This is a genomic window from Nostoc sp. FACHB-888 (assembly GCF_014696655.1).
Classification (GTDB): Bacteria; Cyanobacteriota; Cyanobacteriia; order Cyanobacteriales; family Nostocaceae; genus Nostoc.
Window position 1 is genome coordinate 1 of record NZ_JACJQM010000024.1, and the last position, 53731, is coordinate 53731.

The 53731-nt window shown below is 41.4% G+C and carries 66 protein-coding genes, 17 tRNA genes and 1 pseudogene; 56 read left to right on the forward strand and 28 right to left on the reverse strand.

Annotated elements, in window-relative coordinates; genetic code table 11:
• Positions 1-247: 247 nt before the first annotated feature.
• Positions 248-463 carry a hypothetical protein gene (locus H6G26_RS16550; RefSeq protein ID WP_190730298.1) on the reverse strand — a complete coding sequence of 72 codons (216 nt, stop codon included), beginning with the start codon at positions 461-463 and terminating at the stop codon, positions 248-250.
• Between the two features lie 516 nt (positions 464-979).
• On the opposite strand from H6G26_RS16550, the gene H6G26_RS16555 reads away from it, so the two are divergent.
• Positions 980-2689 carry a site-specific integrase gene (locus tag H6G26_RS16555; RefSeq protein ID WP_190730299.1) on the forward strand — a complete coding sequence of 570 codons (1710 nt, stop codon included), beginning with the start codon at positions 980-982 and terminating at the stop codon, positions 2687-2689.
• Positions 2690-2718: 29 nt separating this feature from the next.
• On the opposite strand, the gene H6G26_RS43810 is transcribed toward H6G26_RS16555, so the two are convergent.
• On the reverse strand, positions 2719-2847 hold the full coding sequence (locus H6G26_RS43810) for a hypothetical protein (protein ID WP_277883882.1): 129 nt from the start codon (positions 2845-2847) through the stop codon (positions 2719-2721).
• A gap of 422 nt (positions 2848-3269) precedes the next feature.
• Here H6G26_RS43810 and H6G26_RS42615 point away from each other — a divergent pair, with 422 nt between their 5' ends.
• From H6G26_RS42615 to H6G26_RS16565, 3 genes are read left to right on the forward strand one after another with little or no spacing between them, the layout of a single operon-like run.
• Positions 3270-3641: a hypothetical protein gene (locus tag H6G26_RS42615; protein ID WP_242053753.1), complete on the forward strand. Its 372-nt coding sequence runs from the start codon at positions 3270-3272 to the stop codon at positions 3639-3641.
• A complete protein-coding gene (locus tag H6G26_RS16560) occupies positions 3628-4026 on the forward strand; it encodes a hypothetical protein (RefSeq protein WP_347242468.1) in 399 nt (132 codons plus the stop codon). Before H6G26_RS42615 ends, H6G26_RS16560 begins: the two co-directional genes overlap by 14 nt.
• 32 nt (positions 4027-4058) lie before the next feature.
• Positions 4059-4205: a hypothetical protein gene (locus H6G26_RS16565; RefSeq protein WP_190730300.1), complete on the forward strand. Its 147-nt coding sequence runs from the start codon at positions 4059-4061 to the stop codon at positions 4203-4205.
• Between the two features lie 240 nt (positions 4206-4445).
• Here the strand turns inward: H6G26_RS16565 and H6G26_RS16570 are convergent, their stop codons facing one another.
• Positions 4446-4838: a helix-turn-helix transcriptional regulator gene (locus tag H6G26_RS16570; protein WP_190730301.1), complete on the reverse strand. Its 393-nt coding sequence runs from the start codon at positions 4836-4838 to the stop codon at positions 4446-4448.
• Positions 4839-5097: 259 nt separating this feature from the next.
• Between H6G26_RS16570 and H6G26_RS16575 the strand changes: the two genes are divergently transcribed.
• The 6 genes from H6G26_RS16575 (at position 5098) to H6G26_RS16605 (ending at position 9421) form a co-directional block, all read left to right on the forward strand.
• The gene (locus H6G26_RS16575) at positions 5098-5886 is read left to right on the forward strand and encodes a hypothetical protein (RefSeq protein ID WP_190730302.1); all 789 of its coding nucleotides are present in this window, start codon (positions 5098-5100) and stop codon (positions 5884-5886) included.
• Entirely contained in the window at positions 5883-6386 is a 504-nt protein-coding gene (locus H6G26_RS16580; protein WP_190730303.1) for a hypothetical protein, read from the forward strand. Before H6G26_RS16575 ends, H6G26_RS16580 begins: the two co-directional genes overlap by 4 nt.
• On the forward strand, positions 6379-8172 hold the full coding sequence (locus tag H6G26_RS42620; protein WP_242053754.1) for a hypothetical protein: 1794 nt from the start codon (positions 6379-6381) through the stop codon (positions 8170-8172). Before H6G26_RS16580 ends, H6G26_RS42620 begins: the two co-directional genes overlap by 8 nt.
• On the forward strand, positions 8153-8524 hold the full coding sequence (locus H6G26_RS16595; RefSeq protein ID WP_190730306.1) for a hypothetical protein: 372 nt from the start codon (positions 8153-8155) through the stop codon (positions 8522-8524). The genes H6G26_RS42620 and H6G26_RS16595 overlap by 20 nt, the downstream gene beginning before the upstream one ends.
• Positions 8525-8599: 75 nt before the next feature.
• Positions 8600-8941, forward strand: coding sequence for an HNH endonuclease (locus H6G26_RS16600; protein ID WP_347242469.1), 342 nt, complete (start codon positions 8600-8602; stop codon positions 8939-8941).
• Positions 8942-9073: 132 nt separating this feature from the next.
• On the forward strand, positions 9074-9421 hold the full coding sequence (locus H6G26_RS16605; protein WP_190730307.1) for a hypothetical protein: 348 nt from the start codon (positions 9074-9076) through the stop codon (positions 9419-9421).
• A 62-nt stretch (positions 9422-9483) separates the two neighbouring features.
• Here H6G26_RS16605 and H6G26_RS16610 read toward each other — a convergent pair whose 3' ends face one another.
• The 3 genes from H6G26_RS16610 to H6G26_RS16620 all read right to left on the reverse strand — a co-directional run bounded on the left by H6G26_RS16610 (position 9484) and on the right by H6G26_RS16620 (position 11631).
• Positions 9484-9879 carry a GIY-YIG nuclease family protein gene (locus H6G26_RS16610; RefSeq protein WP_190730308.1) on the reverse strand — a complete coding sequence of 132 codons (396 nt, stop codon included), beginning with the start codon at positions 9877-9879 and terminating at the stop codon, positions 9484-9486.
• Between the two features lie 22 nt (positions 9880-9901).
• Positions 9902-10792, reverse strand: a complete 891-nt coding sequence (locus H6G26_RS16615; protein ID WP_190730309.1) for a class I SAM-dependent methyltransferase — start codon at positions 10790-10792, stop codon at positions 9902-9904.
• 245 nt (positions 10793-11037) lie between these two features.
• Entirely contained in the window at positions 11038-11631 is a 594-nt protein-coding gene (locus H6G26_RS16620; RefSeq protein WP_190730310.1) for a thiamine phosphate synthase, read from the reverse strand.
• A gap of 196 nt (positions 11632-11827) precedes the next feature.
• Here H6G26_RS16620 and H6G26_RS16625 point away from each other — a divergent pair, with 196 nt between their 5' ends.
• Both H6G26_RS16625 and H6G26_RS16630 read left to right on the forward strand, forming a co-directional pair.
• Positions 11828-12352 (forward strand): GIY-YIG nuclease family protein, encoded by a 525-nt coding sequence (locus tag H6G26_RS16625; protein ID WP_347242470.1) that lies wholly within the window; start codon positions 11828-11830, stop codon positions 12350-12352.
• 591 nt (positions 12353-12943) lie between these two features.
• Positions 12944-13396, forward strand: coding sequence for an Hsp20/alpha crystallin family protein (locus H6G26_RS16630; RefSeq protein ID WP_190730312.1), 453 nt, complete (start codon positions 12944-12946; stop codon positions 13394-13396).
• 161 nt (positions 13397-13557) lie between these two features.
• On the opposite strand, the gene H6G26_RS16635 is transcribed toward H6G26_RS16630, so the two are convergent.
• The 9 genes and pseudogenes from H6G26_RS16635 to H6G26_RS16670 form a co-directional block, all read right to left on the reverse strand.
• On the reverse strand, positions 13558-14295 hold the full coding sequence (locus tag H6G26_RS16635; RefSeq protein ID WP_242053756.1) for a hypothetical protein: 738 nt from the start codon (positions 14293-14295) through the stop codon (positions 13558-13560).
• A 66-nt stretch (positions 14296-14361) separates the two neighbouring features.
• Positions 14362-14610 (reverse strand): annotated as a pseudogene (locus tag H6G26_RS43815) (endonuclease NucS domain-containing protein); the annotation flags it as partial.
• Between the two features lie 69 nt (positions 14611-14679).
• On the reverse strand, positions 14680-15195 hold the full coding sequence (locus H6G26_RS16640) for a hypothetical protein (protein WP_190730313.1): 516 nt from the start codon (positions 15193-15195) through the stop codon (positions 14680-14682).
• Positions 15185-15517, reverse strand: coding sequence for a hypothetical protein (locus H6G26_RS16645; protein ID WP_190730314.1), 333 nt, complete (start codon positions 15515-15517; stop codon positions 15185-15187). Before H6G26_RS16645 ends, H6G26_RS16640 begins: the two co-directional genes overlap by 11 nt.
• Before the next feature lie 107 nt (positions 15518-15624).
• On the reverse strand, positions 15625-15840 hold the full coding sequence (locus H6G26_RS16650) for a hypothetical protein (protein WP_190730315.1): 216 nt from the start codon (positions 15838-15840) through the stop codon (positions 15625-15627).
• A gap of 23 nt (positions 15841-15863) precedes the next feature.
• Positions 15864-16334 carry a hypothetical protein gene (locus H6G26_RS16655; RefSeq protein ID WP_190730316.1) on the reverse strand — a complete coding sequence of 157 codons (471 nt, stop codon included), beginning with the start codon at positions 16332-16334 and terminating at the stop codon, positions 15864-15866.
• A 23-nt stretch (positions 16335-16357) separates the two neighbouring features.
• Complete coding sequence (locus H6G26_RS16660; protein WP_190730317.1) at positions 16358-17209, reverse strand: hypothetical protein; 852 nt, start codon at positions 17207-17209, stop codon at positions 16358-16360.
• Positions 17206-18156, reverse strand: coding sequence for an HNH endonuclease (locus H6G26_RS16665; protein WP_190730318.1), 951 nt, complete (start codon positions 18154-18156; stop codon positions 17206-17208). Before H6G26_RS16665 ends, H6G26_RS16660 begins: the two co-directional genes overlap by 4 nt.
• Before the next feature lie 52 nt (positions 18157-18208).
• Positions 18209-18649, reverse strand: a complete 441-nt coding sequence (locus H6G26_RS16670; RefSeq protein WP_190730319.1) for a hypothetical protein — start codon at positions 18647-18649, stop codon at positions 18209-18211.
• Between the two features lie 137 nt (positions 18650-18786).
• Here H6G26_RS16670 and H6G26_RS16675 point away from each other — a divergent pair, with 137 nt between their 5' ends.
• The 3 genes from H6G26_RS16675 to H6G26_RS16685 are packed head-to-tail and all read left to right on the forward strand — an operon-like array spanning position 18787 to position 20503.
• Entirely contained in the window at positions 18787-19827 is a 1041-nt protein-coding gene (locus tag H6G26_RS16675; RefSeq protein WP_190730320.1) for an HNH endonuclease domain-containing protein, read from the forward strand.
• A 36-nt stretch (positions 19828-19863) separates the two neighbouring features.
• Positions 19864-20106: a hypothetical protein gene (locus tag H6G26_RS16680; protein WP_190730321.1), complete on the forward strand. Its 243-nt coding sequence runs from the start codon at positions 19864-19866 to the stop codon at positions 20104-20106.
• 4 nt (positions 20107-20110) lie between these two features.
• Positions 20111-20503, forward strand: a complete 393-nt coding sequence (locus H6G26_RS16685) for a hypothetical protein (protein WP_242053757.1) — start codon at positions 20111-20113, stop codon at positions 20501-20503.
• On the opposite strand, the gene H6G26_RS16690 is transcribed toward H6G26_RS16685, so the two are convergent.
• Positions 20500-20679: a hypothetical protein gene (locus H6G26_RS16690; RefSeq protein ID WP_190730323.1), complete on the reverse strand. Its 180-nt coding sequence runs from the start codon at positions 20677-20679 to the stop codon at positions 20500-20502. The two genes, H6G26_RS16685 and H6G26_RS16690, sit on opposite strands and share 4 nt — an antisense overlap.
• Positions 20680-20869: 190 nt before the next feature.
• On the opposite strand from H6G26_RS16690, the gene H6G26_RS16695 reads away from it, so the two are divergent.
• A complete protein-coding gene (locus tag H6G26_RS16695) occupies positions 20870-21955 on the forward strand; it encodes a DUF3696 domain-containing protein (RefSeq protein WP_190730324.1) in 1086 nt (361 codons plus the stop codon).
• A 4-nt stretch (positions 21956-21959) separates the two neighbouring features.
• Positions 21960-22295 carry a hypothetical protein gene (locus H6G26_RS16700; protein ID WP_190730325.1) on the forward strand — a complete coding sequence of 112 codons (336 nt, stop codon included), beginning with the start codon at positions 21960-21962 and terminating at the stop codon, positions 22293-22295.
• Between the two features lie 103 nt (positions 22296-22398).
• Here the strand turns inward: H6G26_RS16700 and H6G26_RS16705 are convergent, their stop codons facing one another.
• Together H6G26_RS16705 and H6G26_RS16710 are read right to left on the reverse strand one after the other, a co-directional pair.
• A complete protein-coding gene (locus H6G26_RS16705; protein WP_190730326.1) occupies positions 22399-22878 on the reverse strand; it encodes a hypothetical protein in 480 nt (159 codons plus the stop codon).
• Positions 22879-23262: 384 nt separating this feature from the next.
• The gene (locus H6G26_RS16710) at positions 23263-23499 is read right to left on the reverse strand and encodes a hypothetical protein (RefSeq protein WP_190730327.1); all 237 of its coding nucleotides are present in this window, start codon (positions 23497-23499) and stop codon (positions 23263-23265) included.
• Positions 23500-23540: 41 nt separating this feature from the next.
• Here H6G26_RS16710 and H6G26_RS16715 point away from each other — a divergent pair, with 41 nt between their 5' ends.
• Positions 23541-24086, forward strand: a complete 546-nt coding sequence (locus H6G26_RS16715; protein WP_242053758.1) for an FAD-binding domain-containing protein — start codon at positions 23541-23543, stop codon at positions 24084-24086.
• Between the two features lie 353 nt (positions 24087-24439).
• On the opposite strand, the gene H6G26_RS16720 is transcribed toward H6G26_RS16715, so the two are convergent.
• Complete coding sequence (locus H6G26_RS16720; RefSeq protein ID WP_206757541.1) at positions 24440-24934, reverse strand: sigma-70 family RNA polymerase sigma factor; 495 nt, start codon at positions 24932-24934, stop codon at positions 24440-24442.
• Between the two features lie 417 nt (positions 24935-25351).
• Here H6G26_RS16720 and H6G26_RS16725 point away from each other — a divergent pair, with 417 nt between their 5' ends.
• The 3 genes from H6G26_RS16725 (at position 25352) to H6G26_RS16740 (ending at position 28651) form a co-directional block, all read left to right on the forward strand.
• Positions 25352-25678 (forward strand): hypothetical protein, encoded by a 327-nt coding sequence (locus H6G26_RS16725; RefSeq protein ID WP_190730329.1) that lies wholly within the window; start codon positions 25352-25354, stop codon positions 25676-25678.
• 832 nt (positions 25679-26510) lie between these two features.
• The gene (locus H6G26_RS16735) at positions 26511-28097 is read left to right on the forward strand and encodes a bifunctional metallophosphatase/5'-nucleotidase (RefSeq protein WP_242053759.1); all 1587 of its coding nucleotides are present in this window, start codon (positions 26511-26513) and stop codon (positions 28095-28097) included.
• Between the two features lie 134 nt (positions 28098-28231).
• Positions 28232-28651 (forward strand): hypothetical protein, encoded by a 420-nt coding sequence (locus H6G26_RS16740; protein ID WP_242053761.1) that lies wholly within the window; start codon positions 28232-28234, stop codon positions 28649-28651.
• A gap of 163 nt (positions 28652-28814) precedes the next feature.
• Here H6G26_RS16740 and H6G26_RS16745 read toward each other — a convergent pair whose 3' ends face one another.
• Entirely contained in the window at positions 28815-29180 is a 366-nt protein-coding gene (locus H6G26_RS16745; RefSeq protein ID WP_190730331.1) for an S-layer homology domain-containing protein, read from the reverse strand.
• Between the two features lie 336 nt (positions 29181-29516).
• Between H6G26_RS16745 and H6G26_RS16750 the strand changes: the two genes are divergently transcribed.
• Positions 29517-29789, forward strand: a complete 273-nt coding sequence (locus H6G26_RS16750; protein WP_190730332.1) for a GlsB/YeaQ/YmgE family stress response membrane protein — start codon at positions 29517-29519, stop codon at positions 29787-29789.
• A gap of 261 nt (positions 29790-30050) precedes the next feature.
• Here H6G26_RS16750 and H6G26_RS16755 read toward each other — a convergent pair whose 3' ends face one another.
• A complete protein-coding gene (locus H6G26_RS16755) occupies positions 30051-31130 on the reverse strand; it encodes a hypothetical protein (RefSeq protein ID WP_190730333.1) in 1080 nt (359 codons plus the stop codon).
• Positions 31131-31686: 556 nt separating this feature from the next.
• On the opposite strand from H6G26_RS16755, the gene H6G26_RS42630 reads away from it, so the two are divergent.
• From H6G26_RS42630 to H6G26_RS16770, 4 genes are all read left to right on the forward strand, one after another.
• Complete coding sequence (locus H6G26_RS42630; protein WP_242053763.1) at positions 31687-32190, forward strand: hypothetical protein; 504 nt, start codon at positions 31687-31689, stop codon at positions 32188-32190.
• 61 nt (positions 32191-32251) lie between these two features.
• Positions 32252-32707: a pentapeptide repeat-containing protein gene (locus H6G26_RS42635; RefSeq protein WP_242053764.1), complete on the forward strand. Its 456-nt coding sequence runs from the start codon at positions 32252-32254 to the stop codon at positions 32705-32707.
• Between the two features lie 320 nt (positions 32708-33027).
• Complete coding sequence (locus H6G26_RS16765) at positions 33028-33441, forward strand: CpcT/CpeT family chromophore lyase (protein ID WP_190730334.1); 414 nt, start codon at positions 33028-33030, stop codon at positions 33439-33441.
• Between the two features lie 108 nt (positions 33442-33549).
• On the forward strand, positions 33550-34395 hold the full coding sequence (locus H6G26_RS16770) for a DNA/RNA non-specific endonuclease (protein ID WP_190730335.1): 846 nt from the start codon (positions 33550-33552) through the stop codon (positions 34393-34395).
• Between the two features lie 65 nt (positions 34396-34460).
• Here the strand turns inward: H6G26_RS16770 and H6G26_RS16775 are convergent, their stop codons facing one another.
• Positions 34461-34862, reverse strand: coding sequence for a nuclease A inhibitor family protein (locus tag H6G26_RS16775; RefSeq protein ID WP_190730336.1), 402 nt, complete (start codon positions 34860-34862; stop codon positions 34461-34463).
• A gap of 285 nt (positions 34863-35147) precedes the next feature.
• Between H6G26_RS16775 and H6G26_RS16780 the strand changes: the two genes are divergently transcribed.
• The 4 genes from H6G26_RS16780 (at position 35148) to H6G26_RS16795 (ending at position 37930) form a co-directional block, all read left to right on the forward strand.
• Positions 35148-35663 (forward strand): hypothetical protein, encoded by a 516-nt coding sequence (locus tag H6G26_RS16780; protein WP_190730337.1) that lies wholly within the window; start codon positions 35148-35150, stop codon positions 35661-35663.
• A gap of 209 nt (positions 35664-35872) precedes the next feature.
• The gene (locus H6G26_RS16785; RefSeq protein WP_190730338.1) at positions 35873-36958 is read left to right on the forward strand and encodes a site-specific integrase; all 1086 of its coding nucleotides are present in this window, start codon (positions 35873-35875) and stop codon (positions 36956-36958) included.
• A 94-nt stretch (positions 36959-37052) separates the two neighbouring features.
• Positions 37053-37283 carry a hypothetical protein gene (locus H6G26_RS16790; protein ID WP_190730339.1) on the forward strand — a complete coding sequence of 77 codons (231 nt, stop codon included), beginning with the start codon at positions 37053-37055 and terminating at the stop codon, positions 37281-37283.
• Positions 37284-37699: 416 nt separating this feature from the next.
• Positions 37700-37930, forward strand: a complete 231-nt coding sequence (locus H6G26_RS16795) for a hypothetical protein (protein ID WP_190730340.1) — start codon at positions 37700-37702, stop codon at positions 37928-37930.
• A 136-nt stretch (positions 37931-38066) separates the two neighbouring features.
• On the opposite strand, the gene H6G26_RS16800 is transcribed toward H6G26_RS16795, so the two are convergent.
• Both H6G26_RS16800 and H6G26_RS16805 read right to left on the reverse strand, forming a co-directional pair.
• Positions 38067-38462 (reverse strand): hypothetical protein, encoded by a 396-nt coding sequence (locus tag H6G26_RS16800; protein ID WP_190730341.1) that lies wholly within the window; start codon positions 38460-38462, stop codon positions 38067-38069.
• Complete coding sequence (locus tag H6G26_RS16805) at positions 38459-38920, reverse strand: hypothetical protein (protein WP_190730342.1); 462 nt, start codon at positions 38918-38920, stop codon at positions 38459-38461. The genes H6G26_RS16800 and H6G26_RS16805 overlap by 4 nt, the downstream gene beginning before the upstream one ends.
• Before the next feature lie 163 nt (positions 38921-39083).
• Here H6G26_RS16805 and H6G26_RS16810 point away from each other — a divergent pair, with 163 nt between their 5' ends.
• From H6G26_RS16810 to H6G26_RS16905, 20 genes are all read left to right on the forward strand, one after another.
• Positions 39084-39413 (forward strand): hypothetical protein, encoded by a 330-nt coding sequence (locus H6G26_RS16810; RefSeq protein WP_190730343.1) that lies wholly within the window; start codon positions 39084-39086, stop codon positions 39411-39413.
• Complete coding sequence (locus tag H6G26_RS16815; RefSeq protein ID WP_190730344.1) at positions 39403-39600, forward strand: hypothetical protein; 198 nt, start codon at positions 39403-39405, stop codon at positions 39598-39600. The genes H6G26_RS16810 and H6G26_RS16815 overlap by 11 nt, the downstream gene beginning before the upstream one ends.
• A gap of 436 nt (positions 39601-40036) precedes the next feature.
• Complete coding sequence (locus H6G26_RS16820; RefSeq protein WP_190730345.1) at positions 40037-40558, forward strand: HNH endonuclease; 522 nt, start codon at positions 40037-40039, stop codon at positions 40556-40558.
• 200 nt (positions 40559-40758) lie between these two features.
• Positions 40759-40833: transfer RNA gene (locus tag H6G26_RS16825), tRNA-Asp, on the forward strand.
• A 3-nt stretch (positions 40834-40836) separates the two neighbouring features.
• Positions 40837-40913: transfer RNA gene (locus H6G26_RS16830), tRNA-Glu, on the forward strand.
• 3 nt (positions 40914-40916) lie between these two features.
• Positions 40917-40990 (forward strand) — tRNA-Arg (locus tag H6G26_RS16835).
• Positions 40991-41075: 85 nt separating this feature from the next.
• Positions 41076-41149: transfer RNA gene (locus H6G26_RS16840), tRNA-Gln, on the forward strand.
• A 5-nt stretch (positions 41150-41154) separates the two neighbouring features.
• Positions 41155-41232: transfer RNA gene (locus tag H6G26_RS16845), tRNA-Leu, on the forward strand.
• A 1-nt stretch (position 41233) separates the two neighbouring features.
• Positions 41234-41307: transfer RNA gene (locus H6G26_RS16850), tRNA-Pro, on the forward strand.
• 6 nt (positions 41308-41313) lie between these two features.
• Positions 41314-41387: transfer RNA gene (locus H6G26_RS16855), tRNA-Leu, on the forward strand.
• A gap of 20 nt (positions 41388-41407) precedes the next feature.
• Positions 41408-41485, forward strand: a tRNA-Leu gene (locus H6G26_RS16860).
• Between the two features lie 4 nt (positions 41486-41489).
• Positions 41490-41564, forward strand: a tRNA-Lys gene (locus H6G26_RS16865).
• A gap of 6 nt (positions 41565-41570) precedes the next feature.
• Positions 41571-41645: transfer RNA gene (locus H6G26_RS16870), tRNA-Lys, on the forward strand.
• 6 nt (positions 41646-41651) lie between these two features.
• Positions 41652-41725, forward strand: a tRNA-Leu gene (locus H6G26_RS16875).
• Between the two features lie 96 nt (positions 41726-41821).
• Positions 41822-41894 (forward strand) — tRNA-Thr (locus H6G26_RS16880).
• Between the two features lie 5 nt (positions 41895-41899).
• A tRNA-Gly gene (locus tag H6G26_RS16885) sits at positions 41900-41970 on the forward strand.
• Between the two features lie 5 nt (positions 41971-41975).
• A tRNA-Val gene (locus tag H6G26_RS16890) sits at positions 41976-42051 on the forward strand.
• A gap of 6 nt (positions 42052-42057) precedes the next feature.
• Positions 42058-42129, forward strand: a tRNA-Arg gene (locus tag H6G26_RS16895).
• Positions 42130-42134: 5 nt separating this feature from the next.
• A tRNA-Ala gene (locus H6G26_RS16900) sits at positions 42135-42208 on the forward strand.
• A gap of 93 nt (positions 42209-42301) precedes the next feature.
• Positions 42302-42384: transfer RNA gene (locus H6G26_RS16905), tRNA-Ser, on the forward strand.
• A gap of 273 nt (positions 42385-42657) precedes the next feature.
• Here the strand turns inward: H6G26_RS16905 and H6G26_RS16910 are convergent.
• Both H6G26_RS16910 and H6G26_RS16915 read right to left on the reverse strand, forming a co-directional pair.
• Positions 42658-43002, reverse strand: coding sequence for a hypothetical protein (locus H6G26_RS16910; RefSeq protein ID WP_190730346.1), 345 nt, complete (start codon positions 43000-43002; stop codon positions 42658-42660).
• Positions 42999-43592, reverse strand: a complete 594-nt coding sequence (locus H6G26_RS16915; protein WP_190730347.1) for a ParA family protein — start codon at positions 43590-43592, stop codon at positions 42999-43001. The genes H6G26_RS16910 and H6G26_RS16915 overlap by 4 nt, the downstream gene beginning before the upstream one ends.
• A 1950-nt stretch (positions 43593-45542) precedes the next feature.
• Between H6G26_RS16915 and H6G26_RS16920 the strand changes: the two genes are divergently transcribed.
• Positions 45543-46616: a hypothetical protein gene (locus H6G26_RS16920; RefSeq protein ID WP_190730348.1), complete on the forward strand. Its 1074-nt coding sequence runs from the start codon at positions 45543-45545 to the stop codon at positions 46614-46616.
• Between the two features lie 430 nt (positions 46617-47046).
• On the opposite strand, the gene H6G26_RS16925 is transcribed toward H6G26_RS16920, so the two are convergent.
• Positions 47047-47364 carry a hypothetical protein gene (locus H6G26_RS16925; protein ID WP_190730349.1) on the reverse strand — a complete coding sequence of 106 codons (318 nt, stop codon included), beginning with the start codon at positions 47362-47364 and terminating at the stop codon, positions 47047-47049.
• A 259-nt stretch (positions 47365-47623) separates the two neighbouring features.
• Between H6G26_RS16925 and H6G26_RS16930 the strand changes: the two genes are divergently transcribed.
• Together H6G26_RS16930 and H6G26_RS16935 are read left to right on the forward strand one after the other, a co-directional pair.
• A complete protein-coding gene (locus tag H6G26_RS16930) occupies positions 47624-48292 on the forward strand; it encodes a site-specific integrase (protein WP_190730350.1) in 669 nt (222 codons plus the stop codon).
• Positions 48293-48529: 237 nt separating this feature from the next.
• Positions 48530-48781, forward strand: coding sequence for a hypothetical protein (locus H6G26_RS16935; RefSeq protein WP_190730351.1), 252 nt, complete (start codon positions 48530-48532; stop codon positions 48779-48781).
• 360 nt (positions 48782-49141) lie between these two features.
• On the opposite strand, the gene H6G26_RS43820 is transcribed toward H6G26_RS16935, so the two are convergent.
• A complete protein-coding gene (locus tag H6G26_RS43820) occupies positions 49142-51631 on the reverse strand; it encodes an FG-GAP repeat protein (RefSeq protein WP_190730352.1) in 2490 nt (829 codons plus the stop codon).
• Between the two features lie 17 nt (positions 51632-51648).
• Here H6G26_RS43820 and H6G26_RS16945 point away from each other — a divergent pair, with 17 nt between their 5' ends.
• From H6G26_RS16945 to H6G26_RS16955, 3 genes are all read left to right on the forward strand, one after another.
• On the forward strand, positions 51649-51798 hold the full coding sequence (locus H6G26_RS16945; protein ID WP_206757542.1) for a hypothetical protein: 150 nt from the start codon (positions 51649-51651) through the stop codon (positions 51796-51798).
• Positions 51799-52196: 398 nt separating this feature from the next.
• Complete coding sequence (locus H6G26_RS16950) at positions 52197-52763, forward strand: tyrosine-type recombinase/integrase (RefSeq protein ID WP_347242471.1); 567 nt, start codon at positions 52197-52199, stop codon at positions 52761-52763.
• A 310-nt stretch (positions 52764-53073) separates the two neighbouring features.
• A complete protein-coding gene (locus H6G26_RS16955) occupies positions 53074-53523 on the forward strand; it encodes a DUF2267 domain-containing protein (protein WP_190730354.1) in 450 nt (149 codons plus the stop codon).
• Positions 53524-53731 lie beyond the last annotated feature (208 nt).

The window sequence follows — 53731 nt, forward strand, 5'->3', positions numbered from 1 at the left end:
GGCAACCCCTTTTCTCCCCCTTAAAATGATTATCATTCTTGAGAAAACCTGTCTCTTGTTTTTCTTGGAATAATTTATTCTTTGGAAGTCCCTAGGGTAATCATATTACCCTAGCTTCCATACAAAAAACTTCTGAGGGACTTCCAAAAAATAAAATATTCCTAAGCAATAATGATAATCATTATTGCTTAGATACCCATGAGTTAATTCTTTGGGATAATTTATTTTTTGCTCTGGGAAGGAATCTTCATGAGGCGATCGCGTTCTTGTAGTACTCCCCGACCGACGGCTGGGATGGGAAACAACCACTCGAAACAGAGCATTTGAAGCGGCTACTTTGCCCAGGCTGTGAAGCCACTGGATGGGTAAGGGTAATCACAAACCTTGCTATTGTTGCTTGCGATGCCTTCTCTACGAGAGGCTTTGCCAACGGCGGGCGTAGCCATCGCCAAAAAATAAGCATCTCTAATCTTTACGCTTTTTTTGAAGTCAGCTTGCATTTGGACTGTTTATATAGATATAATTAAAAAATAACTTAAAACAAAAAAAGCCAAAATTAAATAGCAACCTGAAGCCGGGGACATGAGTCCCCGGTTTGTTTTTTAAGTGAACAAAAATCCTCAATTTAACCAAATTGATTGAGGGTTGAAGCGTCATAAATACTTGTGACAAATATTTATGACATTTGTCAAATTAAAAATGCTTGTTTAGTTTTAAATACAAGAATTACAGAGGTTTTAATTCGTAATTAATTATAGGCAAAAGGGGTAAATTGCGTGCCATGAAATTAATGCTAGAATGTCATAAATCATGGGAGACGTTTGATAAAATGTTTTGATGTGGTCGAGATAAATCCAGTTTAGAAAATTAATGATTACTGATTTATTTAATAGCAAATCTTTCTCCCATATGCATCAAATCGCCGCTATTTATTTGAAGTAATTACTTGAAATTAAAAATTGTAGTTGGAGTTATTCAAATGAACTCAATCCCAGTAAATGTGTTTGATGTTTATCAACTTTATTGTGAATATCTTAAATTAACCCAGATCCCCAGCAAGCAAGACAGGACAGCAGGAATCCGTACCGCTATAGTTCGTTTTATGCTGCCTAAATTGGGATTGCCCTTAGCAAAAGGGAAGAAACTAACTCAAGAGGAGGTAAACGCTGGATTAGATTTCATGAAACAGGTGCCGATATCGGAGATGCCTAATGTAATGGCATACCAGAGTGAAGTTTTTGTTTCTTTAGGTGTAGCAGGAAGTGCAAGTGCCCGAAATTACCGGATGCACCTAAAAAAGATGCTCTCTTGGTGTAATAGCCAATCTTGGTGGAAAATAGCTGCTAAAACAGATGCTACAAAATATTGCCCTCCCATCCGTCAAAAAAGAGGTCGAGTCGGCGATCATTTCCGGGTTACAGATAAAAAGCTTACATCTAGTTGCCCTAACTATGCTTATGGATTAAAAGAACACGAAATCTCAGATGTATTAAAACAAGAATTCGAGAATTTTTTAAGTTTTCAGATAGCAATTGTTGGCAATCGAAAACGTCAAGATGCTCCTTTAAGAAAGCGGAGCGCTATCGCTCATGTTAACAACAGTAAACGTTTATTAGGATGGTTATTCCGTTATCAGGATATACCTCTAAACCAATTAACTTTAAAAATTCTTGTCCCTACTAGCTGTTTATCTGAAAATGGACAGCGAGATGAAGAAGCTATCGATAAAATTATGGATTTTGTTGATGAACATTTACGATGGCTCAGGGAAACTCGTGGAGCTTCCCCTAATACCGAATTAAAAGTGGTGGAATCATTAGTTGCTGTTGCTAAATACTTGTATCACAAGGAATCTAAATCTAAATCTCGTGAACAAGTAGCTAACAAACGTGTTGGATATAAGGATATACCAATAATTGAAGAGTTGCGGCAATTAGAGTGCGAAATAATGGCAAGAGTCAATGTCACACCACGTTGCGCTGATGAATCCAAAAAATGGGTTGATTGGTTAACATTTAAAGCTTGTGTACAGCGTTTGCTCGAAGAATGCGCTCCAAAAGATAAATACGGTAAGCAACGCTCTTTACGGGCGATCGGTCAAAGTCATCAAGTCGCTTTAATTTGTATGCTTTTGAGTGCCTTTCCAGATAGATCCAGAACTATACAACAGTTAGAGTTAGGAAGAACTTTAATAAATCGCGACGAGAAATGGTTTGTTGAACATACAGCAGAGGATTTTAAAACAGGAGATACTTATTGTAAAAATGGACAGAAACGAATTGTAGAACTCCCAGCAACTTTATATCCCTTATTGCAGGAGTGGTTATCAAAATGGCGAGAGGTTTTCAATCCAAATCACCCCTATGTATTTACGCAATTGAATGGAAAACCCCTAACAGATGGCTCCCTATACAACTATTTTCGGAAACGAATATATCGTTTGACAGGACAAGCTTTCACTCCTCACATGGTAAGAAATTCGATTGTGACATATCTCAAACTTTCTGGAACATCAGACTCGGTGCTAGCTGCGTTTGCGGAACTGATGGCTCACAGTCAAAAGATGCAGCAGATTTATGACCACCGTATTTCTGAGCAAAAAGTAGCTCCAGCTTTGCAGGCATTGCAGTCATTGCCTACGGGTACTTTACCACCACCGCCACCGTTGACTGTTAAACCTCCCAAGTGAAGCCTGGGGAGGAGATGTGCTGAAAGTAGTTATCCTACAGCTAACTCTATTGTGTCTATATTACTTTCGGCTTTCTGATTTCTGCCAAATGAATCTGCAATTATGTGCAAGACTTCTGCTTGTTCTTCTGGCGGTACTTGAGCAATCAGCGATCCCAATTTATAGAGTAAAGGATTCCCGATCTCTTAACGAAAGCATTTTCTTATTTGGCTCTCTCTAAGCTTGCAATCGCCAAAAAATATAGGCATTCTAAGAAGTTTACGTTTTTTTTAAAGTTAGCCTTGCATTTCGACTGTTTCTATGGATATAATTACAGTAGGAAATTAAAATCCAAAAAGCCAAAATTAAATAGCAACCCGAAGCCGGGGACATGAGTCCCCGGTTTGTTTTTTAAGGGAACAAAAATCCTCAATTTAATTAAATTGATTGAGGATTGAAGCGTCATAAATACTTGTGACAAATATTTATGAAAGTTGAAAAATTAGAAATGTTGGTTTAGTGCTAATCATCATGGTTTAAAAGATTTTAATTGTCAAATAATTCAATGTAAAAAGGTAAATAGTATGGAAAACCCCTACAGATGGCTCTTTATACAACTATTTTTCGCAATTTACATGGCAGCAGAATGAAAGATTTTTGGGAGGAAGTAGATTCTGCAAAACAAGAACCAGATGCTCAAAAACAGCAACCAAATTCTGAGATTTCAGAGATAGATGCTGCCCCTAAAAAAATGCGTGCTTTAAATCAAGCACCTATTTCAGGTCAAACCCAACTACAGCAAGCATTCCATGAACCCTCACAAACTGTTCAAGAACACATCACAAACTCTTCAAAAGAGTTTGTGATGTGTGTCTCTTCCACGCAAAACGAAATTTCGCAAGTTGAGGAGACGGCGATCGCACCCTTGGGGGGGTGCATCGCCTCAGACAGTCGAGGGCGTGAAAGAGAATGAAGTTGACTTGCCTGTGGCAACTGACTGCACGACGCTAACGCTTGTGGATACTGTACAAGGTGAACCCGCTTCGTTGTTAACTGAAAACCAAGACTCTGGTGAGGAACCGGAAGCCCCTCATGAGGACACTTGTTCCGCGCCGCAGCCTGAAATGGATAAATGGAGCGATCAAGCAATAGTTCAGCGTAGGGAATTACGTCAGGAAAGGGACAAGAAACTTAGACTGGCCAGTATGTCAGGTGATAATCCAGGATTTGAATACCTGAAAGAATGCTGGGATGATGACCCTATTTTGTGGATATTCATTAAGAAGTTGCTGGGCAAGTTTCCTAGTTGGTGTATGACTTGCGTAGATGGGGTGCTGGTTGATTGCAACAAAGAATAGATGCTACAGTCCAATAAGTGCAAGCCTTGTGTATGTCAAACAAACCAGATCCACAGGTATTAGAGACAGCGATCGCAGCAGCCAGTAATGCTCACACTAGTCTACATCAAGCTATTAATGAGTTGCGGCTTAACAAGCGTCACCGTGCCAAAAGAGATAATTTGTACGCACTTGGCTGAAACAAAGATGGAGCAAGCTTTTCAAAACGTGCTTTCTACCATCATTTTTGTGGAATAACTATGGTTATGCTGCTAGTTTTGATCTAGTTTGAACAAAATAATCGTCGTTTCAGGCACTTGAAATTTTCTTACCGTACTATTTTCTCGGATTGGCACGGTGACGCCTACATCATCCAGAGTCACAAATTTAAATTTCCGCATGATAGTTGATAGCTCTCAATCATACTTGCTTATGCACGATTACACTGCGATCGCACTATCCAACTCTGTACTGTATCTACTAGAAATAACAGGCTTTTGACTTACATTTTTCCATTTCCGCCCGATTGCTAGTAAAACTAATTCCATTTCCTCATCATTCGCATTTTCAATCATCTCTATCAGTTTCCTGCCAGAATCTTCTTTTTCTGATAAAGGCTTCTCAGCTAGCAGCTGGCAAAAATAACGACGCGAACCTGGGGATAACTGATCCATCCCCTCAAGTAGTGCTGCAAAAACTTCTGGGCTTACCCATTTATGCCCGGAGCGAAACTGGGATAGGTGATTTTGGCTTATACCAGCTAGCACGGCTAATTCCTTTCCCTGAATGCCGTGTCGATCCATCGCCTGCTTAAATAGCTGGTAAATTTGCATAAATTTTTGTTTCCTACTTTTATAACTACTAGATACAATGTACAGTACAATTTATCTACTAGATAAATCTGATCAATTTAGTAGGTTGATCAGATCGTAATTCTACTTCAAATAAAACAGCCCCGACAAGCGTACAGCTTATCAGGGCAATTTCTAAACCTGAAGACAATAGTATGACAATCCAGTGTTTTTCTCAAACGTCCTTTGACGGATCTTTGAGAGCTAATCATGTGCTAGATGCAACCTGCGAGGTGCATCTGTGACAGAGCAACATTATCGAATGACGTTAAGCGATGCGATCGCCAAATATCAGGGACATGATCTAACAGCAAAGGGACTTGTACATTTTTACATCCTAATTAAATGTCGCCCCGGTTGGAAAATCCGTCTTGAACATCAAAAAGTTTGCGAAGAATTAGGGATTGCTAAAACTGCTTTTTATAACGCTATCAGTCGGTTAAGAGAGGAAGGATCGATTGATTGGGAGGCTCCAAAAGGTATTTTAGTGTCAATAAGCAGTACTTTCCGCGAATGCGGAATAGATTCCACGATTGCGGAAACTGAGTCCGCAAACATGGAATCTCATTCCACGATTGCGGAAGCTGAGTCCGCAAATACGGAATCCCATTCCACGATTGTGGAATCAAAAAGCTCACAATCCTTGCATGATAATGGTTTTGAAGATTCCCCAAATTTATTAATAGATTCTTATCAAATTTTTAATAACTCTCTCTCAGATAGCGCGAGAGAGAGTTTTTTAGAATTTGCTAAGAAAAAAGCATCTCAGTTACCTAATCCTCCTCAGCTCCCGCAGCGCTGGATAGAAAGGAACTTTGATGAACTACGATCGCAGTGGTACAAGTCCAAGGGGCAAAGTTCCCCAGCGCAAAATTACAAATGGGAAACAGACCCGCGCACTCCTGACTGGCTAGCTGTAATCGAAGAGACGGCTAACCCTTTGGAGTTTGCCACTGATAAAGAAAAACAAGATTTTGTTCGGTGGTGTAACGAAACCAAACAATTTAGCTGGTTGAGGGGTGAATCATGAGCGAATTACCTATTTTTGAGCGTTCGCCAATTCTCCCCAATGAAGTTGAGGATAAGGAAATTTGGCGGCCAGGTTGGAACTGTTTCTGTTGCCAGGATACAGGCCAAATCCAAGCGCATTTAGTTAGGCGAATAATCCCCGATTACGACCATAACCGTGATCGCATTCCGGTTTGTCAAGGATGCAATAAATTTGACAGACACAATTTGATGGAATACGGAGTACTCGATACTCGGTTTGACTTATTTTTGTGCAAAAAACTAGACGCGATTTCTCGCTCTGAGTGGAAAAAGGTTACAGAGAAGAAATTTGAAAAGTATAAAAAGCAACTTGATATTGCAACTAGTCAAATTTCTAAATCTCACAGTTTAGCTAGCAGCGATCGCACTCTAAACGATGACCGAGAGGTACAGCAGCGCAAGGCTGAAATTGAGGCTATCAGCCCCGAACAGTGGAAGGCGATGAATGAATCTTACTTAGTAGGTAAAAAAGATGAGTGAAATTTCCTCTAAGAAAATATGGGTTGTAGGTGATCGCATTATTACAAGTGGCGATGCCTGCGACGGGCAAAGCCAACGCTTAGGAACAGTATCGAGTGTAGATAAGAAAATCGGTATCACCTGGGATAACGGGCTATCTTCCAAATATACCCCAAAACAAATGCAGGCTTGGAACTATCAAAAATTCTTAGAGGAAAAGGAGGCGACAGAATGCAACTTACACAACTTGACCTCTGCTCAGGAGTTGGTGCAGGATTTTGCCTCGCAGGATTGCAACACGGTCTTAAACTCATCGGAACCGCAGAGATTGACGAATACTGCTCAGGCATCCTCAAACTGCGATATCCCGGCATACACAACCACGGAAACGTGCGAGATATCCCAAGACTTGCTAAACAAAGACTTGGGTACTATATGCACCCAGGAAGAATTGACATTATTACAGCCTCTCCTCCCTGCCCTCCATTCTCCACAGAAGGCCAACGGCTTGGAGGTGCAGACAAGCGTGATTGTTTCCCCGCCGTCCTCGAAACCATTGGAGAATTACAACCAAGGTTTGCAGCCATTGAAAATGTCCCAGGACTTATCACCTGCCCCGATTACCCAGGACAGCCCACAGGCTCATATTTCAGAGGCGTGGTCAGAACCCTTGACCTCTTCGGGTACGATGCGGAATGGCTTACTATCGGAAGCGGCCATTTTGCCAGCCCCTACATTAGAGAGCGAGTATTGCTGGTTGCGATCGCCCGGAGCCTTAAGCCTCAGTGGGAAAGGGCGGCCTCCTGGACAGACCAAGCAAGAAGCAGAACTGAAGAAGTTAGGTTTAATAAACTCATGCGAGGTATTAAACCCGGCTATCCTTTGTCAGTGGTACGAAATCCCGGACTCCTGGCTAGACCCCTCGGAGTGCCGAGCCGCGACGGAACTATTAGAAGAATGCGACAGGCAGCAGGAAATCTTCTCGATCCTAGAGTTGCAGCGATCGCCCTTAATAGAATCGTCTACCTTAACTCCTTGTGTAGAGAACCAGTCGCCAGTTACTAGAGCTAATGCTAAGGCTGGAACTTACATTATCGATAACTCTGAATCATTGGGAATTATTAAGCAGAATTTAGGTTTTGGGTTTGTCGTTGACTGGTTTTCTTCTGAGTTTACTTACAACTGGGAACGAGATGATCAAATTATTGCTGGGTTAGCGATCGCACCACAACACCTAGTAGAAAAATTCTTAGAGGATAATCACCCTCAACTCTGCACCAGATGTTTAAAGGTAGTAGACAGAGAATACACCTGTGATAAATGTCCACCTATGCAGTGTACACAGCAAACTCAAGATGTACATTGCCCTAGCTGTGAATCGCCATTAATCAAACTAGATGATGGCTGTGGTGTGTGTGGATGGACACCCGAAAATTTCTTAGAGGAAACTGAGCCGCAGCCGGAAGCTGTCCAGAAGCCCAAAGGCAGACAGCGCAAAGGATGCCTGTACAGATATATTGAGAATAAGAAGCTGAAAAATGGAACCATAGCTAGCTACCCCCGTGTAATTGGCGACCGTAATCCTGATAATCCTACTCATTGGCGCTGGGGGTTTAACTGGGAAGAGAAGGTAGATGGTGAGTGGAAGGGGCGGAGTATTGGAAGTGTGCCATTAGGGGCGATCGCACTTATCCAATCTATGCAAAATGAAGGGGTTAGCTTAGAAGAAATAATCGGTTTTATTCGTAGAGCAAAGCTAAAAAATAAATTCTCAGAGGAAAAGTGCGATGCTATTAACAGAGCCTGAAATCCAACAAGTATTAGAGCGAGTTAAAGCTGCTTTTCCCAACTTTACTAATTGGGAATACAATAATGAAAAAAACGGGGAGTATTTTGGCTTTTCTGTGTGGGGAGAGTTTGTGATTAAATCCGAAGAACTAATAATGCCAAAGCGGTTTTTTATCACACTGGACACTAATCATGAGGACAAATGGCAAGGATGTTTAACTATAGGGCAACACAGCTATTTGTGGTCTAGTGCTGATGCAGGAGATGCCCACATAGTTAGTACAGAGCCTTGTGAAACTTTAGAAGAAGCAATTACAGCACTCAAGGCAAAAATATCAGAACTATTTCAAGCTTTCTTGGCAGGAAATTAGAAGGAGTAAGTAAAAAGCGATCGCTCGGGTTTCCTCTAAGAAAAATCACAGGTTATCGCGTGCAGAATGTGTTGAGTGATAGCTATCCTATTAAATAGAGTTTTAGCAAAACAGTCAATTTCACAGGTGTCTAACAATCAACAACAGCAATGCCAACTCTGCCAAAGAGAGATGAAATCTTTGACTGTCCATCACTTGGTTCCGCGACAAAATACCAAACGCAAAAAACAAGACCCAGGCCCAACAGCAAATATCTGTTCTGCCTGCCATCGACAGATTCATGCTTTATTCGATAATAAGCTGCTGGCCCTTGAACTCAACACATTAGACAAGCTCAAAAATGAGCCGCAAATGCAGAAATTTTTGGTTTGGGTAAGAAAGCAAGACCCAGGTAAGCGGGTATCAGTCCATCGCTAGAAAATAAGGTGGGATGGCGTAAGCGCGTTGCTCCCGGCGGATATGCCATCGCACGACTTGTACCCTAATATAGATGCGCTCTTGAATTTAGAGTAGTAAGCAAGGGTGATAGCAATTATTGCAAACATTACAATGACTAACTCTCAACCTCCACTGCCACAACCCGAACTAGAGTCTGCGGGTATTACCTTTGACCAATATGTAGAATTTACCCCAGAAAAGTTGGAACTGTGGGACGGATACCTGGGCTACGGCGGACAAAACCAACTTGGGTTTCATTTAGCAGTTTTGAGAAATATGGGGCTACTGGCAGCAATTCGTCATACAGAATTGTCACTGTGGATAGAAGCCCTAGACCGTCATCTAAAAGAAAAACTAGAAACTGTCAGCGCTCAACCTGAAGTAGCCGAAGCTTTGCTAAACCGCCTAAATCGAGCAATGGAAAATTTGGCAGCAGTGGCAGAGTATTTGGAGGGATAGCAATACAAAAAGTATTTTGGCTTACTAGGCAGTAAGTATCTTGCACTGATGTGATATAAACGCTACACAGCAACTTGAATTAAGCTAATATTCTTCTCAAGAATATCTATTTCATCTTGAGATAGTATTTTAGGTTGCATTTGTTGCAGGTCACGCAGCACAATTTTGACATCCTCAGCATTAAACTTATAATACTCAGTTAAACTTCCGATGGGATGATTAAAATCTCGATAGCGGTGTTTGAAATACAGTTCAATATTCCCTCTATGCTCCCAAGTTCCTAATACTCTAATAGCAGCACTCGAATAATAAGTAAGTAAATCTATTTTTACTTCTGCTACTCGCTTGATAATGGGTCTTTGAGTTACTCCTATTTTGTAGATAATTCCAATATTAGTTTCAATCTCTAAAAAATACAGACTAGAGGATAGAATATAATTATTCATGTCAGGAGGCAACAGTTGTCTCCCTGTTCCCCTCTTAGGAGGCTTTGGGTTTGATGAACTTAAGGGTCATGCGATCGCTCTCCCCAATAGTGAGGAAGCGTTGCCTATCTTTTTGACCTTGGCTCAAGGTTGGAGGTAGTGTCCAAACTCCACCCGGATAGTCCTTGGTATCTTTTGGGTTAGCATTAATCTCTGATTTGCCTACCAATTTGAAGCCAGCCTTCTCTACAGCAGCAATTACCCCATCAAGAGACATATAGCCAGTTTTAATACTCTCTTGTAAAGAAATATCTGGTTTGCCACGGTGTTCTTCCACTCCCAAAATGCCCCCTGGCTTGAGTGCTTTATAAGCCGCCGCATAAACCTGCTCGTCATAGCCAGCTTTGACCCAGTTGTGAATATTGCGGAAGGTAACAACTAGGTCTACAGAATTGTCTGGGGCTAGGGTAAGTTCATTTGGGGGATTGATTTGGGCGACTTTAACCTTACCAAAAACCTCTGGATTAGCTGCCAGTTTTTCTTGGAAAGCCAAAGCGGGTTTACTTGTGCTGGGAGCAAAGTTAGTAACTATGAGTTGTCCCTTTGCCGCTAGAAATGGGGCAAATATCTCGGTATACCATCCGCCCCCTGGCCACAATTCAACCACAGTCATATTTGGGCGCAGACCGAAGAATTGCAAAGTCTGGGCTGGGTGGCGGTACTTGTCTCGGAGGCGATTTTGCTCTGAGCGATAACTGCTGGTGAGTATGGTTTGGAGTGTGGTTGTACTGTTGAATGTTGCTTTTTCACTCTCGTTGGCTAGAGTTGGGGGCATTACGGATGCCAATACAAGGATTGCTAGAGTCAGGGCTTTGAGTAAGCCTTTGCGGCGGGTAAGATTTTGTGCAAATTTCATAGCTGTTGTTTTTACTTTCCGCTTTAGCATAGGGCAAATAGTGTTCTCCTAAATGAGTGCGATAACGTACCCGTCTACTATAGGTATTACTCTCCCGTTTTCCTCTCTACGAGACGCGCTCTGCGCGTTCGCTTGAATGAGGAGCGATCGCTCCAGAAAGTCTATTGCTGTATGTAGGGGAAACTTGCCGCAGTAACAAGCGATGGAAAGGTAATCTCTCCTGGGGCTATGCAAATGCTAATAGCGCTAAAAAAAAGGCATCAAGGAAAAATATTTTATTTTTTAAACATGCTAATTGCTGCAATACCAGACGCACCAGCATCAAGACATTTTTGATAATTGTTTTCGTTAATTCCCCCAAGAGCAAAAACTTTCATTTGTGTTGATTTGCAAGCTTTAGTGAGCATATCTAGACCAATACCTTTTGCTTCTGGATGAGTTGGGGTCGCAAAAATAGGTGAAAAAAATACATAGTCTAATCCTTCATCCTCTGCCTCTTTTATAGATTTTAATGAGTGACATGATTTTCCAAACAGTATACTATTGCTTTTTGCCTCTGGCATTTTAATTTGGTCTTTTTCTCTCAAATGAAAAGCACTAACTAAAGAAGATTTATAATTTAGAGAAAATGGTAAAATAATTTGCAATTCTTTGTCGGATAGATTCTCAATAATTATATCTATATTTTCTCTATTTGCCTCATATAATCTTATATAACACGAATCTGCACCGTTGCTGATAGCTCTGTTTACCCATTTAGTAACTTGAGCAGCAATTTTTGATTTGTCAGAACAAATTATTTCGGAATTCTCTCCTGACAAAATATCAAATATGGCGATTTTTTTAAAAGGTTTTATTGTTTCTTTCATAGAACCCTTCTTTCATTTTACAGTAATGGTTGTAGCAGCATTTATCTCATTAAAGCTCTTAACTCTACCATTTTCCTTATTCTGGTGAAACCAAAGGCAAATGCTCTTAATTGTCAGTTCTGGGGGATAATCAGCTAGTCGGCACGCTCCCCGTAAACCCCAATTGGAACCAAATCAGCTAAACCTATTCTCAGATGTGACCCTCACACCAGCACGTAGAGCAAAGGCGCTGGTGATGAGTGCTGATGCCCTGCTGAAGTGGAAATCTCAGATTTTGGATTATCAGCAACGGGTGAGGGAAAGTCAACCAGCAAAACAGGTGACACTGTTTGACATTGCACCCAACCACTGCAACCCAGATGCGATAGATCCTTTTACTCTGCCCTTGCAATCAATGGCGTTTTACAGGATGCCAACAGATGCGGGTAGTGCCGCTATTTATTTTGTGATCGATAATGCCATGCCCTTGCTGTTGTATGTTGGTGAAACAAGACGATCTGGTAAACGCTGGAAAGGTGAGCATGGATGCAAGCAATATCTAGATAGTTACCATTCACTGCATCATCATTATGGACTGCAACGGGAAGTGAGCATCGCTTTTTGGTGGGACACTCCCACAGACCGACGCTCACGGCAAGAGTTGGAATTGAATTTGATTTTGAAGTGGCGATCGCCGTTCAATAAGGAAAACTGGGAGCGCTGGGGGCAACCGTTTGGGTAGAAGAAAGTAAAGTTTAGTATCAAAGCAAATCCCTTCTCCTAACAGAGCGATAAATTATTAATTGAAGCCCTATAGCTTCATAGGCAGATTTGACAGCCGATGTTCAATTTAGTAAGAGGTAAAGACGCTGTTGTATCTCAATCTGTCTCGTCAACTAACAACACCCAACTCGAACGCTGATATTTCCTCCTAGTGGTAAACAGAGGGCACTGTAACTGGTTGCTCAATACATTTTAATCAGTACAACCCTGAACGAATGATGGATGTGAGGAAATAACTAAGTGACTAGAGCTTGGGTGTTGTTGTTTTGGGAATATATATAAGCAACGCCTAACTGCACTATCCCCTTCAACAGCAGAATAATTAGTTGATTATTATTGGTATTAATAGTTATTATTCTGGTTTACCGAACTGACCAATTAGAGTAAACCGTAATCTTTTTTTAGTTTTACTTAAGTGCGGTAATCATCATTTTATTAGGTGATGAGAACCGAATTTACATGAGTTTTAACCATACTTATTATAAATACATAAGCACAAAAGCAAGTGCAAAAACGATTAAACAAGAGCTAATTAATGCGAGAAAGAGTTATGGTACTAGTTCGTTACAACCCCTGGCAAGAATTGAACGCTTTAGAACGTCACATCAACGGTTTATTTGGAGATACCAGAGTACCATCTGCACGGTTTGACAGAGATTTTATTAGAGTTCCGGCTGCTGAGTTGCACGAAACTGATGATGCTATTCATCTCAAACTAGAACTGCCAGGACTAGACGCTAAAGACCTGGATATTCAAGTCACCCAAGACGCTGTTCACATTAGCGGTGAGCGCAAGTCCCAAACTCAAACCGAAAACAATGGTACTACAAGAAGTGAATTCTACTATGGTAAATTCCAACGTGTAATTCCTCTATCTGCTCGGATTCAAAATACTAATGTCACCGCAGATTATAAAGACGGCATTTTGAATTTGACACTGCCAAAAACTGAGCAAGAAAAGAACAAAGTTGTCAAGGTTAATCTGGAACAACCTACTGCATAGTTTGAAATTACTCTACCTCCAATAATTGATTGAGATAATGAAAGCCCAGTCATCTCATAACTGGGCTTTTTTGTATGTGATCACTTGCCTGGGGTTTCCTCTAAGAATTGGGGGCGATGCCTACGGCGGCAAGCTACGCAAAAAGCAAAGCCTATCCAAATTTAGATTCTTGCCAACCACTTTCCAAGTGATAAATCTGCTAGTGATTCTAGGGAATCAGGATTTGGAATTAACTCCTTATAAGTGTTAATTACTACAGGAGAAAATGATTTATAAGAAAGGCTCCAATACAAATTTCTAGGTCTTTTTTCTCGTGGTATGGCATCCCATTCAGATTCCAGCCTCATCCGACCAAACCCCTCTGGTACATGACCAGCATAGGTTACAACAGAGCCATCCATCCACAGCCTCATTCTGCCAATAACTTGTCTTCTTTGTGTAAATAATAATGAGCTTGGAGTTGCCAGCCATAGAAAAATGACTGGTTCATTAATCTTTCTTTGATAGCATAGTTCGGCTACTGGTTTAGCTTTACCTCTGCCATATCTAATAGTATTTCTACCTTCAATTTCTTCTTTGATTCGCCCATCAAAGCCAAGAACTTTCTCTCTAAGTTTGAGAATTGCTTGTTGTTCCTCCCCAGTGCAAGCACCAAGCCAATCTAAAAGTAGTTGCGGTGGTTCTGGAATGTTGCTTGATACAGTGCTAATATCAAGTTCCTGATAGGTAATTGGAATTGACCAAGTTTGATTAGTATCAGTATCTTGCAGTTGTAAGTAAAAATTTTGATTAATCTGGGCAATAGTAACCTGCAAAAAATCAACTATCAACTTTGTGTGTTTGCGGTCAATCAAATTATGTCTGTGAAATGAGGGTGCGTAGCTTGCCGCCGTAGGCATCGCAACTAACCGGACAGGCTGGCTGTAATCAATTTGCTCTAAAAATGGTTTCTCATCTAATAAATTGTCATAATACCGAGTTAGTTGTTGAACAATATATCTATCTTCAGTATTTTTGAGTTCTAAAATTACTAATTGTCTCGTGTCGTTAAGTGCTAAGATATCGCAGATTTCGCCCTTAACAGCATACTGTCGTTTTAAAGGTGTTAAGCCTGATAATTGCTGTAGGTTATCCCAAACAAAATCTTCTAATGCTGCTTCTGATGCAAATTCCCAACTAGAACCTGTTTTACGTAGTGCTGCACCAGCTAATATATCTTCGTCACTGCAATATTAATAAAGTAATGAGTATTATTGCATAATACGAGCGCACCCAAAACTGTTTCACTCAGGCACATTTACAGAAGAGTGAAATATGGGATGAAGTGCGTGAGTTGGAAATCCTTCTCGTTTAAGTTGGTGTTCATTCATATAGTCGTTGTCTAGGATTCCATAGCATTTAGTCTTTTGGGCTATTTCCCTTACAAAATCATCGGTGAAGACTACTCCAAAATAAGCACTATCTTTAAACCGTTCACCTATCCAAGTTGGATCAATTAATTCTCCATCATTATTTACTAGCCAAGCATGGGATACAGCTATATCAACATCATCACTTATAGCAAATTCCTCACAGTAGTTTAGGTTTGGATACCTCAACAATCCTTTTAAGCAATTTTCAAAGCAAGCTTTACGTTCACCTTTAAATGGTGATTTGACCTTTTTTACAAAAGGTTTACCATAATCCAAAACTAGCCTTTGTGTACTTTTGTATTGAAAGTCAGAACGTGTGTTAAGTTTATCAATCAAGTCTGCTTGTTCTTTTAATATTGCCAATAGACGGTCTAAATTACTGCTCATTATTTAAATACTTTTTTGCTAGTTCTTTTTCAAGTTGTGGATTTCGGTGTTCGATGATTTGTATGAGGCTGACTAGCCGATTGAACCAGTATTCACGAATCGCATCAATTTCTAAACAGGCATAGTTTATTGACAATTTTTCATCTGAGTTAGTTGATGTAGCTCCAGATGCTGCTGCAATATTCGCTTTTTTCATTTCCCCAGCACAAAGCGCATACTCAGCCTCTATCGTCTTCTGAAATTCTTCAGCAATATTTAGCTGTTCTGGGGTCATGTAACTCTGATTTTTAAATACTTCACTTGTCGCTTCTTTATTACTCATAAAATTAAAATTTTTGTATATATAAAACTATTAGTTCTTGACCTCATTATAAATATATATTATCCATATTTTCATTTTATACCTATTATTTTAGTCAAAAAATCATTCTATTCTATAGGCTTTAGCCAACCAATACATTTTTCATAATAAAATTCTTCATCTTCACAGTTAGCAATTCTAATAATATATTCTTGATGATGAGGGAAAGAGAAGGAACCAAAATATCCTTCTTTTATCGAACCATCTTCTAATAATACAAAATAAGTTCCATTGTCTTCCGGTAGCCCTTCAATTAATTCAAACTTTAATATTTTATTTGACATTTGAATTCTCCTTAAAGGAATCGCTAAAATCCTTTTTGTTCTAACTGTCTGAGTTTTTCTAACTTCCGATTTAGGAGTGAAGCATCACTTTCAGGTTCAGCATTGTCATCCACTGTACGTTCCTCTTCCAGCCATTCTAACAGTTCGGCTTTTGGACAAAATGACATTGTAGGAGATTTTTCATCACTCTTATTTTGGGGTTGTATAACTACATCATCTCCCCATTCTTCTAAGATTTTTTGACGGCGTGATTCTGTGGATTCAGGTTCTGAAATCTCATACATAACTTCAATTTTGAGATAGCCTCCTTGACTTTTGAATTGCCAGCGACTATTGTAATGTTCAAAATGTTTTTTTGCGCCCCGTTCAGTCTTCCAGCGCTTGCACCAATGTAAATCTTTATTAGTCCAAGCATATTCAGTATCACAGCTAAATGTATATAGCCAACCTAAAGGCTTATCTTCTTTGGTATAACAACGGTATCCGTAGTACATACATATAAGTTTCCATCTGCTGATTATGATTCTTTTCCGCCCATTACTAGAACTGGCTCAATCCAAACTAGTTTTCTTTGCTGCCTACCTTCTCCATAAGCTTGATTACGTAAAAAACCTCTGCGCCAATGGACGCTTTTAGTACCATGTGTACCGCTACTGCCTTCACTGCTTTGCATCCCTTCACGTTTGAGTCGATATCCAAGTCCTAACCAAAGTGGTTGATAAAAATCTTGCGCTTGCGATTTGCCAAAACCCCTATTCACTCTGACTAGTTCACTGGTTGTATCTACAAGTTCAGGGCGGCACTCCATTATCAAAATTAATCGTAGTAAAATTGAGTGCAGATATTCATTAAATCCTTTGACTACCTTGGGGTCAATATCTTCAGAATCGGTATAAGTAAGTTTTTGGGCATCAAGTTTAAATCGACGGCAAAAGGAGCTAGAACCATCGGTTGCTGCCCAATAGAGGATACCAGCTTCACTATCGTAATGCCAAAAAATAGCATCAACGCTCTTATTTTCAGGAGAAAGAATCACACCTTTGGGTAGCATAAACATTCCCGTTTTCATTGCCCAGTTTAAACTGTCAATTTCAACGGTTAAAACCGATTGCATGAGTGCTTCAAGTAAATCTTTGTTCACCCAATATGCCGGACATTTAGCTTGACCGACTTTAAACATGGTGTATAGGGTGATGTAAATCGATTCTGCGGGATTAATCCTTAATTGACGCAGTAGTTTCTGTTCCTCCGTAGAGTAGAAAATGTCTGCAACAAAACTGCAAATTTTCTCATAGCTTTCGTAACCGTCTACATGAACAACGGGACGAATAACAATTTCATTAAACCAACCTCTAGGTTTTTTACTCATGCAGCACGCCTTGAAAACTCTTCACGATGCCATTGTAGAGAATCTTGTCTAGGATAATACTGTTCCTGGGTGGGTAAGATAATGCGATCGCCCCTAAATTCCCGCATTGGTTTGGCGTTGGGTGAATCTTCCCGCAGGTTCTCAGCAACAATAATAGTGTAATCGTCATTAATGGTGAACCAAAAGCGGTCAAATGCCCAGTGATGATTCTTGCATAGTGACAACCCATTATCAATGCGGTCGTCGTAGAACTGGGAGAATGGTTTGATGTGTGAGCCATCAACGATGTTCTGACCGAGTGAGTCGAGTATTTGCAACCCGCAAAAGGCACAGCGTTGGTTGTAAGTTGAGACAACGATTTTACGAAAAGCACCATCTCGCACAATTACAGCTTGTTCATCTTCTAATTCTTCTGGTTGGTAGACCTTCCCGCCAAAGCGTTGCAACTGGTCTTGTAGTTCAGCAAAGGCGTTGACTTGTAGTAGTGGCTCGATATCCTGTGTACGCTCGTTAAACCACGAATTAATGAGTGTGTGGGTTAGTACAGTCCTGTTCTGGGGATTTTGCAGCAGTGACCAGAGTTCATCATCAAGGTAGGCGTACTCAACTGCCTGCCGAATAGCCCCAGGAGTAACAATTTTTGCTTTAGATGTAACCGTTAATTCAAATCCGAGATTGGGTTGGAAATGCCAAAAGCCATCGCTTCTAAGGTAAAAAAACGGTTGCCCAATATCTGGTTTGCGTACTGGCTCCAGGTGACTCCAAAGTTTAAGAAATGTGGCAATGAGTTCAGCCGATAAAGGAACTTGATTTTGCCTAATCTCCCCCTGGCTTATTAGCTCGATAATTGACAGCAGCAAAATGGGTTTATTTGGTGCAACCCCACTAGAACGGGATACCCTGAGATTGGCAAACTTATTGATGTAGTAGGCGAGATTTTTCGTCATTATTCACATAACTGTATAGGTCGCTTGCCATCTGCCACAAATTCTTACTGATTTACTCAACTAGAGCTAGAGCAATTTTGTCGTTTAAAATAACCGCTTTTGCAGTAGTTATTGGTGTATAAGGCATTACATCTTTGCAATAAAACAGTGGGTGGCCGGGATGCAAGTTATATGTAACTCGCTGGTAGCCTAATCCTATGAGCGATCGCACAGCCTCATTAGTCAGCTGCTCCCACTTTAAAGACTGCAAAATCCCAATTACATAGGCGTGGACATTTTTGCGCCCTTGAGCGATCGCACGTTCTCGTCCCTTGCGCTCAACTTCAAACACGGCATCAGTCAAGGTACACACCCCAGCATGACTAAGCAACAACCCGCTTTTTCCCCCTGACTTGAGTGAAAAGACGTGGTAATGCAGGTTGAAGTAAACTCCTACACGCTGACCGTAGTATGCGGCTGGGTAAATTGTGCTAAATGGATACCGATGAGTCATGATGAGCGTGCAGCTACAACCTGCATAGTTTACAGCAAATATTAGCTAACTAATACCGATAACCGTAATGTAACCGAGGTGTTTTTAGTTACTCGCAAGCTAGAGTGTAGCCGAAATAACGAGTATCTAAAAGTACAATGAGCGAGTCAAAGTTTTTGGCGATTGACCCGAAGTTAGAGGATTATTGGCGGGCAATTATTCTGTTCGGTAAAAACGTTGCTTGTTATAAATTTGCGTTGGCAAAGTCATTGTTGGAATTAGCACCGCAGGGTAAAACTAATATCACCTTGGAAGAGTTAGCAGAACCGTATTCACGTTATGTAGTTGAACACATACAGAAGTGTGATACGCAACATCAAAAAACTGACCGCCCGTATCCTTTTATTGAGGCGTGCCGACAGTTTAAAGCGGGTGCGATCGCAAGAGACGAATTACTTGAGATAACAAGGAACAAAGGATTTGATGTGGTGTTAGGTGCGTTCCACAATGTTGGTTCTGGACAAGTACCCGTAAGCTTTTACGACAAGCCCAGGAAGCGCAAAGAGATTATTGTTAAGGATGAATTATTTAAGTTATTAGAAACTGAGCAATTTCATAACTTATTACCGGAAGTAGATGCAAGGTGGCAACTTGTAGAAACTGCTTGGGATCTAGATATTTCACGCAATCTCCTAACTGTAAACTACGACTCAGCCCAACAGTTGCTATTTACATTTGGCGAAGGCAAGCGGCGGGTAGATATTACCTCATGTCGGGATGCCCTCAACGGCTACCAAAAAGGTAAGTGCTTTTACTCGTTTGCAGATATTTCGATTGAGGCAGGTTCCAAAAACCTAACCGATGTAGACCATTTCTTTCCTCACTCTTTGAACAAATTTATACCAAGTATCGATGGTGTATGGAATTTGGTGCTGTCATCTACAGAGTGTAACCGAGGCGAAGGAGGAAAATTTGATAGGCTCCCTGACACCAAATATTTAGAACGCCTGCACAATCGCAACGAATTTTTGATTACCAGCAACCATCCTCTACGCGAAACGCTTATTCAACAAACGGGTAACACGGAAGAAAAACGGCACGATTTTTTGCAGTCCATATATAATACGGCACAAACACTTTCAGGAACTGGAAGTAATGATGGCTGGAAATCAAAGTTTGAATATCCAGTAACGTTCTAAAATAGCAGGTGCAACGTCTGGTTTCCAAAAAAAAATATGCGCGAATATCGCTGCACCCGTAATGCTCTTTATGCTCATGACTGCACTGGGCGCAATGACATTAGAGAACGACAGGGGCATTACATCTGGGCAATCAACGAAGAAGCTGCATGGCAAGAAATGGCGCGGCGGTATCCAGAAGAAACCGAGGCGGGGTTTACTGTCCAGGAGTGGGAAAGTTTTGACGTTAAGGTGGTGGAAGTGAGGCGAGATGAAAATGGAAACATCATTAAGGAGTAATAAAGTGACACAAAGTCAGATAATTAAACAACTCCTTGACCCCTATGATTTTTCTCAAACTGAATGTGATGGCATGACTCGCATCTGTCACACTGTACTAACTAATCACGGCATTGAACATCACCCGATGATTGGGGTTTTGACTCAACATCATCAACACATTGAGCCGCATTTATGGATTGATTTACCAAGTGGAGAACGCATCGATTATCGAGCTAAGATGTGGCTTAAAGGAGAGGGTATTCCTCATGGAATCTTTCACCCTCAAGACTTTCCAGATGTCATCTACACTGGTCAACCTATAGAACTAGATGTGTTGTCACCAACACTACTTGAAATACTAACGCTGAGATTTGATTGGGAAAAGTTTCAGCAATATGAAATACCTAACGCTTAATTTTGCACAGGTTCTACCGTCATGATATATTGACCATACGCACGACCATTCTCCCATTCCCTAGCATCAACTATATAATAAGTATTATCAAGCTTGAAGACTGACATTCTTTTATTTATTCTGGTCGCTACTTGGCTTGCAACATTGATAAGTTCTTTAAAATTTTCAGATGCCATCTATAATTCCAACTCAATCTTGATAAACTGCTAGTTTTTTTGATTAATTATCAAAAATGTAGATTACAAAATATTAAATATATTTTGTAATCTACAGGTTATTTGCTCACCAACAAGATTATTACAAAATCGCTTGATATAAACTAAGTATAATAAAATTGAAGAACATCCATCTTTATTTTAACTATTAATGATTAGATCATTACGGCTGCTAAATTTTAAAGCATTTGAGAATCAATTGGTTGAGTTCAAATCGCTTACCCTACTCTCTGGTTATAATAACACTGCTAAATCCTCTGTATTGCAAGCACTATCACTGCTGCATCAATCTTATTCCTCAAATTTACTACAAAACACTGGTTTATTGCTCAATGGTAATTTGGTAAATATTGGCACAACTAATGATGCTTTGTATGAAAATGCAAAAGAAGACTATGTAGGATTTGAGCTTATTTTTAAAAATGAAACTAAAGGAATATGGCACTTTAACTATAACTCATTAGAGAGAGAAGCTGATGTTTTAGAGATTGGATTCAAATCTGTTGATGCCGATGTTTATCATTCAAGCATTTTTAGCGGAGAATTTCACCACCTTCAATCAGAACGTGCAACAACTGCATCAGGAATCTTAAATTACCAAAGGCGAGAACTTAGACAAATTGGGGCGCTTGGCGAATATACAGCACATTTTCTCTACACTTACGGTAATCAACCAATCCCCATCGCCGAACTCGCTCACCCGCAAGCAAAATCAACAAATTTGCTAGACCAAGTTGAGGCATGGATGGGAGAAATAAGTTCTAACCTACGCATCCAAGTTGACGCATATCTAGATATGGATTTGGTTAACTTAAAATTGAGTGACCCTATTGGATACGGCATTACCTACGTTTTACCAATTATCGTGGCAATCCTAGCATCCAGTCCAGGTGCGTTAATTCTTATTGAACACCCAGAAACTGGACTTCACAACCAAGCACAAACAATGTTGGGTAAGCTGTTAGCGCTGGCTGCTAACTGTGGCGTTCAAGTTGTGGTAGAAACTCACAGCGACCAGATTCTAAACGGTATTCGTCTTGCGGTACATGGTGGTAAAATTGAGCCGGAGGATGTGCAATTGCATTACTTTCAACGTCAAGAAAACCAAGGTCAAGCTTTTATTAAAGTTGTGTCACCACACATTGATAGAGACGGCAGAATTGACCGATGGCCTTATGGGTTCTTCGATGAGTGGGAAAACATTTTAATGGTTTTGCTAGAGCCTGCCAAAATATAACTTTATGAACGATTTTACACAAACCTTTTTTCTTAGACAAGAAGCTCAAGCGAATTTAGATAATTTAGTTAACAATTTACAAACAATACAATCTTTATTACAAGAAGGTCAAAGCCCAAGAATAGAGAATATTATTAAAGAATCAATATATCTTATTGAAAACATCATGCCAAATCTAGCATTTGATAATGCTTTGAAATTGACTTATTTAGTTAGATTCTTAGTGAATTGTCTATTGAATTTAGAAATAATCAGCAGTGATACAGATAAAATCAATCAGACTATTCAAGAAATTACTATTTGGCATGATACTGTTATCACAATATTCCAATCCAACTAATATATTTAATAAATAAAGAAGCACATTAACGCCTAATATCAACAAACACGTAAATGTGTGTAGCGATGCCTACGCTCATCTGGCAGTTATACTATGTCGTTTACTACACTTCCAACTCACGTAGCAATGCCTCATTTCTCCTTTGTGCCTCTTCCCCACTAGTTTCTACCACATCAAAAGCTTCTTTGACTGCTGCTTGCACTCTAGGCGGCAATGATTCAAATTTCTCAGAATTGAGTATGACGATGCGGCAACCTGGGTAAGGCATAAAATCAGTAAACGGTTCCATCCCCGATGTAATCAAAGTTTTGCTAAGTTCGGCAATGGGATGATGAGGCTTTTGGTTGTCCTCACTGCGGTTGATTTCTGATGCCATATAGCCGCAAAACCAACTCAAAGTGTCAATATCTTTCTGCAATGCTGCCAAAATCCCTGTTACTACTTGTTGGTTCAGGTTGACAGGTAGATTATCAAAGATGCTGTCTAGGGCTTCTGGACTGCGTTGGTGGCAATAACGCACCGCAGATTCAATAAGTTTATCGATTTTAGTAGGTTGAGATTGCCCAAATCCTTTGCCAGACATGGTAGTTGGTGTATTGAATACAGGGATTTTAGCAGGATTTGGGGTTGTGAGGTGGCGATGTTTACTTTAAGGGGTGCGCCTACGCTTGGGCTTTCCTCTAAGAAAAAATTGAAGTTATACCGCTATGTTTCAAGGTTCAGGCAATTTGGCATAACTTATCTCTGAATTGCGGTTTAAATGAGATATCAACACAACAGAACAGCCACAAATCGCCAGTTGTTGACCCAACGCTGTAGAACTCAGCAGCCAACTCACAGCGCTCGGTTATCGCTTCGCCACAACTGGCTAGTAATGTACTAGAAAATAAATAGTAAATCAGCGATCGCTCCTCTGGTTTCCTCTAAGAATGAGGGGCGATGTCTACGACGGGCTGTCCGATGTCGCTCATTTTCCAACAGAACCATCGCAAGTATGCTCCCAAACTGCCATAAACTCTTGCCACTCCTCCTCAGTCTGGAGCGGTTTGTCTTTGGTCAGTCCCACTATTCGGACTAACTGCCTAGCTTGGTCTGGGTTTTCGCCAAGCTCTATCAACTGGCTTTTTAGGTTGGGGTCGTAGCCTTGGGCTATTAGCAAGGCATACTCGGTATCGGTCATGCCGAGGTCGTGGGTTTCAGTCATGGTGGGGGGTGGGCGATCGCTTTCCTCTCCTAGATGCCAGTATGCGACAACTAAAAACTATGGGTTGGATGAACTTTCGGATGCGAGCGATGTGCGCCACATTCCTAACTATCAATTGCGGTATTTCTTGGCATCACGGGGCTAAACATTATATGAACTATTTAGTAGATGGAGATTTAGCAATTGATAATTGGCAATGGCAGATGCAATCAGGTGTTACTAATCCGCTTAGTGATACTTTTCGCATATATAACCCAAATAAGAATATTCCAGAAAAAGACCCAGACCTTAAATTTATTTACTATTGGGTAAGCGAACTAAAAGGTTACAGTCTACCAGAAATTATTCAAGGTAAATATATTGGCACTAGTTCTTATCCACCAACTATTTTAGATTGGGCTAAAACCCGCAAAGTTAACGGTAAAATCATCTCTGACCTTCGGAAAAAAGTAAGAGAAAGGTTAACTCTCCAAGGTGGAACAGAATATGAAAGTGCAGTTGCAGCTAAAGAAACAGTCAATAAATACTGGCAGCACAAAGATAGACAGTACAAAGAATTCAAGGAATTAGAGGCAGAACTAGAGTAGAAAAGAAGAAGGATAGCGATCGCAGCTAGTTCTAGGGGAAAGTCAGTTAAGAGCGTAGTTTACCACCGTAGGCATCGCCTTCACTTTGAGCGAGTATTTCAGCTAAAAATATACAAGCGAGGAAAAGTTAAAGAGTCAGCGATCCAAACGGGGTAGATATGCTTCCGACGCATAGCGGCTTTTCGTCAAACATCGCCTGGTAATAGGTGGGTCGCTTCACCCTACACTTTCTTGATGCGTAACCAAGCAATATAAATTATACAAACATCTCGTAAGCGTTCAGATTTATTCTTCAGGCATTGCTAGGTAAAACTAATGGTATTCAAACACTTTTATAATTGCACTCAAGAATGCTAAACATTTTGAAGTTCCAAAGAATGATATATGCTGCGAAGATGCTTTAAAGCTCTTTCTTTGCGTTTACGCAATGTTGCTTCATTCTGAGCTTCCTTACCTTGTAAAATTAAATGCAATTGAATTTCCTTCCATGATAAATCTTTTACCTCCTTCAAAATCAAAATTTCTTTTTCCTCTAGCTCTAACTTTTCAAAGGCTAGGTTTACCCTTTTTAATAATTCTTCTTCAATTTCTTCAGAGACGGCAAGGCTAGCATTAACATGAATTTCAATCATGCTTTCCTCAAGTTGTAAAAATCTGTTACGTTCTCGGCTCTGTTCTCTAATGATGTTATAAGCTGTAGCTCGAACCCAAGCAAGGGGTTTATCAATCTGTTCACCTTTTGCCATAAGTTTGATTCCACGCATATATGCCTCATTCAGTACCCAAGTAGGACTATAAGAATTAGTCAGATTGAATTGGGCAAGGCTGCGCTTAATGAAAGCTAACATCGAGTGGGCAGAAGAACTCCCAGAATCAAGCAAGACCTGAAATTCTGTGTCAAATGCCTTACGACCACAAGATAGCATCCGATTGCCTCCAGTTAACTAAATAGGAAGTATTACGGCTTCTTATTCGATTGAAAAATGGATTAACTTTACTTGTTAGTGACAAAAATGATGTTTTTGTGACTTGTTAATAAAATTTTTCTAAATTTTCGCCATTAGCGGTCACAAAAGTAAAATATTTTCACTATTCATTATGCAAGGTCACAAAACTCAAACATTCTCACTGTATAATAGGAGGTTAACCAAGCCAAATATGTTCACAAACTGGAAATTAAAAGGATACTGCGTATCTCTAACGAATTCTACAACTAGATGGATATGTAAGTCCGAACAGAATTTGGTGATAAGGAGCTAGTACCAATGGTCAATTTTTCTTTCTCAAAGGAAATTAAAAATCCAGAGTTACCATTAACTCATGAGCAGAAGAACATTATCCGAGAGTATTGTTCTTTAGCAAGTCTAAGCAGTTTATCAGAATCAGAAGCACAACGGATAGCAGATATTCTAGAAATCGCTCAAATAGACCAAATTATTGATTTTTGGATGACAGAAGCCGACTATGTTATTGGTCATAATTTAAACCCAATTCATGAAAATGAACACAAGAATTTTCAAGCTAGATTAAGAGAGTATCTAGTAACTGATTGTGGGGATTTGAAGCAAATTACTTTTCGGCATACCAAGTAAATTTGTCTGATAAACTAAGAACATAGTCATCACTATGTTCTTAGTTTGATAATCAAAACAGAATTTAATATCTACATTCTGCTGATTCAAAACTGAGACTATAAAACAACTACCACGCAGAGTATAGCTACTAATGTTAAACAGTAAGAAGCAAACATTAAATAGGCAACAACCGCCGCCATTCCCTCAGTTTTTTGCTCTTTAATACTGCCGAGCTTGGATGCAAATGAATTAAATAATCGAAGCATATTCATAGCTCCAGAATTATGTTTACCTTCAATAATTAGTGATGTTTGCTATTAATATGTGACTTGACTGGTTTTGATACTGCTACTCCATCTGTAGTAGATAAATTTCACAGTGTGATAGCGCAAATCGCCCACTGTAGGCGATCGCTTACGGCAGTACCTAACTTTTTAAGAAAAAGATTACCGAAGCTTAACTCGCTCTAAGATACAAGCCAATTATTTTGAGAGAGGACTTTAGGGAAGATGTACCATGAAAAGTCTCTCTACGATGCCAATGTTGACCTAATTAATACTGATAATCTCACTGGTTTATCTACATACATCCAATCGCGTCAAACACAGGCAGTACCAGAGCCGTCGTTGAGTATCGCGTTCCTGGCTGTTTTGGGTACCCCGCTGCTGCTCAAACGCAGGCGGCAGTCTCAATCTCTTATCGATCTGCAAAGCTAACAAGGTAAATCAATAAGGCACATAGCTGATGCAATTTGATCTCCACGCTATAATTTTCCTCCAAAACTGAGAAACTAAGGGAGTATGCAGAAATTTCAAAAAATCAACCTCACCTCACTCGTGGGGTTTTTGTTATGTCTGATGATAGGCAATACTGTCAACCCACATTCAGCGATCGCACTGAGGAATTGCCTCTTTCTAGTACAATCAATTCCGTAGAGTACGAGTTTTCAAAGCTAAATATGAAACTTATTTGTCAAGGGTGCAGTGTAATTTTACAAGTATTAGCCACAATAACTTTAGCTACTCCTGCACTTGCAGAAATCGTTAAAATTAACCTGTTGCAACTTAACGATGTCTACGAAATTACTCCTGTGGAGGGGGGAACTCGTGGCGGTTTAGCGCGTGTCGCTACCCTACGACAACAGCTTTACAAGGACAACCCCCGCACTTACACTCTGTTAGCCGGAGATGCCTTTAGCCCTTCGGCTTTAGGAACTGCCAAAATTAACGGTATACCTCTGGCTGGTCAGCAAATGGTAGCTGTGATGAATGCCTTGGGGTTTGACTATGCAACTTTTGGCAATCACGAATTTGACATCTCCGAAAACCTCTTCTATCAAAGATTGCAAGAATCTCGGTTTCGCTGGGTTTCCAGTAATGTATCTGATAGCACAGGACAACCCTTCAAAGGTGTTCCCCGCTCAATAGTATTCAATGTCAAAGGCGATCGCGGTGCTGTGGTTAGGGTCGGATTAATTGGTGTTACCCTTGATAGTAATCAGCCTAAGTATGTCAGTTACACCGATCCAATTGCAACAGCCAAACAGCAGGTTAGTAAACTCAAGGGTAAAGTTGATATTGTAGTTGCGATTACCCATCTATCAATTGAAGATGACCGCAAACTAGCCGAAACTGTACCGGAAATTGATATCATTCTTGGTGGTCATGAGCATGAAAATATCCAGCAATGGCGGGGTCGAGATTTTACACCGATTTTTAAAGCAGATGCTAATGCACGTACAGTTTACGTTCACCAATTGAGTTACGATACAGTAAAGAAAAACCTCCAAATTAACTCGCGCTTAGTACCAGTAACCGAGAAAATTCCCGAAAACCCCAAAGTTGCAAAGATAGTTAAGGAATGGCTAGAACTAGGTTATCAGGCATTTCGCGCCAATGGTTTTGAGCCAAATCAAGTAATTGGCAAACTAACATCTGCTTTAGATGGTTTAGAATCTAGCGTCCGCAACCAATCTACAAAGCTTACAGAGTTAATTGCCCAGGCGATGTTGCAGGAAGTACCTGACGCAGATTTAGCTGTATTTAATGGCGGTTCAATTCGGATTGATGATGTCATTCCAGCAGGCCCAATTACCCAATATGACGTGATTCGGATACTGCCTTTCGGCGGTAAAGTTGTTGCAGTAGAAATAAATGGTGCGCTTTTGCAAAGAGTATTAAATCAAGGGCAAGCCAATAAAGGCACTGGTGGTTATCTGCAAACAGCCAAAGTTAGTCAGGAAGCAAATTCCAGAAATTGGTTGATTCAAGGCCAACTCCTTGACCCCAAACGCACTTACAAAATTGCTATGAATGACTTTTTAATCAGTGGTAAAGAAAAAGGATTAGACTTCTTAAATCTTCAACAACCAGGGATTAAACTGATTGCCGAAAAACGAGATATTCGTTTTGTGATGATTGACCAATTAAAGCGTTAAGCAACCGCTAGTCAGACTCTGAAAATTTAACCCAATTATCCATAATTTTTTATTATGATGCATCGGCCTAATTGCCTACATGCCCATAGTCCAAATACAAGCGAGGAAAAGCGAAAAGGAGCGATCGCACTTTCTTGCCCAAGCTAGGTATCGCACCTCAACAAATGGGAACCCTGGTAATAGTTGCGTTTCTTGCCGTCATGAAATTACTGAACTTCCTCAAACCCAAACCAGCCCAGCCAACTATTCTATGCTACGGACAACAAAGCTGCGGCGTTGAGCAACAGCAAATTCAATCGCTGATGGAATGGCTATTTTCTAGTTTAATGGCGGCTGAATATTTGGGTAAATCTCATATTATCTGGTACGACGACGCTAACCCAGACCCCAGCCTGGAGCAGATGATGAAGAAAGCTATGCGCTCCTGTGAACCAGTTTTTCTCTACCGTTGCGGTGGTAGGGTGTCGTCGCCGCCTACTGGGTATTACTGGCGGATGATGGACGAGTACCCATCAATGCGGATTTATCAGTTAGAGCTTAAGGATGGAGAGTGATAAGGTTTTTAGTTCTGGCCCAAGTGGGAGCGATGTCTACGACGGGCTGTTTGGTGTCGCTTAGGGTTTCCTCTAAGAATTAAGAGCGATATCTACGATAAGCTCCGCTAACGCCGGACTGCGGGCGCTTCCGCCATATGATAAACTAACTGCTGTCGAATGCTTATTTTGTAGCAGGTGGGGTGTCAACTCGCTCGTTTAGTTCTTGAAGTTGTTGGTTTAATTCTCTTTGTCGTTTGAGCAAAATTTCCAAATCTTGCTTCGTTGCTAAATCCGCCCTGTTAGCGGGAATAACTTGATTTAGCTGATTTAGGCACGTATTCAAACCAGCAGCAAATTCATAGCGCGTAACTGGGCGCGAACCTCGATATGTGCCATCAGGATACCCAGATAGGCAACCTGCCTGGGGAACTGTGTTGCGCCCGTCGCTTGTTGTTTGTGACAAAGTTTTTGATGGATAGAAAATAATTGTTGCTAGTGCCAAGGTAGTCGTGGTGGCGAATGGAAGCAAGCCAGCAATTGAGGACATCTTAAACATTGAGCGCAGCTACAAGCCATTTACTCCTTCACCTTATCAAATTAATATTCGGCTTTCAAACTTAGCTTAATTCTTAAAGTAGATGAGAACAATCATTAAAAATGCATATACTGCAATTATCAAGCAATGAATAAACGAAGCTCCTGGTTTTAGACCAACTAGGAGCTTTTTTTATTTATTATCCATTTCAGTTATGAGGTATATCACCAGAAGTAACAGCATTCATCCTCAAGGCTATTAATAATTGGTTCTGTTGATAGATTGAATGTCAATGTTTGGATTGCTATTGTGTATTTGTCATTAAAAAACGTTTATCAAATTAAAACAATGAATATTCTTGCTTGGATTGTTTTAGGTCTAATTGCTGGTGCTATTGCAAAGGCTATCTACCCTGGTCATCAAGGCGGCGGAATCTTAGGAACAATCTTATTAGGAATTATCGGTGCTTTTGTTGGTGGTAGTTTGGGTGTATTCTTCAGTACAGGAACCTTGGCTCTAGCGGCTCCAACTCTCAGCTTAACCGGGGTTGTAATAGCAGTTCTTGGTGCAATGGTTGCTGTTTTCTTGTGGAACTTGCTAAATCGTCGCAGTGCTGTGTAATCAATTAAATTGGAATTAATTAATAGTAAAGATCAGGGAATTCATTTCGCTATATTTTCTCCCTGAATTTAATTAAAACAGTAGCGCTTACCTAACTATAGGTAAGCGCTATTATTATTATTTTGATAAATCGATGGCCACTTTTTGGCTTGATATTCAAAGAGGAAAAGTTGCACCCCTGGAGCGACACCGAGCAGCCCCTTAAAGTAGACATGAGCTTTACCTACGCATCCTACCAACAAAGTAAATCCCCACTTTCCATCACTCTATGATTTTACTGAGTACCTTTGAGTCAAAGAAATAAGCATTATGAGATTTTCCGAGTAACTGATTCAACCAGGATACTCTCAAAGAAAGTGGCATAAATTCTATTTTGCTTCTATTCTCACCATTAGAGATAGGAACTTTAGAACATAACCAATCTTGATCTGAATAGAAATCGCTCCAGGTTTCTATAAACTCATTCTGTAGACATTTATCAATTTCTTGTTGCAGCCATACAGATTTGTATGTCAATGCTTCTAGCGGGCTACCTAAAGTAATATAGTGAATTTTTTTGAGTTCATCAGGTTGGTAATCAGCCAAGGTATCAGTTGCTATTAAGGTTCCTACACTATGAGCCAATACTTTAACTTTGGTATAGCTGGCTTCATTTAGAACATCATTAATAACAGTATTTAATCGTTGTCGAATTCTATCTCTAATTCCACCCAAACCTTTTTCAGTTTCATCTTGAATATAACGTTTGAGAAAATGTACTAAATCGATAATCAAATTGACTGACCCAGGCAATAGATTTAGTAAGATACTCACAATAATCCAAACTGACCAGCCTCCAAAACTTTTACCAATCTCTCCCAAATTTTTTGCCCATCCTTCTGGAATTTTTGTTCCTAAAATGTTTGGATCTGAGCCTATAGCAGTTAATAACATCACAACAATGCCATAGTACCAAGCCAACATTAATACTAAAAAAAGATTAATTTGTATTAAAAATATTTTTGATTTGCTGGCAATAGTAAAAAACTTTGGTAGCCAAAAAAGAAATAAATCAAATCCTAAAATTAATTGTTTTTTTTGAGATTCTTTGGTCAAACTATCAGCTAAATCTGTCCAATATACTTCATATACATCTATAGTTTTTTTATGTTTTTTATCAATATAATAAATGAATCTCTTGCCACTTTGACCAGCAATTTTGATATCTTCTGAATCAAGAGTAATTTTTTTTCCTTCTAAACGGCTTGTCAGTCCAATTCCTAGATAATGTTCAATATAGTAATTTTGCGTATTTGCATCAAATCCAGGAATAAAAATAATAGCTTGTTTTTCGTTTTCCATAGCTTGGCTTATTGCATCTGAGCAGATAAAAAATAGGGAGCTATCTTGCTTGGCATAAAAACCTTCAATTGACTCGAACTAAGTCATAAGCAATTCCCATTTATTTTAAAAGTCATTGGGGGTGTACCGCTCTTGTTGTGGGAATGAATATAATATAGCTTCATTGTTCCTCCATCAGCCAATGTTTACTATTCTTAGGCATAAAGTTCTGCCAACTCAAAAAACTTAGCGAAATTTTGAATTTAGGTTTGATATTGCTTCCATTTCTCAGGTCAACTCACTGATTCCTATTTCTGCACATGGTTAATTCGTCATTGGTTGTGCTTGGCTATATTCAAAGAGGAAAAAGCTGGGTGTATAACTGGTACTATGCCTAAGATTACAGAGTGCGATCACTCTCTATGTGAAGTTGGTCATCAAAAGCTTGAAATGACCAAATTCCGTTAATACACAAGATAGTATTTTTGTGAGCGTGCGTAAGTTCTAGTTATTTATCAGGAATTAGGTACTACCCGAATGAATATAAATATATGTGTATTCATTAGAGTTACCGACTATGAGCGTGCAAGAACCTCTAAATGGCTGGAACATAAAGCGTAAGCTACTAATAGTGCTAGCTATTGCTGGAGTTATTGCAGTTCTTCCTGTATTGTACCGAGTGAATTGGGTTGGATTCGGTGCCGACTCTAATAAATCAGTAACTATAGAAGAGGTAATTAATCCTAGAGATGGAAAAATTGTTAAACTTACAAAAACTACTGAGCATTTTCAATCAGGTAAAACACTTTGGGACTGGTTAGGGCTGGCTGGTACACTTGCGATTCCAATTGTGTTGTACCAATTTCAGCGTAGTGAAAAACAACAAGTTGATATTACTTCTCGTGAAGAAGCGATGCTGGCTTACTTCAAACATATTTCAGAACTACTTATAGACAAAGAACTAAAACTGTTAATTACTAAAAAACAAGAAGATACGAATTTCAAAGACCCTAAACTAAATGCATTACTAGACGCAGCGCGCGCGTGTACTTTATCAATACTACCTACGCAGGCTAGATAAAGACGGAGAACGCAAAGGACGCATCATTCGATTTCTAAGTGACGTAGGATTGATAGGTGAGTTGAATTTAGAACAGGCTGAATTGACTAATGCCAACTTAAATAATGTTAAACTCAAAGGTGCTAAATTAGGTTACGCAAAATTAAGTAACGCTAACTTAAGTCTTACCGACCCACGCATTATAAAAAGAATCAAGAACGCATTACCAACATTATCAGGTTGTGTTGATACTGGAGTTCTGCTATATTGCGCTGACTTACAAAATGCCGACTTGAGCGGACGCTTTTTGCCTAGTGCTTGCTTCAAAAGTGCTATTCTTAAAAATGCCATTCTTAAAAATACTGACTTAAGCAATGCCGACCTTAGCAATGCTGATCTGCGTAACACCGATTTAACAGATGCAAACTTAAATGGTACTGATTTAACTGGTGCCGACTTGACAGGTGCTATCTTACCAGATGGTAACAAGTATGAATTGAGACAACAGCTTAAACAATTTGGAGTTGGTAACTGTTAAAAGTAAATCAAAATTACTCCTCGGTCAGTAATGCAGTTTCAATACTTCTTAAAGGAAAAGTTGCACTCAGTCGAGCGATCGCCGTTGGGGGGATTAAACTGATGTTATACCAAAAATTCCAGACTGCATAGGTTTTTTGAACCGTAGGAATCGCTATTCTCTATAATTTTTATAGTACATAAATACTATAGAAGCTCACCCTATGACTGATACCCCCCAATTCGGTATTGCTACCTTTCCTATGTTGTAAACATCTGAACACCTAGTATGATTTATCAGAGATTCCGCGTTGTTTAGCTTTACCAGTTTCAACTAAATGTATGCATAAGCTAAAGGTATATTCTCTGACATTAATACTTTCAGTATTAATATTTCCCAGTCGTGCTGTTGCTTTTGCTCCGTCACTTTCAACACAAGTTAAGGAAGTAGCACAGTGGTTCACGGGTTTTTTTGATAATGCTCAACAGGTAGCTTCTAACCCTACTGCTCCACTCATCACCATGTCTAACTGTAGTGTGCAACTAGACGATGACAACTTATTCTCTAATTCACAAAATGTCTATCTAGAACAGCAAAGTACTGTTTTCGAGCGTATCAGGTTTTATTCTTTTAGTGAGGGTAATTCTGTAGTAAATCTCAGTATTCGTAGCTTTGTCAACAGTGATATTTTAGGTGGGTTATGTAATCAACCAGAACAACAGCGAATCATTAACATTAGCAATACAGCTTTTTAACCTCTGTTTATACAATCAAAGCTATATTGTGATCGCCAAGCTTTACTGAATTTCTGTAACTTTAACAGAAACAATTGTAGTTTGTTAGAACAAATAAATTAGTAACAAATGAAGAAGTCTCAGTTTTTCAGGGCTATTCTACCTATTGCTGTACCAGCAGCAATATTTTTCACTCTGCTTAATTATCTACAAAAGCCACTAACTGCCCAAACCTCAAGTGTTCATCTAAGAATGGGCAATCCCAGTGGTGCTAACACTAGTTTCAGTAATCTTTTGTTGAGCAAATCTCAATATGCGGTTTCTTATAACTGCTTTAGAGGAACCCCAAATTGGGTAAGTTGGCAATTGAACACATCATGGCTAGGAAGCGCACCTCGCCAAGATGATTTTCGTGCAGATACTACATTACCTTCAGGCTGCTACCGAGTCACTTCTTCCGATTACACTGGTAGCGGTTTTGATAGGGGACACATGACTGCTTCAGCAGATAGGACAAACACAGTTACCAATAACTCTGCTACTTTCTTAATGACGAATATAATTCCTCAATCACCTGATAATAATCAGGGTCCTTGGGCGGCGCTAGAAAACTATTCTAGAGATTTAGTAAACCAGGGGAAAGAACTTTATATTATTTCCGGTTCCTATGGTACTGGTGGAACTGGGTCTAATGGAACAAAAAACACAATTGCTAATGGTAACGTTACAGTTCCGGCCAGAACTTGGAAAGTTATTGTAGTATTAGATTCATCAAATTCGACTGCTAGCAACGTCACTACTAACACAAGAGTAATTGCTGTCAATATGCCAAATACACAAGGTATCAGAAATGTGGATTGGAGAAACTACAGAGTCAGTGTTGATTCTATCGAAACGAACACTGGTTACAATTTGCTCTCTAATGTCTCTACATCTGTTCAAAGTACAATTGAAGCTAGAGTTGACAATTTGTAAGAATAGTTAGCTCACTTAAAACTTAAAGCCTGTCTGTATTTAGGGACAGGCTGATGATTTCTGGGTTAGGTTTCTACAACTTTTGTGGAAATTCCGGCTAAATCTTTATCTGGAGTTTTACCAACAATATAGACATCGATACTTATCGTGCCTATGCGATAAACATGAATATCAATCAGATTATCTTTTAATGTTTTGACAAGTGAGTGATATTTTTGTACATTTTGTTTTTGTATTTCATCATGCCATTCTTTTTCCTCAGCACAGTTACGAAATAAATAATCTAGTTCTACTTCTTCAACTGAGGTTTCTGGGGAATGTCCTGTTAACTGAAGAAGTTTTTGAGCGGTCATTGGTTCTTGAGCTTGATTAGACCACAAAAAAACTTCAAAGGGATATTCTGACTCACTCATCATTAGCAAACTATCAGAGGCTTGCTTGAGCTTTTCAGTAATTTCATTAGTCATAGAATAGAATTGATTTATATACAATATTTTTAATTTAGCATCATTAGTTTTATCAGCAGTATGGTGCTACTTTTGGGTTCGCTGGTTGGCATCATCCTGTCTTTGGTGCAACCATAAGTCATTTGCAATGCAACAGGCGATATCTACGATCAGCTCCGCTAACGCCGGACTGTGATCGCTCCCCTCTGAAGCTCAAGTTTCCTCGCTTGTAAATAGCGATACCTAACGCCGGCAAGCAACGCTTTGGCTCTACAATCAGTTCATTGCTATCAAAACTGATATCAAATGGCTGACGACAAGACCCCACCAAGCGAAATGATTCGCGTGCCTACTGCCTTAATTCCAGTAGTACGCCAACTATCCAAACTGCACAGAGAGGGGCATACAATTGCCTTGCTGCAAGGCTTAGAGGAATTGATATCCAAGTTTGATAGCAATATTGATATCGATGTTGCCCCAAGTAGTAAATCGGTTTTGCAGTTGGAGAAGAAGCTGGAAAGCAAGCTCGACACAATGACCAAAAAGCTGGAACTCATCGAACGGGCTATTTCATCAAATAGATACAACAGTCAACCCAAACAAAAAAGACAAGCTAACCCATACCAGCAAACCCAAGTTGAACTGCTTGCATTGCCCCCTGAAAATCTAGCACCGCGACTAGGTTTAAGTCCGTCGAGCCTCGCACCGGAACGAGAAAAACTCACTACCAAAGAATTTATCAGTTGGACTCGTAACCGCGACCCCAGAGGCATAGGTTGGGAATGGAATGCAAAAGACGGACTTTACCATCCAGTGAAATAAACGATTTGGCGCAACCTTTGGCTAATTAATTGTGTTTAAAGCTATGAGGCACAGTGCCGCTTCGTACTGCCTTATCGCTTCAAGCATCTTCATGCGGCTTACCCAGGTAATACCCGCATAATCACTGCGCTGTCGTAGAATATAAAAGCTTCCTGAAACTGCACTTCCAGGAAGCTATATATTTATCATCGTGTAACCCTAAAGACCAGATGGATGTTACCAATATTGAAATTAGCTCCGTAGAGATTCACTCTCCCCAACTAGGAAAAGTTGTATCGCCAAATACCTCACAGCAAGTAACTCCAGAATTAGTATCGGAGGTAATTCGGCAATATTATTACCGCACGCCTGCGGTGGGTAATGATGAGGAATTAATTTTAGCTTGGGCAGGTAGTCAAAACCGCGAACAAACTAAGCGAAAATACTACCGATTTGGTCAAAAATTGCTTGATTGGGTACGGAATCAAGGTATACCTGATTTAAGATTAATCCAGCTACCATTGTTACTGGAGTTTGTTGCTAGTTGGGGTGAGGTTTCCCCTTATACTAAATCTAACCAAGTACTAATGCTGCGATCGCTGTGGAGTTACGGTTCGGCTGAGAATTGTGGCTATTTCTTGCGGAATATTGCAAGTAGTATAAATTACGATAATTTTAGTGATTTACCTAAATCTGAGCGATATCTAGAAGATTGGGAGATGACGAAGCTAGCTGATGCTGCCAAACAGTTAGGGGGGCAGCATTGGTTGGTGTTCTCTCTACTTTTTTATAGTGGGATGCGGGTTGGTGAAGTTGGTCGGGTGACGGTTCCAGGTGATGTACCTTTTAAACCGAGAGAAGATTATCCGGGGTTATATTGGCATAATTTCCAGTGGTATCCCGACCCGACACCAGAGGATAGAAATCGGGGATACTATACGATTAAGTTCCGAGGCAAAGGTGGCAAGTACCGCGAGATTGGGTTAGACCATGAGACTTCGCTCGTTTTCAAGAAGTATCGGGGGATGGCCAGTGATAAGATGCCCGTGTTCCCGAACATGTCACCTGACCCAGCAAAAAGGGGGTTGCCGTTGAGCGATCGGGCAATTAAAAGATTGATTCAAGATATATCTGAAACGGCGAAGGTGAAGTTTTCGTGTCACTGGTTACGGCATTCTCATGCAACGAGGGCGGTGGAGAGTAAACTGCTTTTTCAGGTGCAAGACCAGTTGGGACACAGCAAGAGCGATACTACCAAGGGGTATGTAAGAGTGAAGAAGGATGCGGGGACGGGTACAGTGTTGCCGAGGTTTTGATTGGTTGATAATTCCATAAACGGCTGACTGATAGCAGCGCTTTGTATTTGCCAGATGATGATGAGTGATGTGGTGATTAGTTCTGGAGGAAAATATGAAAGTTTCATTTGAAAAAACTTACCCAAATATTGCTCGTTGGGTAGATGAGCATGAAGGCTGGATTGAAATTGGTTATGACGTAGATAGTCCTCTCAATTCTTTTATACGCGCACTCGATTGTGGTGGAATGCTTTGGCAAGGAAAAGAAAGTTATGAAAGTTTGGATGCAGCACTGCAAGATTTAAATGTGGGGCTAGAAGCTGTATTAAAAGATATTTATGGCTAGTAGCGATGCCTGCGGCGGGCGGAGCCATCCCCTATATGTATGAATGAATTTGGTTAAGCTTTCGTACTGCTAGAAAGCATTACAATTCTCAAAGCTTTAGTTTAATTAGACTGATGACGTTTACCCATTCTCTATATCCAGATAATTGGTCGGAAATTGCCACTTCAGTTAAGCAACAAGCCCAGTGGCGTTGTCAAAAGTGCGGGTTACACTGCATACCCCCTGGTGAAAAAACATCACATCTAACACGTTCAAAACGCAGAGTGTACACGCTACAGGTACATCATTGGGACAGAAATCCAGCAAATAACCATAGAGGCAACCTTATAGCTCTTTGCAGTGCTTGTCACCTTTTATACCATAGGGTTGGGAAATCAAATGTTTCACCGGGGCAGCTATCTTTGTGGTGAATAAGTATGGATGATGATACTCAAGAACTAATCGCAATTCAGCAAGAACTCTCAGGAATCAGCGATCGCCTGAGAAAGATTTTTCCTTCAACTCATCCCCAATTTGACAGCGTGTTTGAAGACGTGGGTGCGGCTGGATATTATCTTCGTGAGGCTGGTTATCGTCTGGAATCAGTTCTCCAAACCGTGCAAGATGATAGCGGCGTTCGAGCGTCTGAAGAAACTGAAATTGAGTAAAGCTTCAAAAAACTCCCACCCTATAACCCCTCAACTCCCCTTACCTATCCACTCCCAGCCTAAGACTGACATCACTGGAGGGATAAGTGAGGAATTGCCAATTGTATCTATTGGGCGCAGTAAAAGAATCTTAATTTTAACTATTACTCTTGTCTAAAACCCAAGGTTGATTTTGTTGAATCAACTGGTTAATTACTTCTGGTTTTATCGGACTGTAATAGCAAAATATGACAGCATTATGTATTGTTGCAGTTTCGCACGAATGCATATTGTCAGGAGCTACTAAAACCATTTTTTGAGGTACAAACACCTCGTAGCTAACCAGCTTCCATTCATGTTCCGGGTTGTTTTTGTAACCAGCAGTCCAGACTATAGGCTCAATCTCAGCAATTGCATCATTGACTCCACAACAAACCTCCATTCCACCCGTAAGTTCATATCCTGGTGCATTAAAGCTAGGAAAAGTCAGGATGGATGTTAATAGCGTGTCGCCTCTTAGCTCGTTGAACTGTTGTAATTCTTGCAAGTTCATCTGTTATCTCCAAAACTTGTTTGTTCTCCAGGGAAAATACACCAGTATCCACCACCAACAGCAATGTGATGTCTCTTGAGTGTTTTACCTAACTTTTTACCAATCTTGTAACAGTCGGTGACAGTATTAGCCCAGTGAGCATCTCCTAGTTTTGCTGCTTCTATTCCAGAAATAGCTGAACTCTGCAAAGGCTTCGCTGTACCAACCAATCTCTCAGAATTGTTAATCTCTCCATTTGCATCTGCTGCATAATGCTTTCCGTCCCCAGATTGCCAGACATAGTAAACAGTGCCACCTATAATAGCAACTCCAACAAGCACACATCCTACCCCAGCCGTGCCTGCACAAAAAGCGGCGGGTGCAAGTACCGCAGGATTCGCGTTAACTGGGCCTTTATATAAACTAGTCCCAGATAGAACAAGGCTTGTTGTTATGGCAATAACTTGACGAAAATTCATCTTTGACTTGGATTTAAATATATCTTATGTACTCTTGCATCCTATCAAATATGGGCAAAATTGTACCGTATTTGACCCAAATACGGGATAGAGTATTTGAATAAACCTTTTTTGTGCCAATTCTGGGGCAGATTTGGCACAATAGCAGCGCTTAGGTAGCAATATGGATGCAGTAGAGATATTTCCCAGAAAGGACGAAATGCCCAGAAAGGATGAAAGGTTAGCTATCCCCGGTTTGGGGGAATATTACAATGATGTGCTGACTGTGGACGCATGGGTAAACGGTCGTACTAAGGTTGTGCAAGCTCAATCCCTGCTATGTGCCAAGCTTCAGGAGCGGGATAAGTTAATCAAAGAGCGGGTGGAGTATCTAGCCAAAAAGCGGGGTATTACCTTTGATGAAATGTGGGAGCAAATTCTTAATAACACTGCTCAAAAAATAGTCCCTGGTGAGGGTGAAGGGCTAGAGTATAAGCCGGGGGATGAGGGCTAGTTCATGGAAGGGGAAAACTTTAGACCAGATTGGGAAGCGATCGCCCAGACTCTCAATTAACAATTTTCTTAGAGGATGCATGGCGATCGCTCTTTGGGAGTGCGATCGCTCTCATGTCCCTCATTTATCGCATCAATTCAAAGTTTCCTCTAAGAAAAAGAATCTCTTTGAGTATTTGCACTTTTGAGTACGCAAAAAACCAAAATTAGCCTCCACCTTCAAGGCATTGGTGCTGCGATGCTCATCCCCTAGAAGTGTGTAGTAGACAAATACATACTACAATTGTATTATTAAAATTAGTCTTGATTACAAATACTACAAAATTCGATGATACGCCAATTTTCCTCAACCATTAGTAGCGCAATGCATTGCCGACCCAGCAAGGGTTTAGGCAGAGTATTCGCGCTGCTTGCGTTTGAGGGAATGTATCTGTTCGACGGCGATAAATCTGCAAGTGAAGGTATTTTGGGAGTACTTGCCGGATGGCTGAATCTAGATCAACTTATCCAAAGCGGGAGGTGCAAATGTCTTACAGCACCAACATAGGGCAAAAAGTATCAACTACCTGACCCCCGCTCCTGAATCTCAGAGGCGGGGGTTATTTTTTGAGGAGTGAATCAGTGATGCAAGCTCAACCACACATATTACAAAATTCGGTGGTGGTGTTCTCTAAGAACTACCTACCACTGGCACGTATCAACATTAAACGAGCAATCGTGCTGTTAGTCACAGGTCAGGCAGAATCGTTGAATTTTGGCACTACAAAGCAGTGGGAAGTCCGCTCACCCAGCGTTGTACTACAAGTTCCCGAACATATTCGCTTGACCGTTGGTAATCCCGAACGCCATTGGAAAGTACCACCTGTAAATCGGCGTGAGGTACTCAAGCGTGATAGCCACACCTGCCAATACTGCGGCAGCAGCAAGCGTCTGACGCTTGACCATGTAATCCCCCGCTCAAAAGGTGGGCAGCACAGTTGGGACAACGTTGTAACTGCGTGTGAGAAGTGTAATTCAACTAAGAGCGATCGCCTACCTCATGAAGCTGGAATGGTTCTCAAAAGTAAGCCTAAAGCCCCAATTCACCCAGCAGTAGCATTTGCCGAACAGTTTTGGAACGCACAACGCTTAAGTGAGAACGAGTAATTAACTTCAAACCTAGTCAGAGAAGGCAATAAGCTCGATTACGTAACACTGCCCTCTCAGTTATTTCAAAAAGTTTGTAGTATGCCCTTGACATCTTGTAACACACTATGTAGTATATATGTAGTGATGCACTACAGCCTCTCAAAAAGGCATAGCGCAAACACTTCTGAACCATGAAAACTTAATAGGATGCCACATTTGGGGGTGTAGCTCAGTTGGTTAAGAGTGCCTGTCTGTCGAACAGGAAGCCGCGAGTTCAAGTCTCGTCATCCCCGTGTAGCCTTGTGGACAAATAGACAAGTCGCTGTGCCTCTCAAGCACCGAGAAGCGGGTGCAACTCCCGTCAAGGCTTCCAAATGAGGATGTAGCTCAGTCGGAAAGAGCGCTTGTTTCCGAGGCAAGTGGTCACAGGTTCGATTCCTGTCGTCCTCGTAGTATGTCCAGGTCGCCTAATGGTAGGGTGTTGGTCTGCAAAACCGATTGTGCGAGTTCGACTCTTGCTGGGGCAGCCATTTATTGGGAAGTAGGCAAATAGGCAAAGCCGTCGCACTTTGAATGCGAAGTTTGAGGGTTCGATTCCTTCCTTCCCAGCCTATACTCCTGTAGCCCAACTGGAAGAGGCGGCTGTCTCAAAAACAGTCTGTGTACGGGTTCAACTCCCGTCAGGAGTACCAACGGGATGTGGCGCAACTTGGTAGCGCGGCAGCTTTGGGAGCTGAAGGTTGTAGGTTCAAATCCTACCATTCCGATCATTTGCCCTTGTGACGAAACTGGCAAACGTGCTGGTCTTAGAAACCAGATTTTGTGGGTTCGACTCCCACCAAGGGTACTGGGCAATTGCCCAACCATGCTCCCGTGGCGAAATCGGTAAACGCTTCCGTTTGAGGGACGGAATTTTTACAGGTTCAACTCCTGTCGGGAGTACCAAATTGGGTCGTTGGCAGAGCGGATATGCAGCCGCCTTTTAAGCGGACTTATCCAGGTTCAACCCCTGGGCGACCCACCAACAATAGGGCGTTTGGCAGAACGGTTATGCTCCTGACTCTTAATCAGGCTAACACAGGTTCAACCCCTGTAGCGCCCACCAAATTTTGCCCCTGTAACCCAAGTGGAAGAGGTGCCAAACTTAAAATTTGGAAGTTGCTGGTGCAAATCCAGTCAGGGGTATTGGTGAATATGCGGGCATGGAGCAACGGTGGCTCGTGGGGCTGCATAACCTGAACATTGGCAGGTTCAACTCCTGCCCCTGTCACCAAAATTAGTGCTGGTGTAGCTCAATTGGCAGAGCAACTGACTTGTAATCAGTAGGTTGCAGGTTCAACTCCTGTCACCAGCTTCAATGCGATTGTGGTGTAATGGCAGCATTTGAGTCTTCCAAACTCTAGGTACGAGTTCAAATCTCGTCGATCGCTTTCTTAGCCCTGTAACTCAGTTGGGAGAGTGCCTCTCTTACAAAGAGGAAGTCGCGGGTTCAATCCCTGCCGGGGCTACCAATTTATGGGAGTGTCGCCTAATGGATGGGCATCGATCTTCTAAATCGACCAATGTAGGTTCGACCCCTACCACTCCTGCTCATGGGTCTGTAGCTTAACTGGGAAAGCGTCTGCCTTGCAAGTAGAAAGATGTCGGTTCAAATCCGACCAGTATCCACTCTTGGTATCTGAAGCCAAAGCGGTCGCGGCGCTGGTTTGTGGAACCAGTCATTAGGGAGTTCAAGTCTCCTCAGATACCCCTTGTTTATATGGAAGATGCTGCTCAAGGGAGGGCAACTAGTTTTGAAAACTAGAGCAGGGTAACACCTGGGGGTTCAATTCCTCCATCTTCCGCCTTCCACCTGAAGCCGAAAAGTGAGGCGCTGTGCTGATAACACAGATTATTGAGGGGCAGTACCTCCCAGATGGATTTTTCATAAGGATTTTGAGAAGCAGTGCAAGCCATACATAGACGCGCAGTGGCTTGCTTGCCAACAAGCATCGCCACATTCAGCTTTTACTGGACTGCGATAGCTACGCTCGCCGCAGGCATCGCCTTCAAGCCACATACTCAAAAGCTCAAATATCTAAAAACTTAACTTTTCAACTTTTTGAATATCTGAAATTTCAGGTACGCAAATTTAGCCATTGCTCTAGTAAATCTTGAACAAGTTCGCTAAACTCCCGCTTTTCGCCATTCTGACTGGACTTTAACAGTTCAATTTTGACTGCTGTGTGAGTATTTCTTTTAATGTAAGCCGTTACTTGCTCATAGTCAGGGTTAGAGCGTTTGGCTTTGGGTCGTCCCCGTTTTGGCGGTTCGCTTTGCAATTGAGCAACTGGCTTTCGTTGTACCTTTTCAGGTTGTTGAACTTCTGGCAAGTGAATTTCTGTATCCTGGCTTTGATTTTCTGGCTCCGGTTCAGGTTCACGACCCTTTGCTGCATCCAAAATACCTTTGAACTTGCTCACTTGATCACCTCCTGACCGATGCTTTGATAATCTCGCCAAGCAATTTTGGCGCGTGGGTCAGGAATTTTGTTAACTGGTACACCAGCTAACGCGGCTTTTTGAAAGGCAACTGCATCACGGACACTACCCTTAAATAGAGGTAATCCAGCCTCAGTTAACATTGCCCTTGCTTCTTCTCCATCTCGCCGGGGCTTAGGTGGAACGCGAGTAATAAGAATGCGGAATTTATCAGCACCTAACGAATTGAGAGTAGTAACAGTTTGCATCAGGGCATCAAGCGATAAGGCATCCGGGGTGGTGGGCAGCACAAGTAAATCACATCCTTCCACCAGTGCTTCTAAATCTTCCTGTTGTGGTCTTGCTTGGGTGTCAATGATAATGTGCTGGTAATTTTTCGCATACTTTGCAGCTTGCCGCTCATCAATCACTTTGAAAGGCAGAGCGCCACGTTTTGACCAACCGCTAGCAGAACGGTTTGGGTCGCCGTCAATAAGAAGTGTCTCCCCAAAGGCTTGTAAGTAAGTAGCTAGGTGGACTGCTGTTGTGGTTTTCCCCACCCCTCCCTTGAAGGATGCAACTGTGATGATCATGGTAATATCTTAAATATTTATTGAGTTTTTCAAATGCTGAAAACTTGAATTGTTAAATATCTAAGTTTTTGCGTACTCAAAAACTTAGTCTGCGAATGTTATTACTGTACCAGTTCTGCTCAGGCTTTTAAATACTTACATATTTAAGGATTTGAATATTTGAGTACGCGAAAATCCAAAAATCTGGAAACAGTGCATTGATGCCGAAATTTTAGTGGTACGGTTACATAAAAGATTTAGGTAACGCAAATACTTAAATATTCAATTAAAAGTCAGTTGATTGACAAAGCGATCGCTCCTTCTAGCTTGCCTATGGAAGGCTCCGCGAAAGCGCTTGTCTTCTACAGAGTCCTGTTTACAGGTGCAAGCGCTTGTATACGGTTGCATACTTTTGATTACGCCTGTATGCAGTAGGATATTGTATCCCTTTCCGTTTACGGAGAAGGATTTTAATGGATACTGTATCAAATTTGTCTCTATAGCGCTGTATAGTAGTCAAAGGGGGGCTTGTCAACTTCCCCCAAATCAGCCACAGAAGTAGGATGACGTAATCATCAATATGTAAGCGCGTAGTTTACCGCCGTAGGCATCGCTTCTTATTCTTAAAGGATAGAGGCGATCGCAGCCTACCGGATCGACCTAGACAATACTACATAACTTAGACAACTTAGACAACGACGCTACAAGGTCTACAACGAGCTACACGCCCTTTAAGCCTTCCAAACTACACATCAAAATCCCTACCCAAGTGCTGTAAATGTCTTTCTAGGGCAGGGAAATGTCGGAGGGTTGGAAGTGTTGGGGAAATCTTCGGGTTAAAGGGGCTAAATGAGCAATCGTACAGAAAGTTACGCTAAGGCTGTAACCTCTACTGGATAAGCATTCTGCAAATCAATATTTTTCGCAATTCTCGATGTACCAAATAACCTATAGATTATTTGGTGCAACGATTTAATACGGCTCATCTTGGGGTAAAGACAAGATACGCGCAAAATTTATCACTATGTAAAGTTTTTGTAACAAATTTATCGCTATCGCCTTTGTCTATATGAGAGAAAAGTCTGCCTAGTTTGGCTTTCAGCCTAGTGAACACTTCGAGCTTATCTGTCCCAACTTAGAAAATATTGCCGAAAACAGAAGCTGAAGGGTCTTGTCAAGGAAGGCTCAAACCTTATTCTTCCGCTCAGTTGCGCTCAGAACATTGCCTAAAATAAGCCAAACTAGGCAATGTTTGAATGTTTTCAAGACATCAATACATGGCTACTTTACACAACTTTACATCGTGATAAATTTTGCGCGTATCTTGTCTTTACCCCAAAGACAGTCTGTTGCGTTGCCAACGATAAGAGAACTTGAAATTTGACGTGACCGTGTTTTGTCTGAACTGAAGTTAGGTAAGCAAGCTACTGGGTATAAAACTGCTCAGAAGGTTCTCAATCGTTTCATTGCTGAACTAATCGGTTCAGTTTAGCTGCTTAGGGAATTCGCAAACGGTATCCGTATCTCGGCGGCCACCCAGCTTAATATACGATGATGTAAGTCCATTAGAGCGTATATAAAACCTTTAAGTTTTTCTAAAAAAAGTATCAATATTTTTTTGAGTATTTAAAATTTTTATATATTACTAGAGTAGTAAGCTTATTGAACAAATAAGCATTTTTTAACATGAAATAATTTTCACTTTTGATAAAGATGCAAAGGAGATAAAATGTTTAACAACTTCTCGTTATGTAGAGCGACGAATTATTTGACCATAACGACAAATTATTTGTCACCAATCTAAATCCTTCTGCATCGCTTATCCAAGCGATTTCTACAACTTCATATCAGAAATCCTAAAAATTAGATGCCCTAACAGTAAAGCTTACAGGCATGAAGAACTTGACTTATAATTTGTCGCTGCGGTCAAATAATTCGTCGCTCTACAACTAATCTCTCCTTTCAAGAAAAATGGTTAAAAAAATTGTATTCTCGACAATATCTCTTCTACTCTTGGGAGTTGGTTTAACAACCAATTTAGTAAAAGCAGACCCCATTACTGTTGGTGCAGTTATAACTGTCGCCCAAGTCAACGCTCCTATCGGTTCCACAGAAGGAGCAAGTGACGCATCGGTTTATTATCCACTCAATGAACAACTTGAAAGTTTTTTCGTTGGCAATGACGGGGCGGTTAATCTACTGTATAAAGCCAATAACGCTGAATGGCAAGCTCCGGTAAAGCTTACTGCTCCTAAGTTTGCGCCACCGAGGGGAAACATCACAGCGGTGTATTATCCTCTCAACGATCAACTTGAGGTATTTGCTGTTGGTAACGATGGTGCTGTGAACGTGATTTGGAAGGAAAAAAACGGTCCGTGGAATGCACCCGCACCGATCAGCTCACCTAAGTTTGCGCCACCGGGGGCAAATATTACAGCGGTGTATTATCCTCTTAACGATCAACTTGAGGTATTTGCTGTTGGTAACAATGGTGCTGTGAACGTGATTTGGAAGGAAAATAATGGTCCGTGGAAGGTACCCGGACCGATCAGCTTACCTAAGTTTGCGCCACCGGGGGCAGGTATCACAGCCGCGTATTATCCTCTAAACGATCAACTTGAGGTATTTGCTGTTGGTAACAATGGTGCTGTGAACGTGATTTGGAAGGAAAACAATGGTCCGTGGAAGGTACCCGGACCGATCAGCTCACCTAACTTTGCGCCACCGGGGGCAAATATCACAGCCGCGTATTATCCTCTCAACGATCAACTTGAGGTATTTGCTGTTGGTAACAATGGTGCTGTGAACGTGATTTGGAAGGAAAACAATGGTCCGTGGAAGGTACCCGGACCGATCAGCTCACCTAACTTTGCGCCACCGGGGGCAAATATCACAGCCGCGTATTATCCTCTCAACGATCAACTTGAGGTATTTGCTGTTGGTAACAATGGTGCTGTGAACGTGATTTGGAAGGAAAACAATGGTCCGTGGAAGGTACCCGGACCGATCAGCTCACCTAACTTTGCGCTACCAGGGGGAAGCTAGCAGCATATTATCCAATCAATCAGCAGTTGGAAATATAGACTACTGTGCAAAGACTGTAATAAAACTTTCTCGGTCTAAATAGGAGCGGGGTCAAATGAGCAATGATACCGAAAGTTACGCTAAGGACTTGATGAGCCACTTTCATACTGCGATCGCTAGAAATAAAACTGTACCAATTAAAGTCTCTGAAATTTAGAAGCTTCAAAGCCTTGTTGTGCCGTATTAAATTGTTGCACCAAATAGCCTATAGGTTAATTGGTACATCGAGAATTGCGAAAAATATCGATTTGTAGAATGCTTATCCAGTATGGATTACAGCCTTAGCGTAACTTTCTGTACGATTGCTTATTTAGCCCCTTAAACAGCGTTTTTACGTTTTTTTTCTTTTCATACGGAAAGAACTACAGTTTTTAAGGTGGACGCGGTTTATTTAAGCTTCCTGCTGTATCTTTTGAAACTCTTCAATTGCTTTGATATGAGCTTCATTTACCTTTATATGCTCGGTTATTGCTTCTGAATACAACTCTGTTGAAGGATCTTCTGTTAGTCTGTCCACCAAATCTTGAAATTGCTGCGCGTGTTCGTGCATGGTTTCTGCAAACGCTTTGATACGTTCTTTTTCTTCCGGCTCTATTTGGTCATTTGTTTCTAAACTCTTAGCCAACTCTTGTATCTTTTTACTATGCTCAATTGATTGTTGAGCGTGTTTCTGTGCTTGCTCTATAGTCGGCTTTGAAACTTCATGCATAATGTTAATCCCAACTATCTCTTTCAAAGGACTATAAAATAGAAGCCATCTCGCCTATTGTAACAATTAGTGAAAAACCCCTTACCTGTCGGCACGGGGTCGGGGTCGGGGTCGATGATTTATTTTCTGAGGTCGTTTTCAAGGGTGGCACGTCGTGACGATCGAAAACTAACTACTGATTGTGTCGATATCGCTTAACTCACCACTAATTACGGTCAAATCGTTGTAGGCTGTGGATCACAGGGTCTACAGTCTAACGATGAAAATCAATCGGCACGGACGCGCTAAGGTTCTCACACAGTCAGAGATACAGCGAATTTTCAGCGATGGCTTGGACAATAACCGCGATGCCTGCGGCGGGCGTAGCCATCGCGCTTTGTTCGGTGTCTGCCTGTTTAGTGCTTGCCGTATCCGTGAATGCTGTACCCTGTTCACCCAAGACATTTACACACCAAAGGGCAATGTCAGACCCCGGCTGGTTATTAGAAAGTCCAACACGAAGGGGAAGCTGGCTACTAGGTCAATCCCAGTGATTGAAGACTTGCGGCGGTTACTGGTTGAATACTACCCACTGGCCGGAGAGATTTATTTGTTCCCCGGTCGCAGTGATGGACACATCAGCGAAGACTCAGCCGCTAGGATTTTGAGAGGAGCTTGCAAACAAGCTGGGATAATTGGCGTATCGACCCATAGTTTTCGGCGTAGCGCATTAAGTCAAATGTCAAATGCTGGAATACCCTTGAGAGTAATCCAGGAAATCTCAGGGCATCGGAATTTGGAGCAGTTACAGAGATATTTAGAAGTGACTGACGAGCAGGTGTTGGGTGCGGCGGCGAGTTTGGCTATGCTATCGCCAGTTGGGAAAGATACCGATAAATATGAACTTCAGAACAACGTGCAACTTACAAAAATGACCAAAGACTATTGAAAATTAAGTGATTTCGATTCAAAAGCGGGTGTTTTAATACTATATGTAGATGTAAATGTAAAAGCAACGTGAAAAAACTAAGTAAATCGGCGTTAAAAAACTAAGCTATGTAACAATATGTAAAATCAGCGAATAGCTTATAAATTTGCCATTCCACAGTTTTTACTCAACTAAACATACATGGGTTTTATCGTGCCGACTTACTTAAGCCTAGATTTGTACTAAGAAGATTCTTATATGGATAACGACAATCAAATAGACAAGAACAATTTTATCTACCAGCGCTATCGATATCTTGGTAAGTACACGCCTCAAAATTTTTTATTCAATGCCAATCTTCAAGAATTTTCTGAACGTGTCTGTCATCTCTCTAATCTACAGACTTCGGGAAAGATTTCTTCACAGAAGTGCTATGAGGAAATTGAGTTACTCTGGCAGCAGTTAACAGAGAGCTTTAAGACGCTAATAATTGATGAGTTTGACGAGTAAACGTTGAGATCGGCTGCTAGCTTGGCTATGCTGTCTCCGGTTGGGCTGGATGTCGGGAAATGGAGATATGACGACATTGGGGTTAAATCGGCACACAGTAGGGATTAAGACCGTATTAGGCATCACCGTGGTCGGGTAGGCGAACTTATTGACAAAAGATAGAGTTAGGGTACAGCCCTGACTGCCCATAATAGTGATTATCATTATTTATGCGGAGATGTTCTATTTTTTGTCAGTCCCTAATTTTGGGGTAGTAGGTAAATCAGTTATCAGTTATCAGTGGAAAGTCACGGTTTCAACTAACTAATAACTGATAATATTTCATGTTCTTTGGTTGCTTGTCACTCCGTTTTGGGCAAACTATGCTTGCAAGATAAAATCTGATGCTGTAAGAGTTGGCGCACCAGTTAAAGTTGCAAATAGACCACCACTGCCGAAACTAGACGTACTGCCATTCTGGTTGTAGAATAACTGTCCGCTCACCGGATCGTAAACAATTTTTGCCGTGCTAATCCTCGCTAAATTAGTGATTTGAAAATCATTCTGATTACTCAAACCTGTTCCCGCAGCAGAAGTAATTGCACTAAAGGTAGTCTTATCTAGTACAATCTTGTCACCTTCAGAAGCGTTGAAATCAGCGATCGCATCAATACCAACAACAGTGGTACTAAAGTCAGCATTGCTGTTGTAAAGGAAAAAGTCAGCACCTACACCACCGATGAGAATATCATTGTCTCTGCCACCCACAAGACTATCATTGCCGAATCCACCGATGAGAATATCATCGCCTGACCCGCCTCGCAATAGGTCATCGCCACTATTACCATTAATGATATCGTTACCCCCTTGAGCATTAATTACATCATTGGAGTTGTCAAAACCCGCGACGTTATTGTTAAGGTCATTGAGGAAGGTGACGGTGCTTTTGTTAAAGAGATTAGTTTGAGTGGAGTTGGCATTGAAGACATCAAAACTGTCAGTTGAAGTTCTTTGTCCATCAAACAGGATATTACCAATAGCTGGTCGTGAACCATCTGCTGGTAAGTTATCTAGGTTTTCTAATTGGAAGTTTTGCAGGGTAACTTTCGTAGAAGCCGCATCCAAAAAGGTGAGTTCTAAGTTATTACCATTTTGAGTTAATTGCAGATTTCGTGCAATTAAACCCGAACCGATAAATTGCAAGGTGTCCAGTTGGGTAATCACTGCTGCTGATGGATTTAAACCAATACCAGTACCAGCAAAATCGGTGATGGTATCGTTGCCCCCATTGCCAGAAATGGTATCGTTGCCCCCATTGCCAGAAATGGTATCGTTGCCCCCATTGCCAGAGATGGTATCGTTGTCCTCATTGCCAGTGATGTTAGCGACAAGAGGTTTATTAGTAGGTGTAGGAGATGCAAAACCAAAGACCACGTAGCTCTCCCCTGCACGATCGTTACCGTTGGGGTCGGCACTTGATGCCCCGATAATCAGGTCATCGAAGCCGTCGCCATTGATGTCCCCCGCACCGCTAACAGAACTGCCTGAAGAGTCACCCTCGTCAATGCCGTTAATCGCAAAGCCGTCGCTGCCATTGAGGGAAGAGAGGTTGAAGCTAGCTCCAAAGCTACTGCTGCTGCCAAACACCACATAGCTCTCCCCTGCACGATCGTTACCGTTGGGATTGGCACTTGGCGCCCCAATAATTAAGTCATCGAAGCCGTCGCCATTGATGTCCCCCGCACCGCTAACAGAACTGCCTGACACGTTAATCACAAAGCCGTTGCTGCCATTGAGGGACGAGAGGTTGAGTTGGGCACTAAAGCCACTATTGCTGCCAAAGACCACGTAGCTCCCTCCACCCCCGATAATTAGGTCATCGAAGCCGTCGCGGTTGATGTCCCCCGCACTGCTGACAGAACTGCCTGAAGAGTCACCCTCGTCAATGCCGTTAATCACAAAGCCGTTGCTGCCATTGAGGGACGAGAGGTTGAGTTGGGCATCAAAGCCACTGCTGTTGCCAAAGACCACGTAGCTCTGCCCAGAAAAATCGCCGTTGGGGTCGGCACTTGGTGCCCCGATAATCAGGTCATCGAAGCCGTCGCCGTTGATGTCCCCCGCACTGCTGACAGAATCGCCTGAAGAGTCACCCTCGTCAATGCCGTTAATCACAAAGCCGTTGCTGCCATTGAGGGACGAGAGGTTGAAGCTAGCTCCAAAGCCACTGCTATTGCCAAAGACCACGTAGCTCTTCCCTGCCGCATCTTGACCGTTGGGGTTGGCAAATTTTGCCCCGATAATTAGGTCATCGAAGCCGTCGCCGTTGATGTCCCCCGCACTGCTGACAGAATCGCCTGAGAAGTCAAATGCATCAACGCCGTTAATCACAAAGCCGTTGCTGCCATTGAGGGACGAGAGGTTGAAGCTAGCTCCAAAGTCACTGCTGCTGCCAAAAACCACGTAGCTCTGCCCTGCCGCATATTGATCGTTGGTGTTGGCATTATATGCCCCGATAATCAGGTCATCGAAGCCGTCGTCGTTGATGTCCCCCGCACTGCTGACAGAAGTGCTTGCGAAGTCAAATGCATTAATCCCGTTAATCACAAAGCCGTTGCTGCCATTGAGGGACGAGAGGTTGAGGCTTGCACCAAAGCCACTGCTGCTGCCAAAAACCACGTAGTTCTCCCCTGCACTAATTTGACCGTTGGGGTCGGCAGAGAATGCCGCGATAATTAGGTCATCGAAGCCGTCGTCATTGATGTCCCCTGCACTGCTGACAGAACTGCCTGATAAGTCACCCTCGTCAATGCCGTTAATCACAAAACCGTTGCTGCCGTTAAGCTCAGATAGATTTAAAACTGCATTAGCCATTGTTGTTGATTTTCCCTATGATTTTGATTATGTTGTTGTTTGTCGGCAGTAGAGACGTAAAATTTCACATCTCTTATCCCATCGTCACCATCCGCCGAATTTCATCACTCAACAAGCCGATCGCCATTGGACAACGCACCCTTGGTAGTGCCCGCTCCATCTTATAATTCCAGTACTACCCCCTCCATTCGCTATTAATGCACAATATCCCCGCTTCTAAGGTCAATCACCAGTAGCGCACAGCAAATCATTTTTTAGATAGTTTTCAAATCATTTCTCGAAGTTACTATGCACCAGCTATACCTTTCAAGGATTTGATGGAAATCAAAAAGCACCTCACAGCGAAACGCTGCTGAAATGCTTTGAACTTAATGATGAATAGTTAGTATTTATATGCACTCTTCAAACAATTGATAGTTATTCGCAATAACTTCCCAGTGGCGCGTCATCTGACGAAAGAATAGGGATCATAGCGCGGTATAGTGTCCATAATATATCGCGTAAACCGGACACTACCAGCGAGAATAAATGAGCTTGCCACCCCCAACTCGTCTACCAAACAAGCATTACAGGTAAGCGAGAATACCTTACACCAAGTGAGGTACGATCTCTGCTGAATGCTGCGCTCGATCGCAAAGCTCGTTATTCTCACCGTGATTATACACTGATGCTGATGATGTTTCGCCACGGTCTGAGGGTGGGGGAAGCTGTAGGGGCTAAGTGCGGTTTAAGGTGGGATGCAGTGATGTGGGGCGAACGCCAGATTTTCATCACCAGGGAAAAGGGCAGTGATTCAGGGGTGCATCCCTTGAGAGAGGATGAATTAGTTTTGCTCAAGGAACTCAGAGAGATGTTTCCTGATAGCAAATATATTTTCGTTTCCGAGCGTGGTGAGGTGATGTCAACTGATGCGGTGCGAAAGCTGCTTGGGCGATTGGCGGCACAGGCCGGGCTTGATATCAAAGTTCACTGTCACATGATGCGCCATGCCTGTGGGTACTATCTGGTGAATCAGGGTTACAACACCAGGGAAATACAGGACTTTTTGGGACACCGCGATATCAAACACACTGAAAAATATACCAAGCTGAATGCTCGACGCTTCCTGAATTTTGATTGGGGTGATTTATGACATATAAGAGTTCGAGTGTGAAGCTCGCTCTAATTATTTTGAGTTGCCTAACCGAAAATAGGCGTGTAAGCTTCAACAATCAAACCTTTTCATCCACATGTTGGCTCAATGCCTTCAGTACTTGTTTACCTCCATCGCGCTCACCTACACTTGCAGCAGACTCCTGAACTCAGCACATAACTCCGAACAACTCTGTCAAAAGATTGATGGAGTATTCTTTACAATTCGCAATATTTAATAAGAGCCTTACAGATGAGTTCACACCAAATTGAACTCATCTAAATTTTTGTTGAAATTGCAGCGAGAGATTATGACAGGGCAAACACAAAAACAGCAATCATTCCTTGACAAAGTATTAGAGCGGAGTAGTTTGCAAACGAACAATGATGCTCAACGGGCAACAAATATAGTGTTCCGAATTTTGCGGGACATGATGTTAAACAAAACAAGTGACCAAATTGAAAAGGATCTCAAAGAAAGAGCACCTGAATCCGAGCGAGAAGTGATAGACCTTTGGCAAGATCCTAACGTTATGGTTGCTTTCTTCAGTCGAATCAGTCCTGCACAAAACCTACATATTAAGCCAGGAACCTTTATGTTGCGCCTACAACAAGAAGGTGCTTTACCAGAAGGGGTTCCTCCAGAAGAGGTTGCAGAGGCAGTGTTCTCAGCCACGAAAGAAATTTTACCTCCAGAACGCAACCAAGAAATTGCTGGATTACTTCCAGGCGAAATTCGGCAAATTTGGGAGCGTGCTTGATTGCTTTTATGTAGCAGTCAATACTGGCTTGTAAATCGCTTCGATTTTTATTGGTGCTGGTGGGTTCTGTTGCAAAAAATTTTATGTTTTCAACAACTTACTTCCCATATAAAACCGAAATCTGAGCCGATGACTCAGGCACAAGCCCTAGTTTACTAACCCCTGAACAACTGCCTAACCTGGGATGGGAGCATCGGTGTCACCCTGG

Coding starts and splice junctions, on each gene's coding strand:
- H6G26_RS16605 (WP_190730307.1), top strand. CDS start 9,074: ATGACTAACTCTCAACCTCCACTGCCACAACCCGAACTAGAGTCTGCG.
- H6G26_RS16790 (WP_190730339.1), top strand. CDS start 37,053: ATGAAAGTTTCATTTGAAAAAACTTACCCAAATATTGCTCGTTGGGTA.
- H6G26_RS16700 (WP_190730325.1), top strand. CDS start 21,960: ATGAACGATTTTACACAAACCTTTTTTCTTAGACAAGAAGCTCAAGCG.
- H6G26_RS16750 (WP_190730332.1), top strand. CDS start 29,517: ATGAATATTCTTGCTTGGATTGTTTTAGGTCTAATTGCTGGTGCTATT.
- H6G26_RS16920 (WP_190730348.1), top strand. CDS start 45,543: ATGGTTAAAAAAATTGTATTCTCGACAATATCTCTTCTACTCTTGGGA.
- H6G26_RS16715 (WP_242053758.1), top strand. CDS start 23,541: ATGCGACAACTAAAAACTATGGGTTGGATGAACTTTCGGATGCGAGCG.
- H6G26_RS42620 (WP_242053754.1), top strand. CDS start 6,379: ATGAGTGAAATTTCCTCTAAGAAAATATGGGTTGTAGGTGATCGCATT.
- H6G26_RS16770 (WP_190730335.1), top strand. CDS start 33,550: ATGAAGAAGTCTCAGTTTTTCAGGGCTATTCTACCTATTGCTGTACCA.
- H6G26_RS16945 (WP_206757542.1), top strand. CDS start 51,649: ATGATTTTGATTATGTTGTTGTTTGTCGGCAGTAGAGACGTAAAATTT.
- H6G26_RS16725 (WP_190730329.1), top strand. CDS start 25,352: ATGGTCAATTTTTCTTTCTCAAAGGAAATTAAAAATCCAGAGTTACCA.
- H6G26_RS16670 (WP_190730319.1), bottom strand. CDS start 18,649: ATGACTCATCGGTATCCATTTAGCACAATTTACCCAGCCGCATACTAC.
- H6G26_RS16580 (WP_190730303.1), top strand. CDS start 5,883: ATGAGCGAATTACCTATTTTTGAGCGTTCGCCAATTCTCCCCAATGAA.
- H6G26_RS16810 (WP_190730343.1), top strand. CDS start 39,084: ATGGATGCAGTAGAGATATTTCCCAGAAAGGACGAAATGCCCAGAAAG.
- H6G26_RS42615 (WP_242053753.1), top strand. CDS start 3,270: ATGGCTCTTTATACAACTATTTTTCGCAATTTACATGGCAGCAGAATG.
- H6G26_RS16710 (WP_190730327.1), bottom strand. CDS start 23,499: ATGACTGAAACCCACGACCTCGGCATGACCGATACCGAGTATGCCTTG.
- H6G26_RS16570 (WP_190730301.1), bottom strand. CDS start 4,838: ATGCAAATTTACCAGCTATTTAAGCAGGCGATGGATCGACACGGCATT.
- H6G26_RS16655 (WP_190730316.1), bottom strand. CDS start 16,334: ATGTACTACGGATACCGTTGTTATACCAAAGAAGATAAGCCTTTAGGT.
- H6G26_RS42630 (WP_242053763.1), top strand. CDS start 31,687: ATGAGCGTGCAAGAACCTCTAAATGGCTGGAACATAAAGCGTAAGCTA.
- H6G26_RS16635 (WP_242053756.1), bottom strand. CDS start 14,295: ATGCCTACGGCGGCAAGCTACGCACCCTCATTTCACAGACATAATTTG.
- H6G26_RS16800 (WP_190730341.1), bottom strand. CDS start 38,462: ATGAACTTGCAAGAATTACAACAGTTCAACGAGCTAAGAGGCGACACG.
- H6G26_RS16735 (WP_242053759.1), top strand. CDS start 26,511: ATGTCTGATGATAGGCAATACTGTCAACCCACATTCAGCGATCGCACT.
- H6G26_RS16650 (WP_190730315.1), bottom strand. CDS start 15,840: ATGTCAAATAAAATATTAAAGTTTGAATTAATTGAAGGGCTACCGGAA.
- H6G26_RS16745 (WP_190730331.1), bottom strand. CDS start 29,180: ATGTCCTCAATTGCTGGCTTGCTTCCATTCGCCACCACGACTACCTTG.
- H6G26_RS16675 (WP_190730320.1), top strand. CDS start 18,787: ATGAGCGAGTCAAAGTTTTTGGCGATTGACCCGAAGTTAGAGGATTAT.
- H6G26_RS43820 (WP_190730352.1), bottom strand. CDS start 51,631: ATGGCTAATGCAGTTTTAAATCTATCTGAGCTTAACGGCAGCAACGGT.
- H6G26_RS16595 (WP_190730306.1), top strand. CDS start 8,153: ATGCTATTAACAGAGCCTGAAATCCAACAAGTATTAGAGCGAGTTAAA.
- H6G26_RS16720 (WP_206757541.1), bottom strand. CDS start 24,934: ATGTTAGCTTTCATTAAGCGCAGCCTTGCCCAATTCAATCTGACTAAT.
- H6G26_RS16680 (WP_190730321.1), top strand. CDS start 19,864: ATGCGCGAATATCGCTGCACCCGTAATGCTCTTTATGCTCATGACTGC.
- H6G26_RS16660 (WP_190730317.1), bottom strand. CDS start 17,209: ATGAGTAAAAAACCTAGAGGTTGGTTTAATGAAATTGTTATTCGTCCC.
- H6G26_RS16785 (WP_190730338.1), top strand. CDS start 35,873: ATGGATGTTACCAATATTGAAATTAGCTCCGTAGAGATTCACTCTCCC.
- H6G26_RS16755 (WP_190730333.1), bottom strand. CDS start 31,130: ATGGAAAACGAAAAACAAGCTATTATTTTTATTCCTGGATTTGATGCA.
- H6G26_RS16640 (WP_190730313.1), bottom strand. CDS start 15,195: ATGAGCAGTAATTTAGACCGTCTATTGGCAATATTAAAAGAACAAGCA.
- H6G26_RS16550 (WP_190730298.1), bottom strand. CDS start 463: ATGCTTATTTTTTGGCGATGGCTACGCCCGCCGTTGGCAAAGCCTCTC.
- H6G26_RS16630 (WP_190730312.1), top strand. CDS start 12,944: ATGGTACTAGTTCGTTACAACCCCTGGCAAGAATTGAACGCTTTAGAA.
- H6G26_RS16820 (WP_190730345.1), top strand. CDS start 40,037: ATGCAAGCTCAACCACACATATTACAAAATTCGGTGGTGGTGTTCTCT.
- H6G26_RS16705 (WP_190730326.1), bottom strand. CDS start 22,878: ATGTCTGGCAAAGGATTTGGGCAATCTCAACCTACTAAAATCGATAAA.
- H6G26_RS16935 (WP_190730351.1), top strand. CDS start 48,530: ATGGATAACGACAATCAAATAGACAAGAACAATTTTATCTACCAGCGC.
- H6G26_RS16645 (WP_190730314.1), bottom strand. CDS start 15,517: ATGAGTAATAAAGAAGCGACAAGTGAAGTATTTAAAAATCAGAGTTAC.
- H6G26_RS16565 (WP_190730300.1), top strand. CDS start 4,059: ATGTCAAACAAACCAGATCCACAGGTATTAGAGACAGCGATCGCAGCA.
- H6G26_RS16815 (WP_190730344.1), top strand. CDS start 39,403: ATGAGGGCTAGTTCATGGAAGGGGAAAACTTTAGACCAGATTGGGAAG.
- H6G26_RS16780 (WP_190730337.1), top strand. CDS start 35,148: ATGGCTGACGACAAGACCCCACCAAGCGAAATGATTCGCGTGCCTACT.
- H6G26_RS16930 (WP_190730350.1), top strand. CDS start 47,624: ATGAAAATCAATCGGCACGGACGCGCTAAGGTTCTCACACAGTCAGAG.
- H6G26_RS16665 (WP_190730318.1), bottom strand. CDS start 18,156: ATGACGAAAAATCTCGCCTACTACATCAATAAGTTTGCCAATCTCAGG.
- H6G26_RS16620 (WP_190730310.1), bottom strand. CDS start 11,631: ATGAAAGAAACAATAAAACCTTTTAAAAAAATCGCCATATTTGATATT.
- H6G26_RS16615 (WP_190730309.1), bottom strand. CDS start 10,792: ATGCTAAAGCGGAAAGTAAAAACAACAGCTATGAAATTTGCACAAAAT.
- H6G26_RS16775 (WP_190730336.1), bottom strand. CDS start 34,862: ATGACTAATGAAATTACTGAAAAGCTCAAGCAAGCCTCTGATAGTTTG.
- H6G26_RS16955 (WP_190730354.1), top strand. CDS start 53,074: ATGACAGGGCAAACACAAAAACAGCAATCATTCCTTGACAAAGTATTA.
- H6G26_RS16690 (WP_190730323.1), bottom strand. CDS start 20,679: ATGGCATCTGAAAATTTTAAAGAACTTATCAATGTTGCAAGCCAAGTA.
- H6G26_RS16915 (WP_190730347.1), bottom strand. CDS start 43,592: ATGATCATCACAGTTGCATCCTTCAAGGGAGGGGTGGGGAAAACCACA.
- H6G26_RS16695 (WP_190730324.1), top strand. CDS start 20,870: ATGATTAGATCATTACGGCTGCTAAATTTTAAAGCATTTGAGAATCAA.
- H6G26_RS16555 (WP_190730299.1), top strand. CDS start 980: ATGAACTCAATCCCAGTAAATGTGTTTGATGTTTATCAACTTTATTGT.
- H6G26_RS16765 (WP_190730334.1), top strand. CDS start 33,028: ATGCATAAGCTAAAGGTATATTCTCTGACATTAATACTTTCAGTATTA.
- H6G26_RS16795 (WP_190730340.1), top strand. CDS start 37,700: ATGGATGATGATACTCAAGAACTAATCGCAATTCAGCAAGAACTCTCA.
- H6G26_RS16805 (WP_190730342.1), bottom strand. CDS start 38,920: ATGAATTTTCGTCAAGTTATTGCCATAACAACAAGCCTTGTTCTATCT.
- H6G26_RS16925 (WP_190730349.1), bottom strand. CDS start 47,364: ATGCATGAAGTTTCAAAGCCGACTATAGAGCAAGCACAGAAACACGCT.